The organism is Fimbriimonadaceae bacterium (genome assembly GCA_019638775.1).
Classification (GTDB): Bacteria; Armatimonadota; Fimbriimonadia; order Fimbriimonadales; family Fimbriimonadaceae; genus JAHBTD01.
The window spans coordinates 1,090,394-1,147,550 of sequence record JAHBTD010000001.1 but is presented as its reverse complement, the minus strand read 5'-3'; the positions used below and the strand labels follow the sequence as shown (position 1 = coordinate 1,147,550).

General features: G+C 56.9%; 52 protein-coding genes and 2 tRNA genes (2 of these 54 cut by a window edge). 27 read left to right on the top strand and 27 right to left on the bottom strand.

Annotated elements, in window-relative coordinates; genetic code table 11:
• The 8 genes from recA to KF784_05335 all read left to right on the top strand — a co-directional run.
• Positions 1-939: the 3' portion of a recombinase RecA gene (gene recA / locus KF784_05370; GenBank protein MBX3118473.1), read on the top strand. It extends 135 nt beyond the left edge of the window; the window shows 939 of its 1,074 coding nt (coding positions 136-1,074); its start codon lies beyond the left edge, outside the window; it ends in the stop codon at positions 937-939.
• A 72-nt stretch (positions 940-1,011) separates the two neighbouring features.
• The gene (locus tag KF784_05365) at positions 1,012-1,485 is read left to right on the top strand and encodes a RecX family transcriptional regulator (protein ID MBX3118472.1); all 474 of its coding nucleotides are present in this window, start codon (positions 1,012-1,014) and stop codon (positions 1,483-1,485) included.
• A gap of 48 nt (positions 1,486-1,533) precedes the next feature.
• The gene (locus KF784_05360) at positions 1,534-2,322 is read left to right on the top strand and encodes a TIGR00282 family metallophosphoesterase (protein MBX3118471.1); all 789 of its coding nucleotides are present in this window, start codon (positions 1,534-1,536) and stop codon (positions 2,320-2,322) included.
• Positions 2,323-2,337: 15 nt separating this feature from the next.
• Entirely contained in the window at positions 2,338-3,303 is a 966-nt protein-coding gene (locus tag KF784_05355; protein MBX3118470.1) for a PKD domain-containing protein, read from the top strand.
• 299 nt (positions 3,304-3,602) lie between these two features.
• Positions 3,603-4,193 (top strand): RNA polymerase sporulation sigma factor SigH, encoded by a 591-nt coding sequence (gene sigH / locus KF784_05350; protein MBX3118469.1) that lies wholly within the window; start codon positions 3,603-3,605, stop codon positions 4,191-4,193.
• Positions 4,194-4,299: 106 nt separating this feature from the next.
• The gene (locus KF784_05345) at positions 4,300-5,139 is read left to right on the top strand and encodes a phosphatidate cytidylyltransferase (protein MBX3118468.1); all 840 of its coding nucleotides are present in this window, start codon (positions 4,300-4,302) and stop codon (positions 5,137-5,139) included.
• 49 nt (positions 5,140-5,188) lie between these two features.
• On the top strand, positions 5,189-6,166 hold the full coding sequence (locus KF784_05340; protein ID MBX3118467.1) for an ATP-binding cassette domain-containing protein: 978 nt from the start codon (positions 5,189-5,191) through the stop codon (positions 6,164-6,166).
• Positions 6,167-6,430: 264 nt separating this feature from the next.
• Positions 6,431-9,034 carry a valine--tRNA ligase gene (locus KF784_05335; protein ID MBX3118466.1) on the top strand — a complete coding sequence of 868 codons (2,604 nt, stop codon included), beginning with the start codon at positions 6,431-6,433 and terminating at the stop codon, positions 9,032-9,034.
• 201 nt (positions 9,035-9,235) lie between these two features.
• On the opposite strand, the gene KF784_05330 is transcribed toward KF784_05335, so the two are convergent.
• The 5 genes from KF784_05330 to KF784_05310 form a co-directional block, all read right to left on the bottom strand.
• A complete protein-coding gene (locus KF784_05330; protein MBX3118465.1) occupies positions 9,236-10,084 on the bottom strand; it encodes an MBL fold metallo-hydrolase in 849 nt (282 codons plus the stop codon).
• Positions 10,068-11,453 (bottom strand): ComEC/Rec2 family competence protein, encoded by a 1,386-nt coding sequence (locus KF784_05325; protein MBX3118464.1) that lies wholly within the window; start codon positions 11,451-11,453, stop codon positions 10,068-10,070. The genes KF784_05330 and KF784_05325 overlap by 17 nt, the downstream gene beginning before the upstream one ends.
• Entirely contained in the window at positions 11,437-11,871 is a 435-nt protein-coding gene (locus KF784_05320; protein ID MBX3118463.1) for a DUF721 domain-containing protein, read from the bottom strand. Before KF784_05320 ends, KF784_05325 begins: the two co-directional genes overlap by 17 nt.
• A complete protein-coding gene (gene recF, locus KF784_05315; GenBank protein ID MBX3118462.1) occupies positions 11,868-13,013 on the bottom strand; it encodes a DNA replication/repair protein RecF in 1,146 nt (381 codons plus the stop codon). The genes KF784_05320 and recF overlap by 4 nt, the downstream gene beginning before the upstream one ends.
• Before the next feature lie 227 nt (positions 13,014-13,240).
• Positions 13,241-13,996 (bottom strand): RDD family protein, encoded by a 756-nt coding sequence (locus KF784_05310; GenBank protein ID MBX3118461.1) that lies wholly within the window; start codon positions 13,994-13,996, stop codon positions 13,241-13,243.
• A 111-nt stretch (positions 13,997-14,107) separates the two neighbouring features.
• On the opposite strand from KF784_05310, the gene KF784_05305 reads away from it, so the two are divergent.
• The 4 genes from KF784_05305 to KF784_05290 all read left to right on the top strand — a co-directional run bounded on the left by KF784_05305 (position 14,108) and on the right by KF784_05290 (position 19,740).
• Entirely contained in the window at positions 14,108-15,415 is a 1,308-nt protein-coding gene (locus KF784_05305) for a DUF58 domain-containing protein (GenBank protein ID MBX3118460.1), read from the top strand.
• A 160-nt stretch (positions 15,416-15,575) separates the two neighbouring features.
• Positions 15,576-17,327, top strand: a complete 1,752-nt coding sequence (locus KF784_05300) for a long-chain fatty acid--CoA ligase (protein MBX3118459.1) — start codon at positions 15,576-15,578, stop codon at positions 17,325-17,327.
• A gap of 127 nt (positions 17,328-17,454) precedes the next feature.
• Positions 17,455-18,690 carry a sensor domain-containing diguanylate cyclase gene (locus tag KF784_05295; protein ID MBX3118458.1) on the top strand — a complete coding sequence of 412 codons (1,236 nt, stop codon included), beginning with the start codon at positions 17,455-17,457 and terminating at the stop codon, positions 18,688-18,690.
• 57 nt (positions 18,691-18,747) lie between these two features.
• Positions 18,748-19,740 (top strand): M48 family metallopeptidase, encoded by a 993-nt coding sequence (locus tag KF784_05290; protein MBX3118457.1) that lies wholly within the window; start codon positions 18,748-18,750, stop codon positions 19,738-19,740.
• 33 nt (positions 19,741-19,773) lie between these two features.
• On the opposite strand, the gene KF784_05285 is transcribed toward KF784_05290, so the two are convergent.
• The 3 genes from KF784_05285 to KF784_05275 all read right to left on the bottom strand — a co-directional run bounded on the left by KF784_05285 (position 19,774) and on the right by KF784_05275 (position 23,720).
• Positions 19,774-21,390: an amidohydrolase gene (locus KF784_05285; protein MBX3118456.1), complete on the bottom strand. Its 1,617-nt coding sequence runs from the start codon at positions 21,388-21,390 to the stop codon at positions 19,774-19,776.
• A 233-nt stretch (positions 21,391-21,623) separates the two neighbouring features.
• Positions 21,624-22,697 (bottom strand): M42 family metallopeptidase, encoded by a 1,074-nt coding sequence (locus KF784_05280; GenBank protein MBX3118455.1) that lies wholly within the window; start codon positions 22,695-22,697, stop codon positions 21,624-21,626.
• A gap of 123 nt (positions 22,698-22,820) precedes the next feature.
• The gene (locus KF784_05275) at positions 22,821-23,720 is read right to left on the bottom strand and encodes a phosphoribosylaminoimidazolesuccinocarboxamide synthase (protein MBX3118454.1); all 900 of its coding nucleotides are present in this window, start codon (positions 23,718-23,720) and stop codon (positions 22,821-22,823) included.
• A 62-nt stretch (positions 23,721-23,782) separates the two neighbouring features.
• On the opposite strand from KF784_05275, the gene KF784_05270 reads away from it, so the two are divergent.
• Positions 23,783-25,834 (top strand): ATP-dependent DNA helicase, encoded by a 2,052-nt coding sequence (locus KF784_05270; GenBank protein MBX3118453.1) that lies wholly within the window; start codon positions 23,783-23,785, stop codon positions 25,832-25,834.
• Between the two features lie 198 nt (positions 25,835-26,032).
• Here the strand turns inward: KF784_05270 and KF784_05265 are convergent, their stop codons facing one another.
• On the bottom strand, positions 26,033-28,408 hold the full coding sequence (locus KF784_05265) for a VWA domain-containing protein (GenBank protein MBX3118452.1): 2,376 nt from the start codon (positions 28,406-28,408) through the stop codon (positions 26,033-26,035).
• A gap of 370 nt (positions 28,409-28,778) precedes the next feature.
• On the opposite strand from KF784_05265, the gene KF784_05260 reads away from it, so the two are divergent.
• The 3 genes from KF784_05260 to KF784_05250 all read left to right on the top strand — a co-directional run bounded on the left by KF784_05260 (position 28,779) and on the right by KF784_05250 (position 30,448).
• Positions 28,779-28,854 (top strand) — tRNA-Ala (locus KF784_05260).
• 89 nt (positions 28,855-28,943) lie between these two features.
• Positions 28,944-29,663: a DUF72 domain-containing protein gene (locus tag KF784_05255; GenBank protein ID MBX3118451.1), complete on the top strand. Its 720-nt coding sequence runs from the start codon at positions 28,944-28,946 to the stop codon at positions 29,661-29,663.
• A 101-nt stretch (positions 29,664-29,764) separates the two neighbouring features.
• The gene (locus KF784_05250) at positions 29,765-30,448 is read left to right on the top strand and encodes a DNA alkylation repair protein (GenBank protein MBX3118450.1); all 684 of its coding nucleotides are present in this window, start codon (positions 29,765-29,767) and stop codon (positions 30,446-30,448) included.
• Positions 30,449-30,600: 152 nt separating this feature from the next.
• On the opposite strand, the gene KF784_05245 is transcribed toward KF784_05250, so the two are convergent.
• Positions 30,601-32,487, bottom strand: a complete 1,887-nt coding sequence (locus KF784_05245) for a Xaa-Pro dipeptidyl-peptidase (protein ID MBX3118449.1) — start codon at positions 32,485-32,487, stop codon at positions 30,601-30,603.
• A 165-nt stretch (positions 32,488-32,652) separates the two neighbouring features.
• On the opposite strand from KF784_05245, the gene KF784_05240 reads away from it, so the two are divergent.
• On the top strand, positions 32,653-33,192 hold the full coding sequence (locus KF784_05240; GenBank protein MBX3118448.1) for a DUF4240 domain-containing protein: 540 nt from the start codon (positions 32,653-32,655) through the stop codon (positions 33,190-33,192).
• Between the two features lie 191 nt (positions 33,193-33,383).
• On the opposite strand, the gene KF784_05235 is transcribed toward KF784_05240, so the two are convergent.
• A complete protein-coding gene (locus KF784_05235) occupies positions 33,384-34,565 on the bottom strand; it encodes a carbon-nitrogen hydrolase family protein (GenBank protein MBX3118447.1) in 1,182 nt (393 codons plus the stop codon).
• 128 nt (positions 34,566-34,693) lie between these two features.
• Between KF784_05235 and KF784_05230 the strand changes: the two genes are divergently transcribed.
• Positions 34,694-36,184: a potassium/proton antiporter gene (locus KF784_05230; protein ID MBX3118446.1), complete on the top strand. Its 1,491-nt coding sequence runs from the start codon at positions 34,694-34,696 to the stop codon at positions 36,182-36,184.
• Here the strand turns inward: KF784_05230 and KF784_05225 are convergent.
• From KF784_05225 to KF784_05210, 4 genes are read right to left on the bottom strand one after another with little or no spacing between them, the layout of a single operon-like run.
• Positions 36,181-37,512 (bottom strand): replication-associated recombination protein A, encoded by a 1,332-nt coding sequence (locus tag KF784_05225; GenBank protein MBX3118445.1) that lies wholly within the window; start codon positions 37,510-37,512, stop codon positions 36,181-36,183. The genes KF784_05230 and KF784_05225 overlap by 4 nt on opposite strands.
• 51 nt (positions 37,513-37,563) lie before the next feature.
• Positions 37,564-38,163 (bottom strand): mobile mystery protein B, encoded by a 600-nt coding sequence (locus tag KF784_05220; protein ID MBX3118444.1) that lies wholly within the window; start codon positions 38,161-38,163, stop codon positions 37,564-37,566.
• Positions 38,160-38,618: a mobile mystery protein A gene (locus tag KF784_05215; protein MBX3118443.1), complete on the bottom strand. Its 459-nt coding sequence runs from the start codon at positions 38,616-38,618 to the stop codon at positions 38,160-38,162. Before KF784_05215 ends, KF784_05220 begins: the two co-directional genes overlap by 4 nt.
• 54 nt (positions 38,619-38,672) lie before the next feature.
• The gene (locus tag KF784_05210) at positions 38,673-39,215 is read right to left on the bottom strand and encodes a hypothetical protein (protein ID MBX3118442.1); all 543 of its coding nucleotides are present in this window, start codon (positions 39,213-39,215) and stop codon (positions 38,673-38,675) included.
• 186 nt (positions 39,216-39,401) lie between these two features.
• Here KF784_05210 and KF784_05205 point away from each other — a divergent pair, with 186 nt between their 5' ends.
• Both KF784_05205 and KF784_05200 read left to right on the top strand, forming a co-directional pair.
• On the top strand, positions 39,402-40,007 hold the full coding sequence (locus KF784_05205) for a ribonuclease HII (GenBank protein ID MBX3118441.1): 606 nt from the start codon (positions 39,402-39,404) through the stop codon (positions 40,005-40,007).
• The gene (locus tag KF784_05200; protein MBX3118440.1) at positions 39,986-40,357 is read left to right on the top strand and encodes a YraN family protein; all 372 of its coding nucleotides are present in this window, start codon (positions 39,986-39,988) and stop codon (positions 40,355-40,357) included. Before KF784_05205 ends, KF784_05200 begins: the two co-directional genes overlap by 22 nt.
• A 57-nt stretch (positions 40,358-40,414) precedes the next feature.
• On the opposite strand, the gene KF784_05195 is transcribed toward KF784_05200, so the two are convergent.
• Both KF784_05195 and KF784_05190 read right to left on the bottom strand, forming a co-directional pair.
• The gene (locus KF784_05195) at positions 40,415-41,194 is read right to left on the bottom strand and encodes a sulfite exporter TauE/SafE family protein (GenBank protein ID MBX3118439.1); all 780 of its coding nucleotides are present in this window, start codon (positions 41,192-41,194) and stop codon (positions 40,415-40,417) included.
• Complete coding sequence (locus KF784_05190; GenBank protein MBX3118438.1) at positions 41,195-41,668, bottom strand: 6,7-dimethyl-8-ribityllumazine synthase; 474 nt, start codon at positions 41,666-41,668, stop codon at positions 41,195-41,197.
• 552 nt (positions 41,669-42,220) lie between these two features.
• Here KF784_05190 and KF784_05185 point away from each other — a divergent pair.
• The gene (locus KF784_05185; GenBank protein MBX3118437.1) at positions 42,221-42,751 is read left to right on the top strand and encodes an antibiotic biosynthesis monooxygenase; all 531 of its coding nucleotides are present in this window, start codon (positions 42,221-42,223) and stop codon (positions 42,749-42,751) included.
• Between the two features lie 35 nt (positions 42,752-42,786).
• On the opposite strand, the gene KF784_05180 is transcribed toward KF784_05185, so the two are convergent.
• Positions 42,787-42,862, bottom strand: a tRNA-Arg gene (locus KF784_05180).
• 65 nt (positions 42,863-42,927) lie between these two features.
• On the opposite strand from KF784_05180, the gene KF784_05175 reads away from it, so the two are divergent.
• Positions 42,928-43,365: a DUF2314 domain-containing protein gene (locus tag KF784_05175; protein ID MBX3118436.1), complete on the top strand. Its 438-nt coding sequence runs from the start codon at positions 42,928-42,930 to the stop codon at positions 43,363-43,365.
• Here KF784_05175 and KF784_05170 read toward each other — a convergent pair.
• Genes KF784_05170 through KF784_05155 form a run of 4 tightly spaced genes read right to left on the bottom strand, consistent with a single transcriptional unit; the run spans position 43,362 to position 47,587 of the window.
• Entirely contained in the window at positions 43,362-44,147 is a 786-nt protein-coding gene (locus KF784_05170; protein ID MBX3118435.1) for a metallophosphoesterase, read from the bottom strand. The two genes, KF784_05175 and KF784_05170, sit on opposite strands and share 4 nt — an antisense overlap.
• A gap of 23 nt (positions 44,148-44,170) precedes the next feature.
• Positions 44,171-45,007 (bottom strand): metallophosphoesterase, encoded by an 837-nt coding sequence (locus KF784_05165; GenBank protein ID MBX3118434.1) that lies wholly within the window; start codon positions 45,005-45,007, stop codon positions 44,171-44,173.
• A gap of 12 nt (positions 45,008-45,019) precedes the next feature.
• Positions 45,020-46,828, bottom strand: a complete 1,809-nt coding sequence (locus tag KF784_05160) for a bifunctional homocysteine S-methyltransferase/methylenetetrahydrofolate reductase (GenBank protein MBX3118433.1) — start codon at positions 46,826-46,828, stop codon at positions 45,020-45,022.
• A complete protein-coding gene (locus tag KF784_05155) occupies positions 46,829-47,587 on the bottom strand; it encodes a matrixin family metalloprotease (GenBank protein MBX3118432.1) in 759 nt (252 codons plus the stop codon).
• 219 nt (positions 47,588-47,806) lie between these two features.
• Between KF784_05155 and KF784_05150 the strand changes: the two genes are divergently transcribed.
• Positions 47,807-48,586: a hypothetical protein gene (locus KF784_05150; protein ID MBX3118431.1), complete on the top strand. Its 780-nt coding sequence runs from the start codon at positions 47,807-47,809 to the stop codon at positions 48,584-48,586.
• 5 nt (positions 48,587-48,591) lie between these two features.
• Here KF784_05150 and KF784_05145 read toward each other — a convergent pair whose 3' ends face one another.
• Genes KF784_05145 through KF784_05130 form a run of 4 tightly spaced genes read right to left on the bottom strand, consistent with a single transcriptional unit; the run spans position 48,592 to position 53,474 of the window.
• The gene (locus tag KF784_05145; protein ID MBX3118430.1) at positions 48,592-49,368 is read right to left on the bottom strand and encodes an ABC transporter permease; all 777 of its coding nucleotides are present in this window, start codon (positions 49,366-49,368) and stop codon (positions 48,592-48,594) included.
• 33 nt (positions 49,369-49,401) lie between these two features.
• Entirely contained in the window at positions 49,402-50,874 is a 1,473-nt protein-coding gene (locus tag KF784_05140) for a CPBP family intramembrane metalloprotease (protein ID MBX3118429.1), read from the bottom strand.
• Complete coding sequence (locus tag KF784_05135; protein MBX3118428.1) at positions 50,871-52,844, bottom strand: hypothetical protein; 1,974 nt, start codon at positions 52,842-52,844, stop codon at positions 50,871-50,873. Before KF784_05135 ends, KF784_05140 begins: the two co-directional genes overlap by 4 nt.
• Positions 52,845-52,865: 21 nt before the next feature.
• Positions 52,866-53,474 carry a class I SAM-dependent methyltransferase gene (locus KF784_05130; protein MBX3118427.1) on the bottom strand — a complete coding sequence of 203 codons (609 nt, stop codon included), beginning with the start codon at positions 53,472-53,474 and terminating at the stop codon, positions 52,866-52,868.
• A gap of 107 nt (positions 53,475-53,581) precedes the next feature.
• Between KF784_05130 and KF784_05125 the strand changes: the two genes are divergently transcribed.
• From KF784_05125 to KF784_05110, 4 genes are all read left to right on the top strand, one after another.
• Entirely contained in the window at positions 53,582-54,187 is a 606-nt protein-coding gene (locus KF784_05125; protein ID MBX3118426.1) for an aminodeoxychorismate/anthranilate synthase component II, read from the top strand.
• Positions 54,188-54,335: 148 nt separating this feature from the next.
• Positions 54,336-54,701, top strand: coding sequence for a hypothetical protein (locus KF784_05120; GenBank protein MBX3118425.1), 366 nt, complete (start codon positions 54,336-54,338; stop codon positions 54,699-54,701).
• Between the two features lie 222 nt (positions 54,702-54,923).
• Positions 54,924-55,805 (top strand): FAD-dependent thymidylate synthase, encoded by an 882-nt coding sequence (locus KF784_05115; GenBank protein ID MBX3118424.1) that lies wholly within the window; start codon positions 54,924-54,926, stop codon positions 55,803-55,805.
• 59 nt (positions 55,806-55,864) lie between these two features.
• Positions 55,865-56,548, top strand: a complete 684-nt coding sequence (locus KF784_05110; protein ID MBX3118423.1) for a hypothetical protein — start codon at positions 55,865-55,867, stop codon at positions 56,546-56,548.
• Here KF784_05110 and KF784_05105 read toward each other — a convergent pair.
• Positions 56,545-57,157: the 3' portion of a M48 family metalloprotease gene (locus KF784_05105; GenBank protein ID MBX3118422.1), read on the bottom strand. 668 nt of this gene lie beyond the right edge of the window; the window shows 613 of its 1,281 coding nt (coding positions 669-1,281); the start codon falls outside the window, past its right edge; its stop codon occupies positions 56,545-56,547. The two genes, KF784_05110 and KF784_05105, sit on opposite strands and share 4 nt — an antisense overlap.

Here is a 57,157-nt window from a genome sequence, read left to right as displayed (position 1 = left end):
GTCCCGGCTATCTCCACTGGCGCGCTGAGTTTAGACATGGCGCTCGGCGTTGGGGGCATCCCCCGCGGACGCATCACCGAGATTTATGGGGCGGAGTCGAGCGGAAAGACCACTATCGCTCTGCATGTGATCGCGGAGGCCCAGAAAGCTGGCGGATTGGCCCTTTTTGTGGACGTGGAGCACGCGCTGGACATCGAATATGCGCGGGCTTTGGGCGTTGACGTAGACAAGCTTTACATCTCTCAGCCCACCAGCGGCGAGGAAGCTCTTGAGATCGTGGATGGGATGATAAAGTCTGGGGCGATCGACATCGTGGTGGTGGACTCGGTGGCGGCATTGGTGCCGAAATCGGAGATTGAAGGCGAGATGGGCGACGCGTTTGTCGGTTTGCAGGCTCGTCTGATGTCCCAAGGGATGCGAAAATTGGGCGGTAGCATCAGCAAGTCGAACACGGCAGCGGTCTTTATTAACCAGCTACGTGAAAAGATCGGTGTGATGTACGGTAATCCAGAGACCACCCCTGGCGGACGCGCGCTCAAGTTCTGGTCATCGATTCGACTGGAGGTTCGACGTGGTGATGCGATCAAGGTCGGAGCCGATCAGATTGGTGCCCGCACCAAGGTCAAGGTCGTCAAAAATAAGGTCGCTCCGCCGTTTAAGCTTGCTGAATTTGACATGATCTTTGGGCAGGGCATCAGCCGTTCGGGCGATCTTCTCGATGCTGCGGTATTGCGTGGGGTCGTCGGGAAGTCAGGCACGTACTTTAACTACGGCGAGACTCGCCTTGGCCAGGGTCGCGACAACGCGAGGAGCTTCCTGGAGGAGAATCCGGAGATCTTTGCCGAGATCAACACCAAGGTCCGCGATATTGTTAAAGGCGAGCGTTTGATGGCCAAGGGATCGGCAGTTGTTTCAGCAGAAGCAACAGAAGAGGAATAGGCCGGACATGTGCAGATTTGCGGGCGGTTTGGAGTTGATCCAAGCCGCCCGCTCTTGTTTTTGTGAAACCTCATGAAACCGTTGCCGAATGTAGCTGGAGATGCAGAGAAGGCGCTGTTGAAGGCGCTGCGCATGCTCAAGGCTGCGGACAAGCTGTCGGCGGAGGTTGAGAAGCGGCTGTTGGGGGCGGGTTTCTCCGCGGAAACCACAGCTCTCACCCTGCAGACCCTTCGGGAAGGCAATCTGATTGACGATCTGCGGACCGTCGAGCAAGCAATCAAGCGTATGAGCGAACGGCGCGGGTTGGGGAAGGAGCGCGTCCGCGCCGAGCTTGTTGCCAGGGGGGCTGAGGAGGCGTTGGTTGACTCCTGCCTCGCTGCAGTGACCGAAGAGAATGACGCAGAGCGGGCTTTGGCGCTGCTCCGATCGAAGCCAGAGAAAGATACTCCTGCCAAAGCAGCAAGGTTCTTGATCTCGAGGGGCTTTTCAGAGGATATTGTTCGGGAGGCTGTTGAAGCTCACTTTGGAGGCGGGTTTGAGGGCTAATCCCGCAAAGTCGAACGAACCGCCCTCCGGGTATTGTCTTCGGGTTGCATGAGCACTTATCGCGTTCTGTTTATTGGGGATGTTGTTGGCAAGCCGGGACGTCGGGCGTTAGAGGAGTTCCTACCGGGGCTTGTCGACGATCTCGACCCCCTTTTTGTGATTGTCAACGGTGAGAACGCTGCGGCAGGGGTGGGCATCACTTCCGACATTGCAGACGACTTTTTAAAGCTGGGAGTGGATGCGATCACACTCGGCAATCACGCTTTCCAAAAGCGCGATGTTCATGACTATTTGAACACAAACAAGCCGATTGTGCGGCCCTATAACGCGCATCGAAACAGTCCTGGGCGGGGAGTCTGCACTGTTACAAAAGGAGATATCCAGCTTGCGGTCATCAATATCTGCGGTCGGGTCTTCCTTGATGGCTACGACGATCCGTTTGCTGCGATCGACGAAATCCTGCCTACCCTTGAGACGTCTCACATTTTGGTTGACTTTCACGCAGAAGCCACCAGCGAGAAAATCGCTTTTGGATATCACTTGGATGGACGCGCAAGTATGGTTCTCGGAACGCATACTCACGTAACCACCGCCGACGAGCGGATTCTCCCTAACGGGACCGCAGTGATAACGGATGTAGGCATGACAGGCCCACCAAACGGTGTTCTTGGCATGGATCGAGGGATTATTCTGAGGCGGTTCTTAACCGGATTGCCCGAACGATTTGAGGTTGCAAGCGGAAGTGGTGTAATCTGTGGAGTAATTGTCGACGTCGAAAGAGTCACAGGGCGCGCTGTTGCGATCCAACGGGTGCGCCGAGAAGACGTTGAGAGGTAAACGAGGAAGGTATCCATGACAAAGATCTGGACAACAATAGCTTTTGGTGCAGCCGCCGTAGGTGTGTTTGCACAGAATCCTGCGCTTTATAACCCGGCACGCACGATTGAGGATCAGAAGATCTCGGTGCGAGGCTGGGGCAGCGGCAGCATCGCTCAAACGGATGAGCTCGCCTATCAGGGCGTTTACTCTATCCGCATTTCGACGCGCAACTTCTTCCAAGGTGGAATCATCACGATGAATGAGCCCATCGACATGAAGAGCGCCTATGCCGATAAGAATAACCTGCTGCGCTTCACGATCCGTGTGGCCGACCTGAACACAACGCTCGGCGGTGGCGGCACTCGTGGCGGCGGTTTGGGTACGAGCGGTGGCGGCGGAGCCGGTAACGCAGTTGGCGACGATGGCGGCGGCGGACAAGGCAACCGCGGCTCAGGCGCGGGCAGTTCGGGAAGCACGGTTTCAATGCCAGTGACTTCTCTCAAGAATTTGAGGCTCATCGTTACCACGACAGACGGTAAGAAGAGCGAAGCCTACATTGCCGTAAACACCAGTATGACGATGGATCGTGGCTGGCTGAACATAGCCTCCCCGCTGAAAACCATCACCGGGCTCGATAAGACCAATATGCAGATCAAAGAGATTGCGATCTCTGGCGATGCCGTCACTACCTTCTATATTGGCGAGATTCGAGTTGTTAACGACACAACGCCGATCACGGGTGATATCGGTCAAGGTGATATGAACCTGGCATTGGGCGACGAAGTGACATTCTCTGCACGCGGTTTTGGTGGTGCAAGCATTCTGAAGTACACGTGGGACTTCGATGCCAAAGACGGTATTCAAGTTGACGCGGAAGGACAAGCAGTTAAGCGTAAGTTCCGCAAAGCTGGCACGTATACCGTGACGCTCACTATCTCTGATGCGAATGGGCTGAAGACACCTTACAAGGCGACGATTAAAGTTAAAGTCAACCCGTAAGCGAGACTTCTGTTACCTTCCTCCAAGGCGATCTTCATCCATGGGATGGGGATCGCCTTTATATTACGCCAGAGTGATGTGTTTACTCCCTCTCTTATCTACTCATCCTTAGCTAATGTAAATTAAATAGGGGCGATTTGTAAAAAGTTATTGACATCTGAGAAATCCTGACATAGAATGATTAAGGGGAAGTTCCGGATGCTATCTTGCGGGCCGGGGCATCAGATGGCAAACCGCATGCCGCTTGGTAAATTGTGGCTTTCGTAGCGGAGATTTTTGACCAGAACAGCTTTAGCTGTATGCAGGATGAGGAGGTCGTTTCGCTTGCTCGGAGCGGCAATCCCATTGCGACCGAGTTTCTGATTACTCGGTACCGTCCGCTTGTCGAAAACAAAGCCCGCGCTTACTTCGTTATCGGGGCTGACCACGATGATGTGATTCAGGAAGGAATGATTGGGCTGTTTAAAGCCATTCGGGACTTCCGCGAGGATCGCCTCAGCAAGTTCCGACCGTTTGCCGAACTTTGCGTCACCCGGCAGATCATTACCGCAGTGAAAACCGCCACACGGCAGAAACATGTGCCCCTGAACGGTTATGTCTCGCTAAATCGAGCAATGGGAGACGAGCCTACCGATGGCTCTTTGCTGGACATTCTGCCCGACCAGAAAGCCGATTCGCCCACGGTTGATGTCCTGTGTGAGAAGTTGCCGAGAAACTTGCATGAAGCCGTGCGAAACATCCTTAGTGAGCTTGAGAGAAGCGTACTGAGATGCTACTTGGAAGGGATGTCGTACCGAGAGATGAGCTCGGAGTTGCAGTGTCACACCAAGTCGATCGACAATGCTTTGCAGCGAGTAAAGCGAAAGATCGGCGTGATGATGCAAGATTAAACTGCCGCAGGCTCCACGATTTGATTCAAGCTTGAATTCCTTGACGCTTTGTGATGAGTCCAAGTAGTCTCTTCATAGAGACTTTCCAGCTCAGCGTGGAGAACCTTTGAAAACTCGAGTATTGACCGCCCTTGCCCTTATTCCTGTCGTTTTGGCGGCGGTCTTTGTCGCGCATCCCTTGCCTCTTGGGCTTTTGCTGATTGCAGTGTCCTGGATTGCCTCGGCGGAGATAGGGAGTGTGGCGAGCGAGAAGGGGGAGAAACCACTCTTAGGTCCACTTTGTGTTTTGGCTGCCGTTGTGGGACTGACAGCACAAGCGTTTGACTTGATAGACTTGCAGCTTTTAAATATGGAAATTGCCTGGGTGGGCACTTGCCTTGGTTTGACCATCATCGGAGCTGCCGCACTGACCAGTCAAAAGCCGGAAAAATCCAGCCGCTTAGCTATTGAATTTAGTTCCCTATGGGTGGCGGCACCCTTATGCTCCCTGCTGGCCCTCCACTCCTCAGCCTATGGAGGATCGCTCTGGAACTGTAAGTCGACGATTCTGATCCCGCTTTTTGCCCTTTGGGCGGGCGATTCGGCGGCTATCCTTGCCGGAAAGTATCTTGGGAAGCATCTCTTGGCTCCCAAGATCTCTCCTAAGAAAACGGTTGAGGGCGCTGTCGCCAACTTCATCTTCTGCATTCTGGGGGCGATGCTGGGCGGGTATATCGCTGGCATCCCAATGGTGTGGAGCGCGGTGTGTGGAGCGGCGGCGGGAGTCTTCGGACAGGCAGGCGATCTCTTTCAGAGTGCATGGAAGCGGAAGTTTGATAAGAAGGACAGCGGCTCTCTGCTCCCAGGCCACGGCGGAATTCTGGACCGAATTGATTCCTTGCTCTTCACGGCCCCGGTTGTGGCGCTGATAATCACGATCTACTATTGGAACACGATTGTACGGTAACGAGGTTCACCTCACTACCAGTTCAAATTAGCTCTGGTAAGCTCCCTGTATGCCTGCGATCGTCGTTCAAGACTTGTGCAAGACCTACGTCTCGCACAAAAAGCTGCCCGGTGTGGGCGGGGCGATCAAGAGCCTTTTTACCCGTGAAAAGACTGAGGTTAAGGCGGTTGTTGACGTCTCCTTTGAGATCGAGCAAGGCGAGATGGTTGGGTTCCTCGGACCGAACGGGGCAGGCAAAACAACAACGCTAAAGATGCTTTCCGGGATCCTCTATCCCACTTCTGGCAAGGCGGAGGTGTTCGGCTTCACTCCTTTTGACCGCAAGCCCGAAATGCTCAAGCAGATTGCAATTGTGATGGGCAACAAGCAGCAGCTGTGGTGGGACCTGCCCGCCTGGGACAGCTTTGTGGTGCTAAAGGAGCTCTATGAGGTTAGCGATGCCGACTTCAAACGCCGAGTAGACCGGCTGATTGAGGAGCTGCAGATATCCGGCAAGGTGAATACACAGGTTCGAAAACTGAGTCTGGGCGAGCGGATGAAGTGTGAGTTGGTGGCCGCTCTTCTCCATGCACCGAGGGTCGTTTTCCTTGACGAACCGACTCTGGGACTGGATGTCGTCAGTCAAAAGCGCATTCGGGAATTCCTTAAGGAGTTGCACAAGCAGGATGGCAGCACGGTCTTGCTTACAAGCCACTATATGCAGGATGTGGAGGAGCTTTGTAAGCGGGTAATCGTCATTGACCATGGTGAACTGGTCTTTGAGGGCACGCTGGATGGACTTACCAAGCAGTTTTCTAACACACGAAAGTTGCGACTGACGTTCGGGTCGGCCGTATCTTCCGATGCTCTGAATGCGCTTGGGTGTGTTGTGGAGTCGGACGAAACGTCGGCTTTACTTGAGATTCCGCCCGATAAGATGGCCACGGTCACGGCTCAAGCTTTGCAAACACTTCCGGTTGCGGATATAGCGATTCAGGAAGTGGATATTGAGGATGTGATTCGGGAGCTGTTTAGTCAGAAGCGGTGAAGATGTTTCTTGTGAAACATTGTTGATTTTTCCTCCCGCGTGAACTCCGAAAGACTCATGAGGGAGGGGATTAAGGGGCGGGAGAAAAGAGCTGTCTCCACCCCCTAACCCCCTCCTCATCAAGTCTTCGACATTGACGAGGAGGGGGAGCTGGAATGTTTCACATGAAACCCGATTAACCTGCCAGGGCCCTCCAGCGCGGCCTATTTGAGCCTCTTCCGCTATAATGAAGCCTAAGTCTTTCATGACAGGAAAGGTGACAATATGGCAAACGATAACGAGCTTTCGACGCGTTACGATGCGTCCGCAGTGGAACAGAAGTGGTACGCCGAGTGGGAGAAGGCGGGGCTATTCCAGCCTGATGAAGACCCCGACAAACCCGTCTACTGCATCACCATCCCCCCTCCCAACATCACCGGCTCCCTTCATATGGGCCACGCGCTTTGCTACTCCCTGCACGACCTCTTAGGCCGCTATCATCGACAGATCGGCAAGAGCGTCCTGATTCTGCCTGGCCAGGACCATGCTGGAATCGCCACGCAGTCGGTGGTCGACAAGATGCTTCGCAAAGAGGGCGCCAGCGCGGCGAAGATCGGGCGCGAGGCTTTCATTGAGCGTGTTTGGGAATGGCGGCAAGAAAGCGGCCACACCATCATCAAGCAGTTTCGGCGGCTCGGCTGCGCCTTCGATTGGCCTCGATCCCGCTTCACCCTTGACGAGCGCTACGTTGAAGCCGTATTGAAAGTATTCATTGACTGGTTCGAGCGCGGATTGATTTACAAGGGCAAGAGGGTTGTGAACTGGGACCCGAGCCTGCAAACCAGCGTCTCCGACATCGAGATTGAGCGCCAGATCATTAAAGGCAAGCTGTATCACATTCGCTACCCGTTCACCGACGGCTCGGGCGAAGTGGTGATCGCCACCACACGCCCAGAAACGATGCTCGCCGACGTCGCGGTTGCTGTGCATCCCGACGACAAGCGTTATCATGGCATGGTCGGGAAGACCCTGCGGCTGCCTCTTATCAACCGCGAGATCCCGCTCATCGCCGACACTTACCCCGATCCTGAGTTCGGAACTGGCGCGGTAAAGATCACCCCCGCCCACGATCCCAATGACTATGAAGTGGGCGTCCGGCATAACTTGGACATGCCTGTGGTACTGGACGAGCGTGGCAAGGTCAACGAGAACGGAGCGCAATATGCCGGTCTGGATCGACAGGAGGCTCGTAAGCGCATCGTTGCCGAGCTTGAAGAGCAGGGATTCCTGGTCAAGATTGAAGACCACGAGATGGCGATCCAGATCTCCGACCGCAGCAAGGACATTATCGAGCCACTCCTTTCTGAGCAGTGGTTTGTCAGCCAAACCAAGCTTGCCGAATCGGCAATCGAGGCTGTAAAGAGCGGGCGAACACGGTTCGTACCGAACCGCTACGAGAAAGTTTATCTGGACTGGATGGAGAACATTCGCGACTGGTGCATCAGCCGTCAGCTCTGGTGGGGCCACCGGATTCCTGTGTATTACACAGAGAGCGGGGAAGCCGTTGCCGCGCATTCATGGGAAGAAGCCGAGACGAAGTCGGGACAGAAGATCGTCAAGCAGGACGATGACGTTTTGGATACCTGGTTCAGCTCCGGCCTGTGGCCCTTTGCCACACTCGGCTGGCCCGAAGAAACCGCCGATTTGAAGCGGTTTTACCCTGGAGATGTGCTGATCACGGCCCGCGACATTATCTATCTGTGGGTCGCCCGCATGATCATGATGGGCGAGGATTTCATGGGCAAGGAGCCGTTCAAGGATGTGTTCATCTACGCCACGATCCTCACTGAAGACGGCAAGCGGATGAGTAAGTCACTCGGTACGGGCGTGGACCCGATGGACATCATCGAGAAGCTCGGCGCTGACGCGCTGCGCTGGACTCTTTTCAGCCAGACCGGGCACAACCAGGAGATTCGCTACAGCGAACGCCGGACCGAAGACGCACGAAACTTCTGCAATAAGATTTGGAATGCGACGCGGTTCGTTCTGATGAACGTTCCAGAAACGCCCACCAAGCCGGAAAAGTTTGAAGCTACGGATCAGTGGCTGCTCAGCCGGCTATACGCTACGGAGAAGATCTGCAAGGATGCTTACGAGACATACAACGTTCAGGAAGCTTGCTCTGCGCTGTATAAGTTCTTCTGGTCAGAGTTGGCCGACTGGTATATCGAAGTCTCGAAGGCTCGCCTTGCGGCTGGGGATGCAGCGCCGCGGTGGGTTCTTATCACGGCTTTGAGCACGTTCTTCAAGCTGCTGCACCCGCTCATGCCCCACATCAGCGAGGAGCTCTATCAGCACCTGCCTGTTGAAGGCAAGATGCGATTCCTGATGGAAGAAGCCTGGCCGACAGTGCCCGCCGAGTTCCATCAGCCTGCTGTAGAGGCGCAAATTGAACGTGCGTTTGAGATCACACGGGCTTTCCGGGCGTTGCGCGCGGAGGTCGGCCTCACTCCGATGAAGATAATCGAGGAGGCATATTTTGAGGGCGATCTGGGAAGTGGGGCTTACATCGTTCAGACGCAGTCGTGGGTAGCGATCTTGACCCAGGGCAAACCGACAGATGGGAAGTTTATGTCGACAACGGTCGAGGGCGTTGACTTGCACCTGCCGATTGACGACTTGGTAGACCCCGCGAAGGAGATTGAGCGGCTGGATAAGGAGCATGAGAAGGTGAACGGAGACCTTGAGAAGCTCTTGCAACGGCTGAACAATGCGGACTTTGTGAGCCGCGCGAAGCCGGAGGTTGTGGAGCGGGATCGGGCACTGGCGGAAGAATTGAAGGGGAAGTTGGAGAAGATCGGAGAACGACGAAAGCTGTTTGGAGGATAAAACCCTCCGTTGTCTGAGCGTAGCGAAGATAGGGCGAGCGAAAGGCTTGCGTCAACCTTGATTAGCGATCGAACAGTCGCGACCCCCATCCCTCTGTTTGCTTTGCTCACAGGTCGCTTCCCCCTAAATGCAGGGGGAAGGGAATCTTCTGCCCACCTTTACCAATCCTTCGACATTGACGAGGAGGGGAACCCTATCAAATCACCGCCCCACGATCTCAAACCCTCTTTCTCCGGCCTCAAAAGTAATCGTCCCATCCCGATCCGTGCGCAAAACCTTTGCCCCGGCCTTTTCTGCTCGAGTAACCGCCTCCGCCGAAGGGTGACCGTAGCTATTGTTCCGCCCGCATGTGAAGATTACATACCTTGGCTGAACTGCTTTGAGCCATTCTGGGCCGGTTGAGAACTTGCTTCCGTGATGGCCGCCTTTCATCACCTGGGCTTTCCAATTTCCCCTCTTCAGCATCGTCGCCTCCGTGAACATATCAGCGTCACCACTGAAGACTGCCGACGACTTTCCATTGCCAAGCCAGACGAACATTGAGCCTTGATTATCGTTGTCGCCTTGATCAAACGAAGGCGAGACAAACCGAAGTTGCCACTCTCCCGATTGCATCTGCATTGAGCGTGCTATCCATAAGATGTTTCGGTCGGAGATTCGACTTCGAGACAACACATCTTGCAGCGTCTTGTGCTCCTTAAAGTGCCTGGGAACTGCCACGACACGAACCTCAATCCGCTTTGAGAGGCTCACAAGGCCGCCGATATGGTCGTTGTCGGGGTGTGAAAGGAGAACGAGGTCAATTCGATTGACTCCAAGGTCCCGCAACTGCGGATACAGCAACGTCCTTCCAGCATCTGAATACTCATTGGCAGGGCCAGCGTCGATCAGAATATTCAATCCATCGTGCTGAAACAGTGCGCAATCCCCTTGCCCCACGGAGAAGAAGATCAGGCGAGTGGGCTTCGGAGATGAGGGGCGCCAGCCAAGCCAAAACCCGGCAATGACCGCAACCAGTAGGATCGCGGCGAATCTAAGCTTGGCGAACACGCGGCCTCCAAAGCGCAATGAGCGCTGCGTAAATCGGCACAAGCCACAGGGCATTGAACGCAGGAATCTCCATCGCGGCAAAACTCAGCGAACCTAATCCGTTCACCACCCATGAGATCCAGCCGACAAAAGGAGTGACAAAGATGGCAAGAATCCCGGCGCTGACCGCTGGAAGCAGGAAAGAGAACAACCACCCAACCACCGATCCCACCATGATCGGCAAGATAGCGGCGGCGATGAGGAGGTTGGCAAGCACGGCGATCACTGAAACCAACCCGAAATGATAGGCAACAAGGGGCGCGGTGGCACCTGTCGCCACCAGGCTCTGCCAAGCCAAATGACCGATTCGAACCTTAAAGATGCCGGTTAAGCCCTCGATTGTAGATTTCTCATGGAGTCGGAAGTAGGCAAGCGCGAAGACGGCGACAAAGGAGAGCTGAAAACCGATGTCGAGCAGCGTCAGCGGTTTCCAAAGGAGATATATGATCGCGGCCAAACTCAGTGAGGAGAGGGCATCGGGGACTCGTTTGCAAAACTCGGAGCCCATGTAAGCAATTCCCATAAACGCCGCACGCACGACGGGAGGACGAAATCCAGCGGCTGCGGAATAAAGAAGCAGCACAAGGATGAGAAGGATGAACTGCATCCAGCGCGGCATGGGCAAGAAGGCGAGCAGAAACTGAACAGCGAGCGAGAAAAGAAAGACATGAAGTCCTGATGCGGAGATGATGTGGATCGTGCCTGTGCGTTGGAGGTTGTCGCGGAATTCCTCGGGCAGCTCACCGTCAACATTGAAGCAAAGGGCATCAGCCATATCGGACACTCCTGCCGGTAATGACTGTTCCGAAAATCTTAAGAACGACTCTCGCCATGCAAGTCCAAGACGAAAGATGAGCGGCCCTTCATGAACGATTTGTATATCTTTTGCTTCGTTTACTGTTATAGAACCCTGCAAGCCCTTTGCGCGGAAATAAGGCTCCTGGACCTCAGAGACGCCTTTCATCACACCCTTGACACGAATATTGTCACCAAGGGAGATTTTGCCTTGTTTTAATACGATACGATACTGTCCCGTATCATTAATGATTTCGGCAATAAGTCCATCTTTTATGGCGCGTGGCATAGACGTTACCGTAAAGATTTCGTCAACCTCCCTCTTGGCCTCAGAAGATGGGCTTGGCAATCCCGGCCACAAGAAAACGCCTAGAGCAAAGAACGTGACGGCTATCGCACGTCTTTGCAGGGTCTTTAACAAGACAAGGATTGCGAGAAGGAAGGCGGCAGCGGGCAGCCAGTGAGCGGTAGCCAATCCCACGACAAGCGCCATAGCCCCCACGAAGGCGGGCCTATGCTCAATCTGGTCCCTCAAGGGGCTTCTCCGGGGCTGCCTCCATACGGGCGACCCTGCGTTCATAAATCTCTCGAATGCTCAGGCCTTCGCGGTCGTCCTCCGAGGGTGGGGAGGGCGCTTCCTCGGGGGCGAGGGCCTCATGCTGATACAGTTTTCGAACTCCAAAGCGCACGTCCTTGAACAGACCTCTCTCGCCGGACATCGCCGTCAATTTCTCCAGGATTTGGCTCTTCAACATACGCAATTCTTGCGCCCAACTCGATCCTTCGACAGCCACCCAAACGGTTCCGCGATCATAGCGATCCGGCCAAGAGCGCTTCGCCAACCCCTCACCGACAACCTCCACCCACCTACGGAGGCATGTTTGGGCACGGGCGGTACGCACAACCTCCTCTTGCATGAAGCTCTCGTTCAAAACGTGCTTGATTCTTCTCATCTTGGGTTTACCGTGCCGTCGACCACATCAAAAATCCTCGTTCGGCTCAGAATCGACTCCCCTGCGGCTTCTGCTTCAGTGCAAGTCAACACCGTCTGTCCAGCATGCTCCAGTACCCATTCGACAAGGCGTGATCTTCTCCCTGCATCAAGGTCGCTCAGAACGTCGTCGAGGAGTAAAATCGGTGTGAATCCGAGCTCACTTTGAGTGTGGAGCAGCGTTCCAAGCTTGAGCGCGATGACAGCTGTCCTTTGTTGCCCTTGGCTGCCAAACAACCTGCCCTCACGACCCCCGATAAGGATTTCGAAGTCATCTCGGTGGGGGCCGATGGTTGTGGTGCCCCGAGCGATTTCATGCCCTCTGTTGCCCGATAGAGCCACTGCAAATGCTTCTGAGTCCTGGGCTTCATCTTTGGGGCGGTAAACGAGTTGGAGGACCTCCTGCTGCCCAAGAAAGGCATGCGTGGCGGAGGCATGAGGCTCAAGCTGTGTCAAATAATCGCTTCGGATACGGCGAATGCTCGACCCGTGTTCGGCTAGATGCTGTTCCCAAACGGCAAAGGTATCGGGAGGTTGAGGCCGCTCTTGGGCGAGTTTGAGAAGCGCATTTCTCTGTTCGAGAGCCCGTTTGTACAACGACAGGTGCCGAAGATAACTGGGGAATAACTGGCTCAGTTCAAGGTCCAGAAACATCCTTCTTTCTGAAGGTTCACCGTGAACCAACGGGAGGTCCGCGGAACTAATGCAAACACACGGCATTCGTCCAAGGATGTCGGAGGCACGGGGAAGGTCGGCACCGTTCAGGGATGCTCGCTTTCGAGAACCACGTTCCAGCCTAACGGCAATCTCGGTTCCCGTCTCGAGGAGCTTGACCGAGACGTGAAACTTCTCATCACCTTCACGGATGGCCTCAACGTCCTTGGAACCCCGCAGAATCCGTCCAGTCGCGGCAAGATAGATGGCTTCAAGAAGGTTCGTCTTGCCTTGGGCATTGGGTCCGACAACGATATTGAACTCGGGCGATAGCTCGACAGAAAGATGGGCGTAGTTTCGGAATCCTGACACGGAGATTCGTTCCAGCCCCGCAAGGCGTGGCGGCGGTCGGATATCCCCATCCTTCTTATAATCACTCCTTGTTAGCATGAGAATTTATATTTACTGTTAACGGGAACCTAAAATGTGGAAAACCAGGTTCACCGTGAGTCCCGTGTCTAGGATTTGGCCCATATTTGAACTTAAATCCAGTGTATTGCCCCTATTGGCGTGTGTGGATAAACGTGTGGAATATCGACGTTCTGTATAACTTTGATACCTCTAGTTTTCGACACATTCTTAAGAATCCACTCTTTCCACCGACAATCCACAGGTTGTCATAACAATCCGTGTGTTCTTCCGTAGCGCATGACAGCGGCCTCTGCAACATAGATCGGATGGACGTTTGCGAGCTCCGGTATTCCGCGCGTTCGGGCGATGGGCTTCCAGACCTCTTCAATCATCTTGTTTTGAATGTTTGTGGAGAGTTCGGGGAAGCGGTCACAAAATCGACGCAGAGCAAGATACTCCTCCATGGTCATCCCCTTCAATTCTCCGACGGAGTTTTCGAGAGGGTGGGTAGCGACGGCATGGGGTGCAACCGTGAATCGAACGGGCGCTGTCCGTTCGTAGACGACGATGGTGCCCGATATGAGGTCGCCGATACGCTGGCTTCGCGGATTCGTAAACATCGCGATGACTCCGGCGAAGTATCCAAACGGGAGGAAGTCGGCAGCGCGCATCAGGTTACGTCCGACAGCCGACCCAAAGCGCACGGCTGTGCCGTCCACCATGCGAACGCGAATCCCTGCAGCTTTTTTGCCAATCGTTTGCCCGTTCCAAAGCCCCTCAAACAGAATGAAGTAGAGGAGGGGACCCGCAAACGCAAGGATCATGAAGATCGCCTCAAAGATGCTGGAGGCAAAAACACCCATCAGTCCGCCAGCCAGCGCGATGATCGAGACCAGGACGGTAAGGGTTACCCAGACAATGATCACGTCGAGGATGTTCGCCAGCGCACGCGAGCCGATCCCGGCTAGGCGGTACGTGACAATCGTTTTTTCCGGGCTTAACAGCGCGACCTCTTGGGCCATACAGAAATGCTACCCGGCTGCAGTCGCGATCTCCATAAATGCAGAAGGCTCCCCTATTTTCTTTCACTGTCGATTGGATTCACTGTTCAACTTCCGGCAAAATGAACCGCAATGGTTCCGACACGGCGACTTTGGTTCCTGTTTGTCCTGGGTGTGCCTTTGGCGGCCCTGTTTGCCGTGTTCGGGTACGGGTGGGCGATTTGGGCTTACAACTTCGGCCTTCTGCTTGCTGCAGTGATCAGTTTCCGGCTTGCCCCCGATACCAAGACCCTTCGCATTCGGCGGAAGTTTGACCCCGTGCTCTCTGTTCGAGTGCCGAACCGAGTTGAGGTTCTCATCGAGAACGAGGGTGTAGAGAAAATCGGAGGGGTCTTTCGGGATGAGCCACCTTTGGCATTTACGACAACTGAGAAAGAGTTCCCAATGGACTTGGAGCCGGGGCGAGCGATGTCTTTGGACTATCACATCACGCCACCCGAGCGCGGGAGCGATTTCTTTCGTGGTTCTTATCTGAAGCTGCGTTGTCCGTTTGGGTTGGTCGACCGGATCGTTCGGCTCGGCACGGGCCAGCCCGTACGTGTGTATCCCAACGTCTTGGCGCTGCGTGAGTTTGACCTTCTCAAGCAGCGAGGAAAGCTCAACCAGATGGGTATTCGTAAAACGGCAATCCGGGGGTTGGGGTCGGAGTTCGAGAGCCTGCGCGACTATACCGAGGGCGACGACTACCGCAAAATCGACTGGAAAGCCTCGGCTCGACGCAGCAAACTGGTTGTGCGGCAGTACGAAACCGAGAGGAATCAATCGGTGATCATCGTACTGGACATCGGGCGCAAGATGCTCAGCGAGGTCAACGGCGTTTCCAAGCTAGATCATGCTCTGGATGCGTGTTTGATGCTGGCTCATGCCGCTCAGGTGGCAGGTGATCAGGTGGGTCTCCTCGTATACGCAGATACCGTTCGCCGGTATATCCCCCCCAAGAAGGGCCGCAACCAAGTTGGGATCATCATCGAAGCGATTCACAACATCATGGCGGAACCGGTCGAGAGTGATCAGATCATGGCCTTTAGCTATCTTGCGACACGATGGAAGCGGCGGTCGTTGGTGGTGGCGTTCACCGATGCGGAGGACGAGGACCAGGCGAAGGATCTTGTGACGGCGCTCGGGCCGATGGCAAGACGGCACTTGACCCTTCTGACCCGGGTGAGCGACCCGAGGCTCAAGGAGTCGGCGGAAAGGGGCGTTTTTGAGCTGAACGATCTTTACTTCAAGGCCGCGGCTCTAAGCTTCACCGGCGACCGGCAGCGTGCAGGAACGCGGTTGCAGTCGGCCGGAGTCCACAGCATCGATGCCGAGCCGCAAGAGCTTGCGGCGGCTTTGGTGTCGTACTATTTTATGGTGAAGGAACGGTCTCTGCTCTAGGTAGCTGGGTGCTGAGAGTGAGCAGCCGTAAGCGATTGTGAAACCAAGGGCAAAGATAGCTGATGTCCGTTAGCGGATCGCCATTCAGGTACCAATTTTCAGGGTGGATCGGCTAAGGTTGAAACGGTTTGGTTTCTTTGAGATGTCAATGGAGACAATGATGAGCACCGTACAAGAGCCTGTCACTAACGTCGAACTCCTGTCTATGGGAGCGATGCTTCGTAAGTCGATCCAACGATGGCCGGAGCGCGTGGCGATGCGCGTTCCCGAGGGCTCCGACTTCCGCTCGATAACCTACACTCAACTCGGCGAGCTCGTGCGGCAGTATGCAGGCGCGCTCAAGAGTCTGGGATTGGCGAAGGGCGACCGGATTTGTCTCCAGAGCGATAACTGCTACGAGTGGGCTTTGACGGACTGGGGATGTCAGTCGCTCGGTGTAATCCTCGTGCCGATCTATCCCACGTTGCCCGCGGATCAAGCTCAATACATCGTTCGCGATTGCGGGGCAAAGATCGTGATTGCGGGCAATACCGACCAGTCAGCTAAGACAAAGGGCATGGCTGGAGTTCAAACAACGCTCTTGCGCGGCGCTGAGGGTTCGTTGGACGAGATCTCTAAAAGGCCAGGAATCGAGCTAAGTCTTGAAGACTGGAATGCCCATATTGATGCAGTGGACCCTGAGGAGGTCGCCACGTTCATTTACACGAGCGGGACAACAGGGCAGCCTAAGGGTGCGATGCTGCCTCACCGGGCGATCACGTGGCTCTGCTCGGAGATCAAAGAGTGTTTGCCGATCGACGAGAACGACACTTTCCTCTGCTTCCTTCCGATGTCGCACGTGTTTGAGCGCTTTGCCGGGCAGGCCCTACCGATTTCGAAGGGCGCTTGCATTGGATACGCCAAGAACCTCGCCTCCCTGGCGAGCGACATGGTCAAGGTCAAGCCCACCATCGTGCTGTGTGTCCCTCGATTCTTGGAGGCCACGCGAGAGAAAATTTTGGATGGCGTCAAGAAGCAGTCGGGGCTCAAACAAAAGCTATTCAATCTCGCACTCAGCCAAGGCGTCACTCGGGCGCGGGGTGGATTTGCCCCGGTAGCTGGCGTGCTCGACAAGGTTGTCGGGAGCAAGATTCGCGAGAAGACAGGAGGCCGGATTCGCTTTTTCGTTTCAGGCGGGGCTGCTTTGCCACAGCACGTCGCCGAGTTTTATATGGCGATGGGGCTGAACGTTTTGCAGGGGTATGGCCTGACGGAGACCACTGCCGCGACCTGTGTCAACCACCCGGACGACAACAAATATTGGACGGTGGGCATGCCGATCAAGGACGTGCAAGTCAAGCTTGCCGAAGATGGGGAGATCTTGGTGCGCGGCCGTAGCGTCATGCTCGGCTACTACAACCTCCCAGAAGAGACTGCCGCCGCCATCGACAGCGACGGCTGGTTCCACACAGGGGACATCGGCGCTTGGGAGGGCAAACACCTCAAGATCACCGACCGGAAAAAGGACATTCTTGTCCTTGCCAATGGAAAGAACGTTGCTCCACAGCCGATTGAGAACAAGATCAAAGAGAGCGCGTACATTGCGGAAGCCGTGGTTTTCGGTGACGGTAGCGAATGTTGCTACGCGCTGATCGTTCCGAACTTCGAGAAGATCAAAGCTGAGATTGAGTCGAAGGGGATGCAAGCCCCAAGTGAGCACCAGATGGCTGAACTTGATGCGGTGAAGAAGCTCATAAAGGACGAGATGGAAAAGGTCAACAAGGACTCGGCAGATTTTGAACGCGTGAAGAAGTGGGTCCTTGTGGACGCAAGCTTCAGCGTCGAGAGTGGCGAACTTACTCCTTCGCTCAAGGTCAAGCGAAAAGTCGTGGCGGAGAAGTTCGCCAAAGAGCTTGAGAGCCTGCGCCGATAGAGGGCGAGGGGCCCAGGCCTGGTCAAATACGTAGGTATCTTTCCTTGCGCCAATTAGGCCAAATTCCGCCTTTTCTACTCTGTCGGGCACCATTAGGCGTCTAACAGTATTGAGCGTTATTGGAAAGATGAGGCTACAAAACCTCTACAATTCGGAAGCTTGGGCTGTGCTGAGCAGCCTTTATCGTGCCGTCGCGATCGTTCATCGTGACGGACGCGTTCTGCTGTCTGGCGGCGAGTTCGGCAAAAACCTTTCCACATTCCTCGAAACGCTGGACGAGCCGTACCTTAACAAACTTGGGCGTGGGCTGTCAGGCGAAGCGATTGAATTCCTGCACGACATCAACCGAAGCGACTTACCTGAGCTTCTAAAGCTGAAGCCGCTAGAGGGTGAGGACGGCAAAGTTGAAGCGGTCCTTGTGACAGCGGAAGATGCCCCCGCTGAGATGCTCAGGCAGACCGACGTGCAGGCGCGTCTCAACGAATACGAGTTCATCATTCGCAACATCCGGCAGGGGATTTGGCAGCTCGACGACACAGGAATCGTGGTGGAATGCAACCCGTATCTGGCGCAATGGCTCGAGTACGAAGAGTCGGAAGTGATCGGGGCTCACGCCAGTCAGTTTATGGTCGGAACCGACTTGAAGTCGGTGACGGCGAGAGAGACCTGTGCGAATTTTGAAGCGGAGTTCTTGACCAAGAGCGGTATCCGTCGCAATGCACTTGTTTCTACCTGCCCCACCTTGAATTCGGAAGGGCACGTTGCTGGAACGATCGACATCATCACGGACATCACCGCCGAACATGCACTTCACTCACGGCTTGTGAGCGAGGTTCAAAAGATGGCGAAACTCGCCAGCATCGACGCCCTAACGGGTGCGGCGAACCGACTGACTTTTGACACGGTTTTGGAGAACCTGACGGAGGAAGCCGAAAAGGCTCCATTTGGCGTGGTGGCCATCGACCTCGACTTCTTCAAACAGGTGAACGACACGTACGGTCATCCGGCTGGTGATCGCGTGCTCGTCGAAGTCGTAAACAAGCTTGAACAGTTAGTTCGTAGCTCCGATATCGTGGCTCGGCTCGGTGGCGATGAGTTCGTCGTGCTGCTTGCCGACGCCACCCCCGAGCGAACGGAACAGATCGCCAAGCGATTGCGTGACCGTCTGCAGTTCTATTTGCCGGTGGATGGCAACAAGATTCCAGTTCATGTGTCTGTTGGCTGGGCTCATAGCTCGGAGGGTGTGGCAGATATCGTTTCTCGGGCCGACCGGATGCTCTATGAGGGCAAACGCAAGTCCCGCGATGGACATTCTATCGCCGACCTTGCGGGATGGATCGATAAGCGACCCGAAATCTTATGATTCGTGGGCAACGCTGAACCTCTGCTTTACGTTTAGCCGTATAGGACTAAGCCGGGTATGAGACGATCCCTTCACGAACAGATCGCAGCGAATAAGCGCGCGAGCTTCATCTACGCCACCTTTCTTGTCATTTTGCTGGCGGGCATTGGGGCGACTACGGCTGGCCTTTACAAGCCGGAGTATTGGCCTCTGGGCGCAGGCGGAGCCGCGCTTTTGGGGCTGATTGTGGCGTTGGTTGCCCGCTATGCAGGCTCCAAGATCATCCTAACAATGTCGGGTGCTCGCGAGGCCACCGGTGAGGAGCACCGAGTGCTGAACAACGTCGCCGAGGAGATGGCGATCGCGGCGGGAATTCCCGTTCCCAAGGTGATGGTGATCGACGATTCGGCGCCAAACGCCTTTGCCACCGGGCCCGATCCCAACCGCGCTGTCGTTGTGTTTACTACCGGCATCATCGCCAAACTCGACCGTGAAGAGCTTCAAGGGGTGATGGCGCACGAGATTGGCCATATCCGAAACTACGACATTCGGTTTATGACCACGATTGCGATGGTTGCCGGCTTAATCCCCCTGTTTGCCGATGGTCTTCGGCGCTCACTTTGGTACGGTGGGGGACGCCGGAGCCGCGGCAGCGGCAACAGCAATGACAACAGCGCCATCATCTTCATGGTGTTGGCGATCTTGCTGGCTATCCTTGCTCCGCTGTTTGCCAAGCTGCTAGAGCTGGCGGTAAGCCGTCAGCGGGAGTTTCTTGCCGACGCCACCGCTGCCGAACTCACCCGCTACCCTGAGGGCCTTGCGCGGGCGCTGGAGAAGATCAGCGGGGATCACGAGCATCTGGAGTCGGCCAATCGCGCTACCCAACATATGTACATCGTCAACCCGATGAAGCTGAATTCCGGCGGGGCGAGCCTCTTTAGCACCCACCCGCCGATCCAGGAGCGGTTGAAGCGTTTGCGCGGGACGATGGGGCATCGCGCCGAGGCTCCTAAAGATTGGTACGATCCGCTTGATGAGGTGGAGTCGCAGGTTGAGCAGAAGGGCGGGTAGCAGCCGTGCTGAGGCCGTTGTCAGCAGAGGCGACTACCCCCCAAAAACCAACCGTCCAGCCACATAGACCGCTTTCGGCTTGACGGTTCGGAAGTCCACACCCTTTTCAAAGGGCGACTTGTTCAGGACCACAAAATCGGTGTGGTAGCCGATCGCCAGCCGCCCGACCTCGTTCTCCATATACATCGCGTAGGCTCCACCGCGAGTGTAGGCATCCAGGGCTTCGTCGATGGTGATCGCCTGCTCGGGCACCCACACCTTGCCCGTGAGGATGACGGAGCGTACCGCCGCATCGATCCCGGCCCAAGGGTCGATGGTGACCACAGGCCAGTCCGACCCGAAAGCTAGCCTCGCTCCCGACTTCAATAGGCTGCGGTAGGCATAGCTCGACTCGCTGCGTTCGTGGCCGATGATGTCGTCGCAGTACCGGCCGTCGTCGGCCTTGTGATACGGCTGCATCGAGGCGATGACGCCAAGCTGGCCGAAGCGGGGGATGTCGGCAGGGAGCAAGTGCTGCGCGTGCTCAATCCTGAACCGCTTGCCGTTGAGCTTTGGAACCTTTGAAAACAGGTCGAGCACGTCGTGATTGGCCTGGTCGCCGATGGCGTGGACGATCACCTGATGCCCCAGCTCGCCCGCTTCGACAAAACGCTTGGCGTAAGTGCCATCGACCGCGCCTGGCATCGGCACGCCGCGCCAGTCTTGAGCCTGGTTTTCGAGCGGCTTGGTGAAAGGATTGTGCATGAAAGCGGTTCGGGATCCGAGCGAGCCGTCCATATACGCTTTCACCCCGTTCGGGAAGAACCAGCCTGGAATTCGGGGTGTGTTTTTGAGCGTTGCAAAGGCCTGTCCCCAGTCGGTGCGGCTATAGAATCCCACCCTTAATGAGGGCTCAGCAGTTTTGTAGTAGCGCTGGTACAGCCCGACATTGCCCGGACTTGAGATGTCGCTCACTGCCGTCACACCGTAGCGGTTGGCCTCTTTGACAGCCGCGAGAAACCCCTGGTATTGGTCTTCGAGCGTGGTGTTGGGCATCTTGATGAGGCCCATCGCGGTCTCGCGCAGCATTCCGGTCGGCTCTTTGGTGACGGGGTCGCGGTCGATCACTCCACCCGGAGGGTCGGCCGGGCCATCCTTATCGATCTTGGCGAGCTTTAGCGCGGCGGAGTTGGCGACGAGGCTATGGCCGTCCATCCGCCTAAGAACCACCGGACGGTCCCCTGTGAAACTGTCGATCCAGTCCTTCGTGGGCTGCGGAGCCCCGGGCCAGCTCTCCGCCGACCACGCATAACCGAGGAGCCATTTTCCTGCGGGGAGCTTGGCATTGAACTCACGGACGAGACGAATAAAATCTTCTTTGCTCTTTGCACCGCGCAGGTTCAACTGCTCGCTCAGTCTGATGCCGCCCTCCATGAGGTGCGCATGGGAGTCGATCAGGCCAGGGATCACAACGGCGCCTTTGGCGTCGACGGTTTTGGCCCCTTCTGCGAGAATCAGGTTTGATCGCTTGCCGACGAAGATGATGCGCCCATTCTTAGAGCCAATGCAGTCAGCGGTTTGCAGGCTTCCGTCGGTCCAGACTTTGGCGTTGATGACGGCAAGGTCAGCTTCAGCGGTCTGGGTGAGAAGCATGAGAGCGAAGGCAAGCATGGGATTATTCTACAACTTGCTGGGAATGTAAGGATTGTAAGGGGTAAGGGTTGTAAGGGCAGGGCGATTCTCTAAAAGGACTCGTCGGGCACGCAACGGTCTCCATCCGGCTTTGCTTGAAGAGGGAAAGAGACTTTCAGTTATCTTTGCCACCCCCCACCGCGCCGAGCGGGAGGGTGACATCTTACGACCCCACGCCTTACAATCCTTACCCCTTTACAACCCTTTCTTCTCTACATAATTCTCGGCGTAAAGTCCGTGTCCGGCTTCACCTGTCGACAATATGCCGCCATCAGCCGGGCGCAGTCCTCGACGTCGGTGATCGAAAGCAGCTCGCAAGGCGTGTGCATATACCGCAGCGCCACGCCCAGAATCCCGACCGCCATGCCGCCCATGTTGAGCTGCATCGCGTTGCCGTCGGTGCCCGTCCCGCCCGCCGCAACATCCACCTGATAGGGGATCTTCTCTTTCTTTGCGCCGTCCAGAAGCAGCTTAAAAGTGATCGGGTTCGTGTTGGCTCCCCGCATGACCGACGGCCCCTTCCCAACGTCCAACTGACCGTAGCGGGACTTGCTGAGGCCGGGATAGTCGATGGCGTGGTTTACGTCTACGGCGAGGCCAGTTTGTGCGCCGATTCCGTAGCTTGCCGTCCGCGCGCCGCGCAGGCCGATCTCTTCTTGTACCGTGGCAACGGCGTAAACACCGACGTTCTTATCCAGCCCGCCCTTCTTTTTGAGCAACCGCAGTGCCTCGGCCACGATAAAGGAGCCCATCTTGTTGTCAAACCCTCGGGCTACGGCGCGGTCGCCCATTAGAGCCTGATACTCCCACTGATACGTTGCCACGTCGCCAAGGCTGATCAACTTCTCGACCTCTTCGCGGTTGGATGCGCCGATGTCGATCCAATAATCCTTCACCTCGGGCTTCTTCTTGCGCTCGTCGTCTTCCAGCAAGTGAATGGCTTTGCGTCCAATCACCCCGGGGACTCGCTCTTTGCCGTGAATCCACACTCGCTGACCAACGATGATCGCGCTGTCGTGTCCGCCGATGGTGCTGAAATAGAGCATTCCCTGATCGTCGATGTAGTGGACGATGAAGCCGATCTCATCCATGTGCCCGGCGAGCATAATCTTCATCTCGGCGTCGGGGTTAGCGATCGCCCAGACATTTCCGTGGACGTCGGTGTGAATCTTGTCGGCGAAGTCTTTGCAGTATTGGCGGTAAACCTCCGCCGCGTGTTCTTCATAGCCGGACGGAGACGGCGTGTTGACGATCTCTTTGAAAAAGTCGAGGGATTCTGCTCGCATGGGCTCTAGTTTGGCGCAAAGAGGGAGCTTGGCGTTCTAACGGTGCGTTGCCAAACAACGAAATAGGCGGCAAGCTGGGTCATGTTTCACACAGAGGCGCAGAGTTCGCAGAGGGGCCGGGGGTTAAAGCGCTGAGAACTCTCGTCCAGTGATGCGCCGGAACGCCTCCAGATACTTTTCTCGCGTTTTCATCACGATCTCGTCTGGCAGCTCTGGGCCAGGGGGTGTCTTATCCCAATCTAACTTTTCCAGATAGTCGCGGACAAACTGCTTGTCGTAGCTGGCCTGGGGTCCGCCCGGATCGTAGGAAGATGCCTCCCAAAAGCGCGACGAGTCGGGGGTCAGCACCTCATCAATGAGAATGATCCCATCATCCGTCACTCCAAATTCGAACTTCGTATCGGCGAGGATAAGCCCTTTCGTGGCCGTGTACTCGGAGGCTTCTGTGTAGAGCTTTAGTGTCCAGTCCCGAAGCTGCTCGGCGGTTTCTCGGCCTAAAACGTTGATCATCTCGGCAAAGCTCATGTTCTCGTCGTGCCCGGTTTCGGCCTTGCTGGCGGGGCTGAAGATCGGTTCTGGGAGCTGGGAGCCGTCGACAAGCCGGGTGGGTAGTTTGAGTCCGTGGACGTCGGGGCCAAGCCTTTTGTACTCTTTGAAGAGCGATCCGGTGATGTAGCCACGAGCAACGCATTCCACCGGTACGGTCTTGGCTTTTTTGACCAACATACTTCGTCCGTACAGATCCGGCCCAAATCCTTCGACCTTGGAGGCGATCTCCACGGGGTCGATGCTGATCATGTGGTGAGGAACGATATGTTGAAGCTTATCGAACCAGAATGCACTGATTTGGGTAAGAACGCGCCCCTTGTCGGGGATGCCGTTCGCCATGATAACGTCGAATGCGGAGATGCGGTCGGAGGCGATGAAGAGGAGCTGATCGCCCAGATCGTACACTTCGCGGACCTTGCCTTTTCGGGGCGGAGGCAGGTTCGGGAGAGACGTGGCCATCAGGGCGGTGGACATGCGGAGAATTATGGCATTCCTTAGCTGATCGCCGACAGCTATTCAGTGCCAAACTATCCCGCATGGGCAACGCTCACCAAACTATTCAGGAAGCTTATGAGCGGCTCAAGGCGCTTCCGGGGTTTGTCGAGCGGGAAAACCAAATCCAACTCTCCTATCTCATCTCCGACTGCATCGAAGGCAAAGCCACCGGCGCATTTGAGGCTCCCACCGGCCTTGGAAAGTCTCTGTCCGCGCTGATTCCTGCCATTGCCCACGCCGCCGAATCGGGCAAGCGCATCGTCATCGCCACCTACACCAACGTCCTTGCCGAGCAGTACTGGCGCAAGGATTTGCCGCTTGCGATGAGCCTCTTTGAAGAGCCGGATATCAAGACCCAATTCCTGATTGGGCGGCAGCGATATGCCTGCCAAGCCGAGATCAACCCTTTGAACGCGGCAGCCTTGCGCGAGTTTCAAAGAGAGGCCAAGCTGGGGATCGAGAGCGAATTTCGTGCTTTGGTAAAGCTCCCCACACGTGACCAGTTCAAGCTTTGGCAGGAGATCACCGTCCCCCCGGTATGCCCTTCAAGGCTGTGCCCACTGTACAACTCGTGCTACTACTACAAGGCCAGACGCACAGCAGAAAAAGCCCACATCGTGATCACCAATCACAGCGTTGTCGTGCAGGATGCACGCCTGAAAAGGGTTTCCAAGGGCGAGGTCGGGATGCTGGGGCAATACGATTTCCTCATCATCGACGAAGCCCACGACTTCCCAAACGCCGCCGCCAGCGCGCTCGAATTTGAACTGAGCGAGCGCTCCATCGGGCTGATGATGGGCCTGGCGACGAGGATGGAGACGGCGGTGGTGGAGACCGCAATCCAAGCCGGTGAGGGCAAATTTTGGCAGGCGCTTTGTGAGGGATTTCGGGTTGAGTTTTCAAAGATCCAGGGCGACCTTCAAAAGTATTCGCAACAGCTTGGCCGCCCGGGGATTCTCACCGCTGCGCCGTCCGAGCTTGAGCAGATCCAGCGCATCAAAGACAGCATGACCCACGAACATTTGGAGCTTGCCCAAGATTTGGCAGCGGCTTCTGGCGATTTAGCGATGCACTACTTCAAAGAGTCGGGGCGGATGACCGAACGCTGGCGAGACGAGGAGCGGCTGCCCAAAACCGTGATCGATGAGGCAACGGAGGCGATCCGCAACTATCGGCTTTACATCGAGGACTTTGCGTTCGGCTGCAATCGCATCTTTACGCCGGAAGGTGTGTCTGTCAGTTACGTGGGAGACTCTCCGGCGGGGGCGAGGCTACGGCACGACGTCATCGGTCTGGCGGGCCCGCTTACGGAGTTGCTTTGGAGCAAGACGCCGAGCGTTTCAATGTCGGCAACCCTTGCGCTCGACGACTCGTTTGAGTTCTACCAAGACCTTGTTGGGCTAAGCCTAGATTTTTCAGAAATCCTCCCCTCGCCGTTCGATTTTGACACCCAGGCCGCGCTGTACCTGCCCCCCGCGAACAGCATTCCCGACCCGACCGTTGCTCGACGCGAAGCCCGAGAGCTTGAATATCACATGGCGATCGCTCGTGAGCTATCGCACATCATCAACCTGATGCAGGGACGCACTCTCGCGCTGTTCCACAGTCGGCGCGAGATGGAGATGGTGCACAGCATGCTTGATGTTCGTGCCGACTTCCCGGTTTATATGCAGCGCATGAGTGGGGCCGCATCGGTCGGAGAGCGGTTCAAGAAGAACATACACTCTTCGCTCTTTGCGGTGCGTTCGTTTTGGACCGGGTTCGACGCGCCAGGAGAAACGCTGTCCTGCGTGGTGCTGGTGCGGGTGCCTTTTGAGGTCCCCATCGACCCTCCGCAAGTCACCCGCAACGCATGGCTCGCCAGTCAAGGCCGCGATCCTTTCTTTAGCTATTCGCTGCCGATGGCCAAGATGATCGTGCGGCAAGGGGTGGGGCGGTTGATCCGGCAAGACGATGATCGGGGGCTGATTGTGCTGCTTGATCCCCGTTTGCGAACGAAACCGTATGGCGAAAGTATCCTCGCCAACCTGCCGCCCGGACTGCGAACGTATGCGAATCTTGAGGATGCAGTTGGATGGCTGGGGCTGGGGTGATCGGGATTTCGGATTTTAGATTTTGGGTTTTCGAGTGTCCAGTGTTTGTGCCTCAGCCGTTCCTCCGGTTTAGGCTGTACGAGCATCCATGTGTAGCCTCAATTCTAAGGAGGATTGAGGCATGGAAGGCAGCGATGAATTGGGAAGGAGGAACCCCTCCTCATCAAGTCTTCGACTTAGACAAGGAGGGGCCGTTTCTTATTGCCGCTTCACAATCGAGTCGATTCCTTTGTGCTGCGCGATGCTCTTAAGGCGTTCGACTGTGACTTCAGCAATCACCAGCTTCTTGCCGGTGACGGCAGGGTGGTCGATGGTTGCCGAACTTGTCAGGTTCTTGCCGAGGAGATTGGAGGCTTCCTCCGAGCAGGTGATGTAAACCATCGCCTTATCCTCCGGCTTCATGTCGCGGAGCTCTTTGCTAACACGTGTGATGTAATAGAACTTCTCGCGGTCGGCAGGGGTGAGCTTGGCGACCAGCTTTGCCATCGACTCGGGCTTGACCATTCCGGCGATCTCGATAACCTGGTCGGGGTTCTCCCTGAGAGCCTTTGCCAGATCGTAGTTCTCTCTGACGACGATCGAGTTGTCGGATGGGTCATAGCCGATGTAGGCTACGTTGCCTCCTACCGATTTGTCGGCAGAACTGGTTGCGGGTGGGCCAGAACCTCCACCACCGAAGCCACCCCCGCCTGTGCTACCGCCTGTGCCACCGCCGCCGCGCGCGAGACCCTTAAGAGTTGCTCCGGTCGATACAAGCCCTTGACCAGGCGATAGACGGCGATCCATTTCGCCGCTGCCCATATCCACGCCATCGGCCATATTCACGGGCACATCGACCGTGATCTGCTTGCCGCCGACGTTCACCACTCGCTGCTCAACGGCAACGAACGACGTGTACTCCGTCATGATTCCATAGCGCAGCCCGATGTTTGTGATCTCGGTGACGAACTGCTTGAAGTCTCTGTTTTGCCACTGCGCCATCATCATCTGACCCTGAAGGTCGCCGACGTGACGTCGAGCCCAAAGCGTCGAGATGGCGGAACCGTCTTGATCCCGCTCGGGAAAAGTGACGGGAATGACGCGTGTCCACGGCTCGCCACCAAGCTTGCCGGTGACCGTGATGCTTCCACGTCCGGCCTGGGTGTAGCGTCCGGTAATGACCACCGGCTTGGCGCTGAAAACGTCTTCAATGGCGCGGGGCGTTACATCGAAGATCGGAACACCCTCCACCTTTACCGTGATGTCGGTAAGAATCGGGTTCTGGGTGCGCTGGACAAACCGTTCGACTGCTTTGTCCGAATCGGCAGCCAGTGTGACCACTTCGGCATCGCCACGCCCGGCTCGGCTCATCTCGTCGATGAGGAAACGGTTGACGCTGTTGCCGATCCCGAAAGTGAACATTCGGGTGTTGCCGCTTCGTGCTTCGATTGAGCCGATGATCCGGCTTTCATCGCCCACATAGCCGTCGGTGTTGAAGACGACAAGGCGCAAGCGACTGGAATCCTCAACCACGTTGAGAGCGGCCTGAACCGCTGCGTAGAGCTGCGTACCGCCATTGGCCTGGAGGTCGCCTATGAACTTGTCGGCAACCTCAAGCAACTGGCCCGAAGCCTTCTGCGGCGTCTTCCAGAGGTACTTTACGTCGTTGCTAAAGCCGAGCACGGTAAAGGTGTCGTTCGGGTTCAGCGTTCTAATCAGCTTCTTGGTCAGCTCTTTGGATTTGTCGATGGGGAATCCGCTTTGGCTCCCACTCTGGTCGATCACGAAGATCACCTCTTTTGGGGCGATTTGATCGGGAGCCGGAATCTTCGGCGGGTTCAGAATCAACGTAAAGAAACCGCCCTTGTCTGCATCGGCGTGAGTGAGGAAAGCATCTTGAATCTGGTTTCCAGCCACGGAGTAACGCAGAATGAAGTCGCGATTGGGAATCTCGTCCTTCTTCGCGAGGGTGATAGCCGCCTTGTTCGGTCCGTTCTTTTGCGTTGTGACCTGGTGCAGCTCTGACTCGATCTTGCCCAGGGCCGTGCCCGCGTCGAGGTTCACCTTGAGCGTGATGTCCGTTCCGACGCGCACTCCCGGGGGTGCGGTCGGCGGGCTGATCTTGCCGGGATCGGGAGCGTTGCCGAGGAAGCGCGGGCCCACGACCATCGGATAGACAAACTCGAACTTGTCGTCCTCATACTTCAAAATCTGCACGTAGCTGATCTCGACCTCAATCGTCGCGCCAGGCATGATGTTTGCCACCGACTGCGTAAAGATGTTTGGTCGTTCCTGGTCGAGCAATCCCGCCACGCGTCCTTGATTCTTGGCGGTTTCGTAAATCTTTCGTGCCTCCTCGCGCTTTTTGATGACGGCGTTTATGACGCGGTCGCCCATCCGCAGGCTCATCCGATCCACGGCGGCGTCATGGGGTAGCGGGAAGGTGTAGATTGCCTCGATGGGCGTTATTGATGGGTTGGTAAAGGTTTGGCGCACGTTGACGCGCGCTCCGTAACCGGCAATATCGGCCTGGACGTCCGTCTTCTTCAACGGGCACATGCCGAGCATTTTTCCGTCCGGGCCGACGATTTCCATGCTGCCCGGTGTTTGTCTATCGGCGGGCGGGAAATACCCTGCGCCTCCTGGATGTTGTCCTGTTGCCACGATGGCAAAAGTAGCTAGCAATGGTAAAAGTAAAGCCCCTCTCATTGTCTTCTTCTCCCGCAGGTCAGACCTTTCGGACCGCGCCGCGTTTCGGTTTTTGTAACTTTTGAGTGTCGGACAAGGTGGGTATTGTTCAATGAAGGAAGTAAGGGCCGTAAGGAGCAAGGAGAATTCTGGGGACCTCCCTCCCCCAGCCCCTCCCTCCATTTCCGAAAAAAATGGAAGGAGGGGAGTCTGAGCAGCTTCCGGGCCCTTCTTGACGCCGGATTCCGGCATGGGCCACAATAGGATTCCTTCGTGTGGGGGCATAGCTCAGCTGGGAGAGCGCTTGCATGGCATGCAAGAGGTCAGGGGTTCGAGCCCCCTTGCCTCCACCAAAATCCTTCGGGATTTGCGATTTTGGATTTTGGATTTACACCTTCCGATTTCCGATCTCCAATCACCTCTCCCATGCCACACTTCCCTCATGGCAGAGATTCGCGTCGGGATGTCAGGGTATGCGTACCCAGAGTGGCAGGGTGAGGGGCTTTTCTATCCGCCTGGACTGGCGAAGTCCAAATATCTGACCTTTTATGCCAGCCGGTACGGGACGGTGGAAGGCGTTGGGATGTTCCGGTCGATGCCAGCCGAATCCACCGCCGCCAAGATCATCAAAGAGTGCCCGCCGAGCTTCCACCTTTCCCCAAAAATGAACCAGTCGGTGACCCACTTCAAGAGGTTGAAGCCTGAAAGCCTGCCCGTCGTTGAGGAGTTTTTGAAGCCTTTGGCAGAGCTGGAAGCCAAAGGCATGATGGGGCCGACTTTGATCCAATTGCCGCCCAACTTTGCCGCCAACCTGGATGTTTTGGAGGCGTTTTTGGCGGGCATTCCGCATCGACCGACGCTGCGGTGGGCGGTTGAGTTTCGGCATCCGTCATGGCAAACCCCAGAGACGGAAACCTTGCTGAAAAAGCATGCGGTGGCTTGGGTTGCCGACGACACCGACGATGCCGACGCTGTCATTCGTGAAACCGCCGACCACCTTTATGTGCGGCTGAGGAAAACCGAATATTCAGATGCCAACCTAAAGTCTTGGGCGGCACGCCTGAAGTCGGTTGGGCAAGATGCGCACGTTTACGTCCGGCATACAGATGTTGAGTCGCCGTGGCTCTGGGCAGATCGTTTGGTTGAGTTGGTCGGAGAATAGGGTGAGGGCAGTAGAACGCCAAGAGCAGGGTCTCGGAATGCCTTCGGTCGTTGATCTTGCAAGGAGTCATACGTCCGGCCGGACCGGAGTACAATCCCCCCATGACAGTCAAAGAAGTGATGGCCCGGCTGGAGTCGATGGGCGACGAGAAGCTGAAGAAGATCAACCTCCGTAACGGGGCGACCGAGAACCAGTTCGGCGTCAAGATGGGCGATCTGCGCAAGATTGCGAAGGAGATCAAGCTCAACCCCGAGCTGGCAAAGCAGCTGTGGGAGACGGGCCACTGGGAAGCCCAGCTCCTCGCCACGCAGCTGATGAAGCCCAAAGAGCTGTCGGCGGACGAGCTTGAGGCAATGGTCGCCTCGGTGCCCTTTTCCGAGACGGTGATCTTCTCCCAGCTTGCCGACTGGCTGGTCTCCTATGTCGTGAAGCAACACCCGCAGAAGGAAGAGCTGCGCCAAAAGTGGATGGCCTCTGATCATCGAATGCTGGTCCGGGCGGGATGGAGTCTCACCGCCGAGCGCATCGCCAAATCCCCCGACGGGCTGGACGTTGTCGGGCTGCTCGATAGGATCGAACGCGAAATGGGAAGCGTGCCGCCCATGTCGCAGTGGCCGATGAACCACTGCCTCGCCGAGATCGGGATCAACTTCCCCGAGCTGCGGCCTCGCGCCATCGCCATCGCCGAAAAGATCGGAGCGTTCAAGGATTATCCGGTGTCAAAAGGCTGCACGTCCCCCTTCGCCCCCATCTGGATCGGGGAGATGGTCAAGCGTCAGGGGTGAGGGGAAGCCGTTCTCATATCCCTGTGCACAACAGCAGCGAATGCAACGGAGACTTGCGTGAGTGGCACCCCCTCCCTGTTCGCTACGCTCACAGCCTCCCCCATCAAGGGGGAAGACACGTCTTTGATGCTTTTAGATTGGGGTCTTCGTTGCTATCCACCGGAGGCTTTAACAAACGCCCCTGCCCCGCCAACCACCGGCAACACAATCCGCGTTGCGTCCAGGTCCACCGTCAGCTTCGTCCCCGCCTTGGGCCAGATCGTAAAATCCCGGTCGCTGGAAAGGATCATCAGCGCAATCCGCTTTCCAGCCGGGATGATCTGATCGTCCGGCTGCAGGTCAAACGTCAGCGTTACAAACTCCCCAGGCTTCAGGGGCGTCCCCCGCTCCATCGAATCAAAGTTGCCGCCCTTCGTCAGCGACTTGTGGTTCTGCGGGTCGGCCCAGCCCCGCGTGATCAGGTTGGACGTCCCGATCGGCCCGTCGGTCCAGGGCAGCTGAACCAGATAGACCGACAGGTTTGCCGCCGGAGCGCTGGAAGCCAGCCGAATCGTGATCCGTGCTGTGCCAGAAAGGTGAACCGCCTCGGTCAGCTCGGGCGTAGCGTAGATCAGACGGTTGGGCGATTCGGCAGCCTTGGCAAGCGTCGCTGCGTCGAACTGCACGTCGTCGGTCAGATCCTCTTTCCCGGCTGCCGGCGACTTCTTCGTACCCAATCCGCCCATCTTCGACCCGCCCGCCGATAGGAAGAAGGTGACCGGCTTGGCGTCGGGGTGGGGATAGTCGGCATATTCGGTCGGCGGCGGGTTGGGTCCGCGCGGAGCGCCGGGTTCACGCTCCCGCACGATGTACGCCTTCGGCCCTGTCTCCACGCCGTTCTGAACCCCATAAAGGAACCGCGTGAACCACTTGTTCATCAGCTCCAAAGGGGGGTCGCCGCCGTGCCCACCCTGATGGAAATACTGCACCAAAGGCACCCGCCCGCGCACCGCCTCGCTGATGCGCACACTGTGCTCGGGGATGACGTTCCAATCGTTGAAGGCGTGAGCCATCAGCACGGCGCATTTGATGTTTTTGGCATACGGCAACAGGTCGCGCCCGGCCCAAAAAGCGTTGTAGTCTCCCGTGACGCGGTCGCGGCCCTTGACGAACTCCCCATCCCGATACAGCCGATTCGCCGTCTCTCGCCGCGCCGGATCGCCGCTGTTGATGAAGTCGTAGAGCGAGTCGATGTCCTCGCCCAGCCACCCGCCCGGATGCCGCACCAGGCCGTTCGAGCGGTAGTAGTGGTAGTAGGAGGTGTTCGGAGCCACCGGGATGATGCACTCCAGCCCATCCACGCCGGTCGTCGCCGCCGCTACCGGGAGCGTCCCGTTGTAGGAAGTCCCCGTCATGCCGACCTTGCCTGTACACCAAGCCGCCTTCACCTCAATCGTTCCGTCGTAGCTGGTGAACCCCTTCGCCCGACCGTTCAGCCAATCGATCACCGCCTTCGGGGCAAGCCGCTCTGCATCGCCGCCCACCGTCGGACACCCGCCCGAAAGCCCCGTTCCGGGGGCTTCGGAATGGACCACCGCAAACCCGCGCGGAACCCACGTCCGCACCAGCGAATTTGAAATCATCGTCCGGTTCGGGTCGAACCGGACCTCCGGGTGAGCCGTCCGTGCGGGCGGCTCCACGCCCAGCTCATGCTTCACATCCCAGAGGATCGAGCGTCCGCTTGCCGTGCCCGCAAAGTAGGGGGACGACTCGTAGATTACGGGCACCTTCAGCCCTTCCGTCTCGGTCTGCTTTTGGCGCGTCACATCCACGTGCACACGATCCTTCTTGCCGTCTTTGTCCGAATCGAACTCTGTCTCCACCCAAAGCCGCTCGCGAATCCAATCGCTGGCGTTTGAGAATGCAGGCACGACCTGCGCCTGACCATTTTCGAAGATGGGCTTGGCGCGCGCCTCCTGCGCTATTGCTATGGCAAGCGGCAAAGTGGCGGCAACAAAAGCGAGGCCAACACGGGAGATAAGCGATTTGACCGGAAGCATGACATTCCGATTATAGAGGAATAAGGGATGGATCATGCTTTCAACTTTGATTGAGTCAATCTCGGTTCAAGAACCCTTCGGAGCTGGGTTGACCAAATACGGGGGCAAGCTTTGGCTTCATCAATCATTACCGAGGGACGTTCATTCTTTGACTTCTCTGGCGGTATGATTCGCAAAATTATGGATATCAATGCATTCTGGAACACCATTGACCAAGCACGTGGAGCCGCTCCTGGCACGGCCGCACCAGACAAACCCAGCGCAAGTGAAGATGCGCTGAATTCGATCCTCTCCAAGCTCCCCATCACAGAAGTACAAGACTTCGGCAGACACTTCAACGATCAACTCATCCGCCTGAATAGGTGGAGCGTTTGGGGTGCTGGTTATGTGATCGCTGGCGGCATGAGTGACGACAGTTTTCACTACTTCCGGTCATGGCTAATTGGCAAGGGCAAAAGCGCAGTTGAGCTTGCCCTTTCCGATCCCGATGCGCTCGGCCCGTATGTGACTGAGGAGGATGAGGAAAACGGAGTCGATAATGAAGGGCTGGAGTACGTCGCGGTCGGCATCTTAGAAGAAGCCGAAGTGGACGACCCAAGGGACAATGCAGACACTTATGCAGACGACGATCCTCAAGGGGAGCCGTTCGATGAGGACACCGTCGCGGAGCAGTATCCCAGGCTCGCCCAGCAGTTTTGGGATTAGAGTCAAAGTAGGCTAGTGAATCAGAGCAGTCCTATTGCTCGTCCGGGTTCAGGCTTTAGTAGCACTGGTTCACTATCCAGTACTCTTCTGCTTGTTGCTTTTCGTTGTATAGCTCGGCTGTCTTTCTCGATCCGTTGCTGAATCCGAAGCGCTATTTTGACGCCAATTACTATTATCGGGGATTACATTGATCACGGTGTTGCAACCTTCAACTCTCCATAAACAATCTCCGACCCGTACAGGCTGTGCGACGTCGCCAGGATCTCCCCTTCCGGACCGTAGATCGTGGAGAACCCATACCCAAACCAGGGCTGAGGGCTGTCCACGCTCCAGTTGGCCCCGACGACATAGTGCTTGTACGGCTTGATGCGCGCGGGCAGGAGGTGCCAAAACCAGTCGGCGGGGTGGCTGTCCGAAACCCAGGCGATGGGATACAGCAGCGCCCAAATCTGCTTCGGCTTGAGCTTCTCCAGGATGGTGTGGATGTCGAAGCAGATCGCTAGGCCAACGCGACCGTACTCGGTGTCGTAGGTTTGCACGCCAAGGTCGCCGGGGCTTGCCCACGACTTTTCGGGGTAGGGCCAGGGCGTGAGCTTGCGGTAGTGAGCCACAATCTCCCCTTTCGGCGACGCGAGACAGACCGTGTTGTAATACTTGGGAATCTCCTGATTGGTCGAAGGCACCACCTCCACAAACGGAACCGTCACGTAGATGCCCAGCCTCTTCGCCAGCTCCCCGAAGGCTTTGGTAGACGGGCCAGGAACCTGCTCGGCATGAGTCTTGGGGTCAAGGCCCTTGGCATATACGGGTTCCATGGGCCAGCCGTCCAGCCGCCAGTTTGTCTTGAGGTCCTGCGAAAGGTAGCCCGTGATGCTGGCTTCCGGCAGCACGACGATCTTCGCGCCGTTCTTAGCGGCTTCTTCCACCAATGCGATCAGCTTTTTGCGGTTGGCGCTGGGGTCTGCCATCATCGAGGAACACTGGATGGCGGCGACCTTGACGGTCTTGGGCTTTGGCGGTGCGGCGTCTTGGGGGGCCGAAGCGGCGATTAGGAGAGCGGGGATGAGCGAGAGCATAATCGGGGTAACGATCTGACGCGCGTCGGGTTCAGTGGGTGCTTCTCTTATTGTGGATTTGGGATTGTGGAGGCCTCCCTCCCCTGACCCCTCCCATCCTTTGGCTTGGGCTGGAGGGTCATCGTCCCTGATGACCAAGAGCTTTTGGACACTGAGGACAGTGTTTCTCCAGCCTGAGCTGAGGAGTGCGGGGCGTCCAAGATTGTGGAGCCCGGACTTTCGGGTGGAGCTTCCACGGGCGGGACGCCCGTGGAACGCATGGGCGAGACGCCCATGCCACGCCCAAACCCTGCTCATTTTCTACCCTCCCCGGATAATGAACCCCCACCCCCTGACCCCTCCCTCCATTTCGGAAAATGGAGGGAGGGGGATTCTTGCCACGTTGCCAAAATCCCGGGCTGGAAGGGATTCGGCTAAACTAGAATATGTCGCACGGAGGCCCGACGGCTATCGCCCTTCTGCTGGGCGCGGTTTTCCTCGTTCTGTGCGTCTTTGCGAGCAAACTTTCGTCACGGCTGGGCGTTCCTGCGCTGGTTCTCTTCATCGGAATCGGGATGCTGGCGGGCAGCGAAGGCCCCGGCGGCATCCCTTTCAGCGACTTTGCCCTGACCAAAGAGCTGGGGATGATCCTGCTTGGGTTCATCCTCTTTTCGGGCGGGCTGGATACCGACTGGAAGCACATTCGCCCGGTAGTGTGGAGAGGACTCTCGCTCTCTACCATCGGCGTGCTGGCGACGGCGGGCCTGATCGGTGCGTTCGCCAACGCCTTTCTCGGCTTTACGATACTTGAGGGTCTGATTCTGGGCGCGATCGTCTCCAGCACCGACGCGGCTGCGATCTTCAGCGTTCTGCGCGGGCGCGGACTGGTATTGAAGCATCGCATCGCTCCGCTTCTTGAGGTCGAATCCGGCTCAAACGACCCGATCGCCGTGCTCTTGGCGGCTGGGCTGACCGACCTTGCCACGAACCCCGAAAGCTCGCCGTGGACGCTGGCGCTCAGCGTGGCCCAGCAGATGCCGATGGGGATTCTCGTCGGCTTTGTGATGGGCAAGGGCGCGGTGTGGCTGATCAACCACTTGCGCCTGGAATATGACGGGCTGTATCCGATGATTACGATTGCTGCCGCCGCCGCGACCTACGGCATCGCGCCGTATGCGGGCGGGAACGAGTTCATCGCGGTGTATGCGGCGGGCGTGACCTTGGGGAGCAGCGTCTTCGTCCACAAGATCAGCCTGGTTCAGTTTCACGACGGCATCGCGTGGCTGCTGCAGATCGCGGTCTTTGTCGCGCTTGGGCTGCTGGCGTTCCCTTCGCAGGTCTTGAAGGTGGTGGGCCCGGGCATTGCGCTGGCCTTGTTCATCATGATCTTTGCCCGCCCGATCGCGGTGAACATTGCGCTGTTCCGAGTGAAGATGACACGGCGGTCGAAGCTGTTTGTGGCCTGCGCGGGCCTGCGCGGGGCATTCCCGATCATCCTGGCGACGCTCCCTGCGCTTGCCGGACAGCCGAAGGGACAGACCATCTTCAACCTTGTGTTCTTCGTCGTGGTGGTTTCGGTGTTGGTGCAGGGCGCCGCGCTGCGGCCCTTGGCGAAGCGGCTGGGGGTTTTGGCAGAGCGTCCGGCGGGCGGCGATCTGCAGCCTGCGCAGCATTCCGAGCTGATCGAAATCGTTCTGGACCCGCAGTCGCCTTCGGTTGGGAAGCAGGTGGTGGAGCTGGGGCTGCCCGCGACCGCGCTGATCGTTCTGCTCAAGCGGGGAAGCTCGAACTACATTCCGCGCGGGAGCACGATTCTGATGCCGGGGGATCGTCTGCTGCTCGCTACGCGCCGGGAGGATCACGACGAGCTGAGGCTGAAGATCGGGGGTGTGCAGACTTTGCGGGACTCTGAGGCCGTCGCAGGCGACCCGGCTTAAAATTCCTCTTTGCGTTCACTTTTTCGGCCTGCCCGACGCTCTTGCATCTTCCGCTCGTAGCCGATTTCTGTGGGTTCGTAGTAGGGGGTCGACCAGTCTCCTTCCGGCATGTACGGCTGATCCACCCAATGCCCGGGGTGGTCGTGCGGATACTGGTATTCCTTGCCGTAGCCGAGGTCTTTGTAGCCCTGGACAGGGGCGTTGCGCAGGTGGTTGGGGATGGGGGTGAGCGGCTTGTTCGCCACATCCTCCTTGGCTTTGCCGATGGCGAGATAGGCGGCGTTGCTCTTGGGGGCCTCGCAAAGGTAGGTGGTGACCTGGGCCAGAGTCAGCTGGCCTTCCGGCATCCCGATCCGCTCGACCGTCTGTGCGCCGGCGGCGGCAACCACGAGACCCTGCGGGTCGGCGTTTCCGATGTCCTCGCTGGCAAGGATAAGGAGTCGGCGCATGATAAAGCGGGGATCCTCCCCCGCCGCGAGCATCCGAGCTAGGTAGTGCAGAGCCCCATCCGAATCGGACCCGCGCACGGACTTGATGAACGCGGAGATGGTGTCGTAGTGATAGTCGCCCTGCTGGTCGTAGCGGAGGGCAGGCCGCTGAAGCACCTGCTCGATCATCTCCAGCGCGATCTCGCCCGCCATGACGCTTTGCATGGAGGCGGATTCCAGTGCGTTGAGGGCGAGGCGGGCGTCGCCGTCGGCACACTTCACCAGATGAGCCAAGGCCTCATCCGAGATCGTCAGCCTTCGCCCGCCCAGCCCGCGCTCCACATCCTCAAGCGCATTCCGAACGAGCTGTTCGATGTGTCGAGATTCCAGCGGCTTCATCACGAGCACTCGCGCGCGGGAAAGCAGCGCGGGAGCCAGCACGAAGAACGGGCTTTCGGTGGTGACCCCCACCATCTCGAAGGTGCCATCCTCTAGGTAGCCTAGCAGACTGTCCTGCTGGGTTCGGTTGAAGTGGTGGATCTCGTCGAGGATGACGAGCGTCCGCCGACCGTTGAACTTGAGGCGCTCTTCGGCGGCTTTGGCGATGGCGCGGACGTCGGCGACGCCGCTGGTGACGGCGCTTTTGGCTTCCACCTCGGCGTCGGCGTATCTGGCGATGAGGTAGGCCAGCGTGGTTTTGCCGCATCCGGGCGGGGCCCAGAGGATGACCGAGCCGAGGGAGCCCTCCTCGATGGCGGTTCGGGTGGGGAGTCCGGGGCCGATGAGGTGTTCTTGCCCAACGTATTCGTCCAGCGTGCGCGGGCGCATCCGCGCAGCCAAGGGGAGGTTCTTGGCGGCGTTGGCTTGCTTGCTGGCGGCGAAGAGGTCGTTTTGGTTCATCGGTCGGGCTTGCTCTTTCTACGCAGGATACAGGGTTGAGTCAACATACGGTCAGACGTCTTTCGGCAAAGTGTAGAGAAAGGCGCACAGGGGTTGCAGGTCATGCGCGTCCGCCTTGCGAAGCGCGTCGATGTAGCGGGCCCGCACTTCTCCAGGCTCATCGAGGCTTGCCGCGCCCCAATCCGGCATGGGCCAGCCACGGCTCATGCAGAGCAGATCGGTCGCCAGCCGCGCATGTCTGCCGTTGCCGTTTGGGTAGGCATGGATCGCCACGAGGCGATGATGAAATCGGGCAGCGATTTCCGTCGGGGGATAGGTTTCGGCCTGCATCCAGAGCTGAGTATCTTCCGTCAGATTCTTGATCTCCTCGCCGATGCGATAGGCTTCGACGCCAAGGTTTTTCTGCGTCGTGCGGTATCGCCCAGCCCACTTCCAGGTGCGGTCGAACATCCGCTTGTGCAGCAGTCTGAGCGTCTCGGGCTCCAGCAGGCGGACCATCATGCGTCGGCTGTTCTCGGCCCAGGCAATCGTTTGCGCGATGTTGACGGCTTCGAACTCGTTCAGTTCGGCACGGGCAGCGAGCTTGGGTATGAGCCCCTCTGCCTCCGCGGGATCGATCGGCGTCGCACCGACGGGAAGGCCTTCATTCATTCCCACAGCCGCGCATCCCCCCGCTCCACGATTTCGCGAGCCATACTGCCGATCATCTCCTGCAGCACCGCGTCGGAAACGCTCTGCGATTCCAGGGCCATCGTGTGCCCCACGCGCCCGATGCGCTCTCTCGCCAGTTCAAAAGCGCGGTCTTCGACCGCTTCGGCGAGCGGTTTGCGCGGGATCAGGACGACGCTGACATCGCACCCCAGCGCATCGGCGGCGGCGCGCAGGCGATTGAGCGTGATGGAGCCGGAGATTTCGGCTTGCTCGATCTGGTGAGCGGTCGACTGTGCGATCCCTAAGCGACGCCCAAAGGCGGCAAGGCTCATCCCAAGGGCTTCACGCACCGTGCGCACCCAACCCGTCTCCGGCGTGGAGGGCAGCAGACCCTTCAGCGTTTGGATCTGCCGGTCAAGCTGGCGTCTTCGCAATAGGCGCTGCCCTTGGTTCATTCTTCTATTATATATGATGTTTACATCAATAAATCTTCATTTATAAATGGAGATTTAAATATCTCTGATGTATCTTCCGGTCAGGACAGAGTCATCTGAAAAGGCCTGTGAAGGTGATGCAAACTCATCCTCAAGCTTCTGGAAACGCCAATCCTCGCCTATCTTCCTCAAAACCCAAGTTCCCCTGAGCTTCACCCCTTGGAAGCGCAGGAGGACGCGCCTTTGGTTCATGCCTTCTATCATCGCGGCTTCTCGGCTCGTGCCGGGTTCTGCGACGATCGTGAACGTGCCGCGATCCCACATGAGGAGTGGTCCGGCTCCATAGTGACCGGCCTCAATCCTCAGCTCAAGGTCCAGACATCGCTTGTCATGATCGTTCATCGGCAGGGTCCTGACGGACCTTTTGGGGTTTGGCGAAGGCTTTGAGACGAGCACCCAATCCTGAAGGACCTTCCCGAGCTCAAGGCGCAGGTCGAAGTGATGGCGGGTTGCCCAATGCTCGTGGACGACGAATTGGAGCGGATCTTCTACAGCGCAAAGGAAGCTGTACTGGAGCGGGCGGGCGGGATCGTCCGCCCGATACTTTCGAACTGGCATAGCGAATCACCTTCAATAATAGTAGACATTATTATACATAAATATTCAAGATAACTCAAGCACTCAGGCAGTGCGTGGACGCATCGTTTTAACAGCTGAGTTGTCTATGATCTAATCGGCCTCACGATTCCCTATTTCTCCACACTCCGAATCTTTACCGCTCTCCCATCCGACTGAACCTTGAGCATGGTCTTAGAGCGGACGGGGGCACTAGTTGTGGGAGTGGATGAAGCAGGGCGCGGACCGCTTGCCGGACCAGTGTCCGTTGCCGCGGTGGCCCTGCCGGATGGGTTTGACATCACCGGCATTCACGACTCCAAGCAGCTTTCCGAATCCCAACGCGCCGCGGCCTTCACGCGCATCCGGGAGCAGGCGCTCTGGGCCATTGAGCTTTCCGAGCCCGATGAAATCGACCGTCTCAACATCCTTCACGCCACAATGGCGGCGATGTGTAGGTCTATCGAAAGGCTCGGCTTTGAACCGGAACTGGCCTTGATCGACGGCAACAAGATTCCGCCAGGGTTAGGGTGCGCCGCTGAAGCGGTGGTGAAGGGGGACGGGAAGTATGCTTGCATTGCCGCCGCCTCGATCCTCGCCAAGGTCACCCGCGACCGTTTGATGGTTGAGTACGCCAGCCAGTACCCCCAGTACGGTTTCGACAAGCATTTCGGCTACCCCACGCCCGAGCACCTCGCCGCGCTTCGCGAGTACGGCCCTTGCCCGATCCACCGACGGTCTTATGCGCCCGTCCAGGAGGCCGCCCTCCAGCCATGTCTAATCTTCGAAGCGTAGGCGCAGAGGCTGAGGATCAGGCGGCGGCTTACCTTGTTGGCCTCGGTTGGACTGTCATCACCCGCAGGCACAAAACCCGTCGGGGAGAGCTTGATATCGTTGCGCTGGACCCTGCATCAGAGTCGGGCGAAACGCTGGTCTTTGTCGAGGTGAAGCAGCGGAGCAAGGGTGAGCATCTGCCCGAAGAAAGCGTCGACGCGAAGAAACGGAGGCATGTGATCGAGGCGGCGAACCTGTATCTGGCGGAGTTTGGAAATGAGGATCGGGGCGTACGGTTTGATGTGATCGCGATCGACGGTGACGGGCTGAGGCATCATCGGGATGTCTTCAATGCGGACGGCATCCTCTGATTCCCTCCCTTCCATTTTTCCGGAAATGGAGGGGAGGGTTAGGGTGGGGAGGTCGCGCTACTTTAAGAAGAAGTAGACAACCATGATAAACCCATAGATTGCAATGGCGATGCGGAGCTTGTCTGAGTTCACCTTCTGCGAATACTTTGCGGCGTAATAGCCCCCGGCAATGCCTCCTAAAGCCAAAGCCACACAGCTTATCAGCCAAATCTTGCCCTGGACGAGAAAGACAACCGTCGCGCTAAAGTTGATCGCCAGCCCCAGCCAAACCTTCATCGCATTCAGCTCGTGGATGTTGCCCTCGATATAGAGCGCGAAAGCGGCGAGCATCATGATCCCCATTCCCGCGCCGAAGTAGCCTCCATAGAGCGATACGAAGAACTGAAGGATCACACCGGCAACCGGTCCCATCTCCTTTTGATGCTTTAGTGACCACGCCTTGATCTTTGGCTGAAACGCCAGCAAGAGCGCGGCAAGCAGAATCAGCCACGGCACGATCGCTTTGAAGAGCGCTTGTGAACTCGCCACAAGAAGCCAGCCTCCGAGGGTTCCGCCAAGAATTGTGGGAATGGCAAGGAGCTTGAGATAATGCACTGTCTTCGGCAGCAGGTTCCAGAACGCTACTGCACTTCCAATCGAACCAGGCCACTGCGACGCAGCATTGGTGGCGTTAGCCTCGACCGACGGCACACCGATCCCCACCATAAACGGGAAGGAGATGAGCGACCCACCACCGGCGACCGCATTGATGGCCGACGCTACAGCTCCAATGACGGCAAGAGCAAGCAGGGTGAGCCAGTCTTGGGGAAAGGCAAAGTCGTGGGTGAGAACCTGCACTTAGCCGCCCTTCACCGCGTCGATTACGTTAGCTAGCTCAAGGGCGGCAAGCGCGGCTTCGCGGCCTTTGTTTCCCATCTTCATACCCGCACGGTCAATGGCCTGCTCCGTGGATTCGGGTGTAAGAATTCCCCAGGCAATAGGTGCCTTGTACTCTATTTGCATCCGCATGAGAGCGTCGCTGACATCGGCTGAGAGGAGCTGCGCGTGGGTGGTTGCGCCTTGGAGAATGCACCCTAGAGCAATGATGCCGTGCGGGCGCGATGGCTCGGGCCGTTCGTAAAGGACTTGAACGACAGGCGGAATCTCCCAAGTGCCTGGAACGCGGATGACTTCGATGTCGTTGGCCCCGTGGCGTTTTAGCTCGTCCAGAGCGCCTTCGACAAGCTCCTTGACGACGAACTCGTTCCAACGGCTCGCCACAATGGCAAAGCGCTTTCCAGCAGCATCCATACGAACGAGAACCTCTTCCACAGGGAAGAGTATGCACAAAAAAACCCCGACGGGTTGAAGGAGGCAGACCGTCGGGGCAATGGTTGGTGTTCTACGCTTGGCTTGCTTATATCGCTCGCTCAATTCGTTGCTTAAAGCAACTTATGTTAACAATATGACCCGAAACACCAATTTGTGAGACGCCTTTTCTTGCGCACTTTCTGTTCGTTTCCCCGAACATAGGTTCCTTTTGCGCATGCGAGAGCAAGTTTCGCCTACTATGGCGCACAAAAAAGCCTGACGAATCACGAAGGAGGAGATTACGTCAGGCGATCAATGGTGTTCTTTGCTTGGTTTGCTTAGCCGGCGCTCTTTGGTGCCCTCTGTTGCGTCGCGTGTGACGCTGAACACATTCTAAAGCTTCATTCCAAAGAAGTCAAGAAATTTTTGCGTGTATTTACCCGATGGGTTTCGCAACGAAAGCAGTGAATCAACAGAGACTGCTGTTCCTAAATGCGTGAAATTCGTGCATAGATCGACTTCGAGGTGGGTCGGAAAGACCAGGGGTGCCAAAGGGGTTCGTACAATTCAATCATGACTCTAAAAAACTTGTGTCTTGTCGGCTTCGGCATAGCGTTTGGTGTCTGTATTGGGATCACGGTTCCCAAAGCACAGGCGCAGTCGCAACAGGGTGGTGGGCAGGGCGTTCTCACAGTGCGGGATTTTCCGGACCTCGTCAGCGGCCTCAAAGCAACTCCAGGTTGTATGCAGGTCAAGACAAGCTCATTCAACGACGGCAAGCAATTTGCGATCTATGCCTGGTTTAAGAATAAGGCGGCGGTCGACGCTTGGTACAACTCGCCGATGCATCGAGAAGCGATGAAAAAGTTCTTCCCGAACATGCCAGGTAAAGCGCATTCGCTCACCGGGTTTAAGGACGAGAAGTCGCCACTTCTGGTCGTCGCGACTGTCACGCCTTCGGATAAGCCGACCGTAGAGGGCTCACCCTTAGCAGTTTCGCAGATTGCGATCGAAATCTACACTCCGGTGCCCGGTGGCGTTGCCGTGGGTGGCAGTTTTGGTCCGAAGGAGATGGAGGTTCCTGGGCTGATTAGGATGCAGTGAGGCTGGAGTCAGAGACCTACCGTTGCAAAGGAAGATGGCGCCCTCAGCGAGACTCGAACTCACGACCCACTGCTTAGAAGGCAGTTGCTCTATCCACTGAGCTATGAGGGCGCAGATGCGAATATTATGACGCCATGCAGTGTGACAGATTTGGGCTCAGACCCGTACTCAAGAGTATGAACCGACTTTGGGCCATCTTCGCAGTGGCGGCACTCTTGTCTACCGTCGTCTGTGGTTGCAAGTGGGAGACCAAAACGCACATCGATCCTGCGGAAGAGCAGGCCAAAGAGGCCAAAAAGCTAGAGGCCCTAGCTGAAGCTAAGCGGACGCTGCCCGACTTCTGGGCCAAGTACGAAGCGTACGGCGGTACCGACGCAACTTACTCCGTCAAGGTGCGGCTAAAGGACTCCGTGGGCAACACCGAAGACTTGTGGGTGAGCAGCTTTGAGCGCATCGATGAGACTCGGTGGCGTGGAGGACTTGCCGATGCGCCCAAAAAGATCACCGGCTTCAAGCAGTTCCAAATCATCGAGTTTAATCCAGCGGACATCGTCGATTGGTGGATCATGGACTCTCGCGGAAGCAGCACGGGTCGCTTCACGGGATATGACTAGTCCGACTCCAAAGTAAGGATGTCTACTGTTGGCGGGCAAAACAGTCTGGACGGAGGCCCGGTGGTTCCAATTCCACGCGTCACAAAAAGCGGGGTCGAGGCTTCTGGGTAGAACCCATCGACGTACTTCTTTCCCAATCGAGTGTACATAGGCGCCCAGCCATTGGGTAGTCGGAACTGGCCTCCGTGAGAATGCCCGCTGATCATCAGACACGCTCCGCTTGGCAGCCAGTCCACGAGATCGGGCTCGTGCCAAACCACGATAACGGGGTCCTCCATCAGGCTCGTCACGCGCATCGTGGCAAAAGGATCGGCGGCAGACTCGGCGGCAGAATCCACGCCTGCCCAGGTCACCCCACCATGCCGCCAAGCCTCGTTTTGGAGGAGCTTGATGTTCAGTTCGTCGTAAATCGGGCGGATCAATGCGGGAGTACCACTCCAGTACTCGTGGTTTCCGGGCACGGCTACGACGTTGCCATTCATGAGCAACAAGGGTTCAAGGACGTCGGCGAGCATCCCGAGCGATTCTGGCTTCCAGTACGCAATGGTATCCCCCGGGAGAACCACCATGTCTGGCTCTTCGGCAAGGGCAGCGGCAATGGCTCGGCGTCCCAGGTCGCATGTGTATTCGTCGCGCAAATGCAGGTCACCAATCACGGCAATCTTAAAGTTGGCGAGCCTTTCGGGCCAGCCTGCCAGACGAAGTCTTGACCGTTGGATCACCAGTCGGTTGGATTCGACCAGTGCGCCGTAAACAAGCGTTGCCGCGCTAGCCGCAGCCACGCCAAAGATCAGGTTGCGGAGTTTTATGCCTCACCTCGCAGAGTAAGGATGGAGACTTCCGGAGCCGAATACAGTCGTACATCGGGGCCGACTGTACCCACTCCCCGCGTCACATAAAGCGGCACGTTGGCATCCGGGTAATAGCCGCGGATGTAATCTCGCGCTCCTCGGGGCGTATGAACGGCATAACCGAAGGGGAGACAAACCTGCCCGCCGTGACTGTGCCCAGCAAGCATGAGGCTGATGCGTTTATCGATCCGTGTCACAAAATCGGGTTCATGAAAGAGCGCAATGGTGGATTTTCCGTCGTCCTTTGAGCTGAGGGTGTCGTGGCGGTCTCGGCCTGCGATGCCGTCATCAATGCCCAAAATCGTGACTCCATTGACCTGAGCGGTTTCATTTCGGAGCAGCTTTACTTCACTGCGTCGAAGGCGGCTAATCACGCGTTCGGGATGGTCGAGCCAGTAGTCGTGATTCCCAAGTACGGCATAGATTGGGACCGACTCGCCTGCCGCAGCTCTTAAGAAACGATCCAAGCCAGCATCTGCGGCGGGAGTGTTTTGATTCAGGAAGTCTCCACCGATGAGGATGACGTCCGGTTTTTCGATCAGAGCCAAACGGAGGGCTTCAATCGCGCGATCGGCCTGCGGAGTGTTGTTTGTGTGGAGGTCGCTGATGAGACCCACACGAAAGCCATCGGCATCCCACCTGGGCAGTTTCAAAGTCGTTTTCTCAACCGAAAGCCGACGTGCTTGCCCCCATTCTGCCGCTGCCGTGAGTCCAATTCCGCCATACAAGAGCGTCTTGAGAAGACGACGTCTTGAAGTGCTTTTTGCGTTTGAGGAGCTTGACTCGGGCACGGCTGACCTTACCTAACGCGCCGCTTCCATGACACGTTCCGCAAGGAGGAGATTGCCCGCCGGAGGCATCAAATAGAGACCTTGGGCGCACTTGCGGATGGCAGCAGCAAGCTTTTGCGACTCTTCCACGCCCGCTTCTATGGCTTCCTCATCCGTATCGGCATCGGCCATTCGTTTGCGGAGCCAATCGGGGATCACGATCCCGGGGACTTCGTTGTGCATGAATTCGGTATGTCGATGACTTCGCAATGGCATCACGCCCACAAAGCTCGGCAACCCAAGTTTCGTGCAGCACTCGATGGCCTTATCCACCATGGCTTCGTCGAAGACGGGCTGGGTGTAGACCAGGTGCGCGCCCGCATCGGCTTTGCGCTTCAGTCGGTCGTATTCCAAGTCAAAGTCGAGAGCCATCGGGTTGAAGGCCACGGCGATGGTGAAACCGCACTTCATGCCCACGCTGTACCCGGCAAGGTCGTTGCCTTCGTTCAGGCGCGAAAGGATTCGCGTTAGGCCGATCGCGTCCACGTCGAAGACGCTGGTCGCGCTGGGGTAGTCGCCAATGTTTGCGGGGTCGCCGGTAACAGCGAGGATGTTTCGAACGCCAAGTGTGTGGCAGCCCAAAAGGTCGGCTTGTATAGCGAGCAGGTTTCGATCGCGGCACGAGAAGTGCATTGTGGCGTCGATGCCAAGGTTCGTCTGAATCTCGTGGCAGACCGCCATCGGGTTCATCCTGAGCCGCGCCCGCGCGCCATCCGAAATGTTGATGACATCGGCCCCAGCATCGCGCAATCGTTCAACCGCCGAAAACAGCTTTTCAAGTCGTAATCCACGCGGGACGTCCACTTCTACCGCGACGACAAACTTCTCACCCAGCTTTTCGCGCAATGCCGTCGGTGGTGTTGTCGGAAGCTCCTTGGCGGCGCCTGATGCCAGGGTTGTTGTGGCTCTTTTGCGAACCTTTACCGGAGCTTCATCCAGCGCTCGGCGTATCTCGCGAATGTGATCGGGCGTTGTTCCGCAACAGCCTCCGATGATGCGCGCACCTTCCTCAATGAGCTTGAGGGAAGCCTTCGCAAAGTACTCCGGCGACGTGTCGTAGGCGATCTCTCCTTTGACCAATTGCGGCAATCCGGGTGTAGGAAAAGCGAGCACAGGTAAATCGGAGGCTTCGCTGAGCATACGGACCAAATCGGTCATCCGCTGTGGCCCGACGACGCAGTTGGCTCCCACCGCCGCAACACCCCAGGACGCCATTCGCTCAGAACACCGAAGGGGGAACCCCTCGGCAAGCGTTTCGCCATCTTCGATGTAGGCTTTGCTGACGATGATCGGGAGATCGGAAACAGCTTGGAGCGCTCTGACGGCGACCTCCAATTCATCGATATTGATAAACGATTCGAGGATAAAGCCGTCGATGCCACCTTCGATTAGGGGTGCTGCAACCTCAGTAATGGACTCGGCAATGTCTTTGGGAGAGAGCTGGCCGATCGGCTCCATCGACTTTCCAGCCGGGCCAATCGCACCGAGAACGAGCTTGGTTCTCCCGGCTGCTTCGCGTGCGAGCCGTGCGCCTTGAAGGTTGAGCTCAGCGATGTCGACTTTATGCCCCGCCATCTTAAAGCGGTTCGAGGAGAAGGTGTTGGTCTCAACGAAATCGGCTCCGGCGTCGAAGTATTGCCGGTGCACTTCTATGACCAACTCTGGAGCCATAATATTGGCCAAATCGGTCGGTTGGAACTTGAAGCCCATCGCGGCCAAGACGGTTCCGTTGGCCCCGTCGCCAATGAGGCAGGGCATCGTCAGCGCCTCGGTTAGTCGCACTCAGAGAGTGTACCTATCGAAGCCAAGAACCCAGCCAGACAAGGATCGTCGGCGAATGTCCATCGCTTCATTTCGTAACTTTCGGAGGCTATCAAGCTCTCGTGAGCTAACTTTCGTAGCAGGACGGTTGAGAACGAGCGGTCCCATAACGTCACCGATCTGGTCGCTATCGTTCAAGCCAAGAATGTGTCCAATCTCATGAGCGCTAATGTGTCGCATCTGAGCGACATTCATGGCTTGTCCGTTGGGGGCAACGGTACGGATGGAGATGTTGGCTTTGAACTCGACGTCGTAGCTGCCGTCGTCCAGTTTGCGGACGATTCGCCGCCAAGTCGCATGACCGCCTACCTGGGCTGCGTAACCTTGCACATTCCCACGGAACCCGACCACAACATCTGCGTCTGACCGCCGATCGGTTTCGATGAAGCGTACGGTGTTCTGGATAACGGGAGCCCACATGTCAGCTCCATCAAAAAAGATCTCGCGAAGCTGGGCCTGCTTATATGCAGGAGCGGTAGCAAGGTCGAAGTAGACCTTCACATCGGAGTTTAGGAGGATGGCGTCCGATTGAGCCATTGCGCCTTGAAAGTCGTTCACCTTGAGGTTGTCGTTCGCGCGGTTGAGGTGGGTTTGCAGATCGGGCAAGAACCCCGGTCCCCGGAGAAGGTCACCGTCGCGGGCCGCTCCAAAGACTGTCGTGCCGGCCAAGGCAACGCACAGGAGCGCTCTTTTGATTTGTCCACACGCAATAAGATGCAAGGCATTCCTCCCGAGCACGTCCACCCTTCGAGTTGCCTTGCCGCCCTAAAAACCAATAGCCCTCGACGTGCTGTATTCAGATCATCGGTAAGAGGCGCGTGGAGCCTTAGGCGATACAGCCGGAAACATCAAAAAACCCGCAATCTGTTTGGCGTATGCCGTATATGCGCAGCCCTGTCTTGCAACGCGATGGTGCCGATAGCGTTAAAATCATCAGGTTTGCAAATCAAAGACTTTATCGAGGTCTGCCTCAAAGACCTTCCTGATCCGAAGCCTCGATTCCTGACCGGGGAGTCGATGTTGATTCAGGTTCAGGAGCCGGAGGCCTACCTGGTCCGCTCTCTGCGCGACATCTACGGGCGTGCGGAGAGGTTCGTCACTGTGCTGCGCAGCAGTGGCATTACCCTTGCCGACCTCGATATGCCCAAGTTGTTTGAGCCTCCGGGGCCGGAAAAGTCGAAGGAGCTAAACCAGTGGCTCAGCAGTCGCGCATGCGTCGCTTCTTCGCTCGTTCAAGGCTTGCCCAAACTTCTCGGGACGGGATTCAATGGACGGCTCGCGACGAGCCTCTCGCATACGGATGGCATGGCGGTTGCCGCCGTTGCGGCGCTCGACGAGGGGGGCACCAACCTCGGAATTGGCATCGACGTAGAGAAGGAAACCCGCCCGGTTGCTGAGCGCATTGTCACCCGAATCTCACTTCTGGACACACCGGGGTTGCCCATCGAGCCGCTCACGCGGTGGACGATCAAAGAGGCCGCGTTCAAGGCGCATAACGTGAAGGGTTCGGTGATGAAGGATTATGCTTTGCTTAGGGTTCGGCAACAGCCGGACGTGTTGATCGCGGAAGGTGTGTTTGGCGATGTGGCTTTCCGAACGTACACAACGACCCTGACGGGGCACAAAGTGACGCTTGGAGTGGCATGGCAGAGCGATCAGCCCTCAGCTGTCAGCGATCTGCCCTCAAAAGAGGAAGGATCGCCGATAGCTGATAGCTGATCACCTCAATAAAGAATCTGCGCCAGGATGTAGTTCGCAACGTAAACGAGAACCATCGAGATCACGACTGTGTTCGTGGTCGCTCGTCCAACGCCTACGGCGCCGTTGGATGTCCGCATCCCCTGTTGGCATGCGACTACAGCGATGATCAGTCCGAAGATTGGGGCCTTGATCAACCCGCCGACAAAGTCCCAAGGCGTCACAAACTGCTGCATCGAGTTCAAGAACAATCCGCCTGGCACGCCGCTTGCTTGGGCGACCAGCATGCCTCCAAGAACGCCCGAGTACACGCCCACCATGCACAAAATGGGCAGCATCACCGCCGCAGCGATCATACGCGGAAGAACGAGATAGTTGCTCGGGTTGACGCTCAGCATTCGCAGAGCGTCGATCTGTTCGGTCACATTCATCGATCCGATCTGGGCTGCCATCGCCGAGCCGCAACGTGCGGCAACCATGATCCCAGCCAAAACTGGAGCGATCTCACGGGTGACAGCAAGGCCGACCGCACTGCCGACAAACTGGGAAGCCCCATATTTGAGCAAGAACTCGGACGAGTAGAGCGCCAGAACCGCGCCAGAAAAGAAAGTGGTCAGAGCCACGATGGGAACGGAGGCAACCCCGATGAAAGCCATTTGATTGATCGTTTCAACGATCTCGGCGGGACGACGGAAGATCCGGCGAGCAGCTTCCCAGACGATCAGCGTACATTCGCCAACGAACGTAAAGACGCCCATCGCGACATTGTTGATCGGCTGGAATAAACCCACTTGCTTCGCCATCGCTTCCAACATACCCTTGAGAGAACAGACGGATCAGAAGATGGCTAGCGTCAGGATGACCAACAGCAAGTTATGAGTAGCGTGCATCACGATCGCGGGAATCAAAGATCCTCGCATGTTGGTGAGGATCGAAGCCGTAATGCTGATCATCGCCAGTGGCATCCACGCGGGAATACCGGTTGGGTGGATTGCAGCAAAGGCGAGCCCAACAACAACCGTCGCAAGCACCGGTCTTCCCATTAAGCGCACCAGGCCCGGAAGCATTGCCCCCCTAAAGGTCAGCTCCTCAATAATGGGGGCGCCAATAGTTGCGGCAAAGAACAGCACGAGTAGGGTGAGCGGGCTTTGATTGGTTTGGAGCTCGACGCTAATCGGGTGTTCCGCAGGCGGCAACCAGGAAAAGATCAGATTGGAGATGAGCGCAACAATGAGCAGCACTGGAAGATTTGCAAGCGCGCCGCCAACTCCCCAAAGAATGTTCTTGCCCAAATCCTGGCGTGAAAAGGACAGACGGATAAGCGAAGGTTTAGACTGCGAGAAAGGAAGGCTCGCTATCCAGATCGCCGCTACAATTCCCATTCCTGTAGCGAGGGCCATCGCTGCTTCTGCATCCATCGCCGGCAAGAACAGGCTCGCGGCGATCCATTGAGTGCCGAAAAATGTCGCGAGAATCCGTGCGGCGCACATCGCAAGTCGATCGCCTTCCGGTTGTGTAAGCGTCCCGACCGGGTGTCCTTTCGGCAGCCAATTGCCGGAGATGCGCATGTAGAGGTAGCCGATCAGCGCGATGATGCCAAGCCCAATGCCCAATGCCCAGATGCTTGTCACGACCACCGAAAAGGTGATTTTTGAAGTGGGAAGGCCCTCAACTCTCGCGGTTTTTGACCCGGCTCTTTCTAGGGCGTGAACGCCCGCCCAGCGAAAAGCAAACTTGCTCGATTGGAGCTTGTCGTAGATGACCTTGGCGCGCTCAAGGTTCGGAGGGGTCTCGGCGTATGCTTCAGCGATCAGCTTGTACTTTGTTGTGTCGTCTAATGGAACGGCGTCGCCTGGCTTTGGCTTGGCAGACTGCTTGTCTTGCTTCGGAGGTTTCTCCTGGTATTCGTTGAGTGTCTTGAGCAGTTCGGGCGGCACGGGCTCGTTCCGCTCAAAGTGCATGGTCGCCAAAAGCGCAGCGGCTTCTGGTTCGGCTTGGGCTTGCTCTTTGAGCTCCTTCATCGGAGTTACAAGAGCATCAAGCGGGTAGCCGATGCTCTTCGAACCAGCCCGCTTGGGAGCTTCTACTTGCAGAATCACGCTGCGGAATGTTGTATGGTGCTTGGAAAAGTCCGTGCGCGACTCACGACCGCTCCCGAGATAGTTGGCAAGCGATAGTGAAATCAAAAGGAGCAGCAGCAGGCTGAGCGCGATAATGCCGAAGTAGGAGTTGGGCTCTTTCGGCTCAACGGGCTCTTCCAATAATGGGGGAGCTTCAGGCACATCGAAGCCCGGCGTGGGCTCGCTCATTGAGCCCCCAGGGCGCGTTCATTGAAGCTGATCGTATAGGAACTCTGTTTGGTAATCAAGGCCATTGTCATCCAGATCGTTTCCGCCGCATATTCACCGAGAAGGATGCCCAAGGCAACGTTGCGCAGCTTGTCATATCCACGAAGGCCGTAATAGCGCTGCACGAAGTTCTTCACGAGCAAAGCGATCATCAGCCCAAACCAATAGTAGTCCACTCCGAAGTTCATAGACAGGACGTACCCAACAGGATGGAGGGGGAATGCTGGGAATCTGAACCGAACGGCGTCGAGCCCCACGACAATCGCAAAACCCAGGAATGTCATTGCAATCCCAAGCAGATCGGGGCCCTTTCGCCCGTTCACCATGTTCTGGGTGTAGGTGTAGGCGTCTGTCCAGCGCTGATGCCCGCCTGTGCGATAAACGAGCGCAGTATAGAGGTGCATCGCCAGGAAGAAGGAGACAACCATCGCTGCGGTGACATACCAAAACATCTTGCGCTGGCGTATGTTGGCGAGCTGCCCCATCTTCATCGATTCGAGCTGATACGGCATCACATGAGTTCGGTGGATGCGGTTCATGAAGATGAACACGTTGTTTAGCCAAACGATATTCTTGTCCGATAGCCAACTCGTCCCAAGGAACCGGCCCATGATGCTGTTTGGCCCGAAGAACGCAAATTCATGCGTAGGTGGGCCCAAGGCTGCTCGGATTCGCGTAACGACGGTGCTGAACGCGAGGAAGAGGGCAAAGTAGATGGCGGTGTACCAAGGGGGCAGGTCGCCTAGTGTGCCAACGACAACGATGAAGCTAAAAGCCACGATCAGCCCCGTGAAGGCCCAACGGTGACGTACTCCGTCGTCCTCGCTTGAAGCTCCGGTTTTGATGTCGCTCCACACCCGCTTGAGATAGCTCCGAGCCATCCAGATGGCTGAGATAAACAGCGCAATGACACCTCCCCACGATTGCTCGTCGAAGTAGGGCGGTCCGGGCGCGATATAGGTTCCCGAAAAGGTGTCTTGAGGGATGCCGTTGGCGGCAAGTACGACGTGCGTGATCTTTCGCAGAAAGTAGAAAAAGATGATGCTAAAGAGCAGATCGCTGGGCATCAGGAGCCCAATTGCCGCCATGAACGGATAGATGGCGAGGGGCATCGACCCCATGTTGCTCAGCGGGGGATCGGTGAATAGATCGCGGATGTTGACGATGTCTTTGGTGGGGACGTTCGGGAGGCTTGGGTAGAGAAAGTTCAGCCCATTGAGCATGTCGATGGCGAACATGATGCCGAACGCCATCCACATATATTTGCTTCGCCACATCGCTCCGGCGCCGTTGTTTTCCGACATTGCCACGGGAAGCTGGATCAGGGGGAAGGTGAGGCGCTCCTCCTTCGTCCACATGCCGCGCATGAGGCTATTCAGACAGAGCATCGCCATGCAGGCGCTTAAGAAGATCGCTCCCCAAGCCACATAGGTCAGCCAGTAGACGCCCACCTTGCTGTTTGTGTAGGCAAGGTCTCGCCCACCCCCGCTCATGTCCTGGACTTTGGCAAGGTCTTTGACCGCCAGCCAGTCCGGCATGTTGGGCATGATGATGTTCTTGACCGTTGGGTTCGTCTCTGCCGCGAGCGGATAAGCATGCGTGAGCGCATGAAAGGTCTTGATCCATTCCGCACTGACCGCTCCTGCCACCGCGACAACCGAATAGATAATCACGAGATCGGCAGTGGTGAAGACCTGCTTTGGCGCAAATCGCCGCAACCCCAGGTTCGCCAAAACCATCACCATAAGCACGCTGATTGGGGCCGTTAGCAGCGAGAAGATGTGCGAAACCTCTTGGTTTACACAGGCGTAGCAGACCGGGATGCACCACAGGATGGCCAGCCAGACAGCACGAAACCTGCCGCCGACGAGGGTTTGAGTCTCAGTAGGGGCGGTGGCGCTTTCAGGTGGGGGATTTGGCAGTGCGGCCATCGGGCGATTCTCAGTTCGCCATTAGCGGTTAGATTCCTGCTTTGCTGGCTTGCGGGCGATCAGATGAAACACGTGCCAGTGCTTCAAATCCCCTTGCACCGTCTTGCCGTCGCGTTCCACTTCTTCAAAATGGATCCTCTCCATCCCACGTAAAAGACGGCTCACTTCTTGGCGAGAGTGGGTGAGACTGTTCGACGCCCACTCGTCGTTCGGGCCAAGCAGCTCGCCCATGAAAATCCCTCCCGGTTTAAGGGCACGTTTGATCTTGCGCCAAACCTTCGCGAAGTCCTCTGGGCTCAGCATGAAAAGACAAAAAGCGGCAACCACGACATCGGCCTTCGGGAAGGGCATCTTCTCCATCGTGGCAGTCTTCACGGTGATGTTTGTGCGGTCTTGTAATCGGCCCTTGAGGATATCCACAGCCTCTGCTGAGGCGTCGATAGCGATGACGTTGAGGCCCTTGTCGGCGAGCCAAAGTGCGCCATTTCCCACTCCGCAGCCCAGTTCCAACGCAAGCCCCTGCTTTGGCAGAAAGGGCTCCAGCGTATGGTAGATCGGGTGGACGGGTTTGGCGAGCACTGCGCTGAAGTAAACATCGTCAATCGTTGGCTGCTCGGCGCGTTTGGGCATGAGGATATTGTGCCGGATTGGGAGGGTGTCCCATACTGTGGGATGAATCCAATCTCAGCACGGTCTGTTGCCCCCTGCCCTTGCTCCCATCAAAGTATCATCACACCATGATCCTGGTGATCGACAACTACGACAGCTTCACCTACAACCTTGTGCAAGAGCTCGGCAAGATCGGGGTTGAGGTTGCCGTCCACCGTAACGACCAGATCGACATCAGACAGATCATTGCGCTTAAGCCGGCAGGGATCATGCTCTCCCCCGGACCGTGTACGCCTGAGCAGTCGGGGGTTTGTCTAAACGTTGTCGCAGAAGCCCTCAAAGCGGAGGCTGGCCCATTCCACGGGGTGCCCATCTTTGGCGTTTGCCTTGGGCACCAAGCGATCGGACTTGTTTCCGGGAGCGTTGTTCAGCAAGCAGGGAAGATCATGCACGGGAAGACCTCACAGGTGAGACACGACGGCAAGGGGCTGTTTGCGAATATGCCCAATCCGTTTCGGGCGGTGCGGTACCACTCCTTGGTCGTGACGAGAGAGACCGTGCCCGATGGTTTCGACATCACGGGTTGGAGCGAAGACGACGATGAGGTGATGGGATTAAGACACCGAACGCTTCCTGTTGAAGGCGTTCAGTTTCACCCGGAATCGATTCTCACCGAGCAAGGCGAAAAAATCGTACACAACTTTGTGAACATGGTCCACGCTGCCCAAGTCTAATCTGCTCAGTGCCACCACGATATTGGGTCGCTGCGGTGATTTTCTCGACAATTCTTCACCGCGCGACAAGTCAAGAAAAGTGTGAGAAATCGGTAGGCGCAAATTCACAAGAACGAGTTGAGAGCGTTACATAATGAGCTTGGGGCCAATGAAATTTATCCTTCTAACCGCAGAACAAGAGCTCGTTGATGCTGCCAAGGAGGGCTTCCACCCCTCCGACGAGTTGAAAACATTCTCGGATTGGCAGAAGGCGCTCGACGCTTGCCACGAAGCGGACATGATTTTTGTCGATCAATTGTCCACCCTTGACGAACCGCACAAAGTCGCAGGGTATGAGCGGTTTGCCGAAGCCAAAATGGCCCATGAATCTGCAAAAGATGTGCCTCTTGTGTTGATCGCCCCACCGGAGGACTATGAGCTGGACTTTATCGTCGGTTGGCCCGATTTTGTTTTTGCCCGGCTTCAGCGCCCGGTCACCCCGAAGATCTTTCGCCGCGCGACAACTTGGGTGTGAGAAGAGCTGTCCGCTATCGGTGATCAGCCATCAGAGATCGGAAATCGGCCTTCAATTCATAGCCCAGACCATCGAGTGATCGGCTATCCGCAGCGTGTGATCCAAAACGGCTGTCCATGACCTTGGTTTTCCCATTCATCACTCATCGCTATCCGCCAACTCCGAGCTACTTTGATCGCGTAGCGACAGCCAAACCCCGCCCAACCGTGCCAGAATTCCTCAATGGCTCGCATCATCGTGGAAGAGGCCGAGGCGCTTCTCGATCAGGAAATCAAGGTTCTCGATAAGGGGTTTGTTCGGCTTGTGGACTACCTCGGGGGAGATCAGCGCATCGTCCAAGCCGCCCGGGTGAGCTATGGCTCTGGAACAAAATCTTTTCGCCAAGACCGGGCCCTGATTCATTACCTTCTCCGCAACGAGCACACATCGCCTTTTGAGCAAGTTCAACTCTCCTTCCACACCAAGATGCCGATCTTTGTGGCGCGTCAGTGGGTGCGCCATCGAACAGCAAGGTTGAACGAAATCTCTGGCCGCTACAGCGTCATGCGCGATGAGTTTTATGTGCCTGATGCCTCGCGAATCCAGTTGCAGAGCGCCGACAACAAGCAGGGAAGCTCGACCGATACGCTGCCTTTGCCGGAGGCGATGGCGCTCATCGACCGTCTTGAGCAAGAGCAGAAAGAAGTTTACGGGCACTACGAAGAGATGATCGAGAAAGGGGTCGCTCGGGAGCTTGCTCGGATGAACCTTCCGATCTCGTTGTACACGGAGTGGTATTGGCAGATCGACCTCCACAACCTCTTTCACTTTTTGGCTCTTCGAATGGATGCTCACGCGCAGTACGAAATCCGGGTCTTTGCCGAGGCGATGGCGACGTGTGCGAAAGCAGTTTCCCCGATCGCTTACGAGGCGTTTGAAGAGCATAAGCTTGGCTCGGTGCGATTTAGCCGTGGAGAATGCGTGGCCCTAGCAAAGATGCTCGAAGGGAAAGAACATGGCCTCGAAGGGAGGCCGCTTGCTGTTTTTGAGGATAAGCTGTGCAAGCTGCGCTCAACAAGTGCAGCGGAAGAGCCCGGCGAGCCGGAATTGCCGAGTTCGAGCTAACAATCTGTCGAAGTTTCATTGTAGGAACTGACTCTTTCCAGAGGTTCGTAATGCGGGTTATGAATTACAAGTTCGCCATCGCAACAATGGTGATGGCGATAGCCAGCACTGTTTGGGCTCAGAACTCACAGGCTGAGCAGCTTCTGTCCGACATGCGCGCAGCTTATCAAAAGCCGCAGACGATTCACATCAAAACGCAAGCGACGCTGTTGATGGAAGCCGCAAAGTCCCCGCAAACCATGCACTTTGACCTCACCTTCAAAAGACCATATAAGGTGTATTGCAAGGTGACACAGTTCCCTGGACAAGAAGGGAAAGACATTTATTGGGTTACCGACGGGAAGACGCTCAAGAGCACCGGCCCAGAAGGCACACGAAAGGGCACCATCAAGCCAGATGAGATCGGCAAGGGTTGGCCGATCAACCTTGAGTGTCTCTCGTTTTGGGATTCAGACAGACAGCTCTCCACCAAGGCCGGTGCGAACATGGAGAAGAGCAAGTTCGTCATCCTTGAGAATGAGGCTTGGAACGGCAAGGAGTGGACGGTACTGGAGGAGACGGCCTTTGGGCAAGACGTCTTCGTTCGCTATTTCATCGACCCCAAAACCTTCTACATTTGGCGTTGCGAAGTATGGGATTTGGAGCGCAAGACCGCCCGCTACGATATCAAAGTGACTGAGCTTGAGATTGACCCCGTCGTGGACGACAAGATTTTTGATATCTCTAAGGAGATCGTTCGCTAGCGGGCATCCCAAATGCGATACGCATAGAAGAATAGCGCGCGTTTGATCGCCCGAAGCGATTCGTCACGGGCCGCGCTCAGGCTCGTTCCCATAGCCTCTGCATCTTCACGTCCCAGTTGGAGCAACTGCTTTCTGCGCGAGGTGATTGCTCCGGCTTCATCAAGGGAAACCTCATAGAGCTCTGGCACTTGGTCGAAGAAATCGTTGAGCCTTACCGCTACCTCTTTAGCGCGGGCTTGGGCGTCCGTTCCACCGAGAACGAATAGGCGTGTGTCGTTGAAAACGCCTTCGACCTTGCCCCCTTCCGTCTCTTTGAGCACCACGCGAAACGTTGTGCTGGTGGCAGACCGCTTGATCGGAATCTTGGCCTCTTCGAGGTATCCCGTGATCTTCTCAGCACGTTCGCGAGAGGGTGGGTGGCTTCGGTAGATGCCCCAGTCGATGGCCTCCATCGCACGTTGGTCCCGCGCGAGCCGCTCCATAAAAGTCAGCAGCCCAACTGGGTTGTACTGCGTCAGCCGTAGATACTGGAACGAACCATAATCGGCAGAAAGCTCTGCCTTCTGGCTCCAACCGCTGCTGGCGGCTTGACTGGCAAGCTGAGCCAAC

What these genes read in the sequence shown, in the direction of transcription:
- KF784_05365 (MBX3118472.1), top strand. Translation starts at nt 1,012, where the DNA reads ATGAAACCGTTGCCGAATGTAGCTGGAGATGCAGAGAAGGCGCTGTTG.
- KF784_05360 (MBX3118471.1), top strand. Translation starts at nt 1,534, where the DNA reads ATGAGCACTTATCGCGTTCTGTTTATTGGGGATGTTGTTGGCAAGCCG.
- KF784_05355 (MBX3118470.1), top strand. Translation starts at nt 2,338, where the DNA reads ATGACAAAGATCTGGACAACAATAGCTTTTGGTGCAGCCGCCGTAGGT.
- sigH (MBX3118469.1), top strand. Translation starts at nt 3,603, where the DNA reads ATGCAGGATGAGGAGGTCGTTTCGCTTGCTCGGAGCGGCAATCCCATT.
- KF784_05340 (MBX3118467.1), top strand. Translation starts at nt 5,189, where the DNA reads ATGCCTGCGATCGTCGTTCAAGACTTGTGCAAGACCTACGTCTCGCAC.
- KF784_05335 (MBX3118466.1), top strand. Translation starts at nt 6,431, where the DNA reads ATGGCAAACGATAACGAGCTTTCGACGCGTTACGATGCGTCCGCAGTG.
- KF784_05320 (MBX3118463.1), bottom strand. Translation starts at nt 11,871, where the DNA reads ATGAGAAGAATCAAGCACGTTTTGAACGAGAGCTTCATGCAAGAGGAG.
- recF (MBX3118462.1), bottom strand. Translation starts at nt 13,013, where the DNA reads ATGCTAACAAGGAGTGATTATAAGAAGGATGGGGATATCCGACCGCCG.
- KF784_05310 (MBX3118461.1), bottom strand. Translation starts at nt 13,996, where the DNA reads ATGGCCCAAGAGGTCGCGCTGTTAAGCCCGGAAAAAACGATTGTCACG.
- KF784_05305 (MBX3118460.1), top strand. Translation starts at nt 14,108, where the DNA reads ATGGTTCCGACACGGCGACTTTGGTTCCTGTTTGTCCTGGGTGTGCCT.
- KF784_05300 (MBX3118459.1), top strand. Translation starts at nt 15,576, where the DNA reads ATGAGCACCGTACAAGAGCCTGTCACTAACGTCGAACTCCTGTCTATG.
- KF784_05295 (MBX3118458.1), top strand. Translation starts at nt 17,455, where the DNA reads ATGAGGCTACAAAACCTCTACAATTCGGAAGCTTGGGCTGTGCTGAGC.
- KF784_05290 (MBX3118457.1), top strand. Translation starts at nt 18,748, where the DNA reads ATGAGACGATCCCTTCACGAACAGATCGCAGCGAATAAGCGCGCGAGC.
- KF784_05285 (MBX3118456.1), bottom strand. Translation starts at nt 21,390, where the DNA reads ATGCTTGCCTTCGCTCTCATGCTTCTCACCCAGACCGCTGAAGCTGAC.
- KF784_05280 (MBX3118455.1), bottom strand. Translation starts at nt 22,697, where the DNA reads ATGCGAGCAGAATCCCTCGACTTTTTCAAAGAGATCGTCAACACGCCG.
- KF784_05275 (MBX3118454.1), bottom strand. Translation starts at nt 23,720, where the DNA reads ATGTCCACCGCCCTGATGGCCACGTCTCTCCCGAACCTGCCTCCGCCC.
- KF784_05270 (MBX3118453.1), top strand. Translation starts at nt 23,783, where the DNA reads ATGGGCAACGCTCACCAAACTATTCAGGAAGCTTATGAGCGGCTCAAG.
- KF784_05265 (MBX3118452.1), bottom strand. Translation starts at nt 28,408, where the DNA reads ATGGAAATCGTCGGCCCGGACGGAAAAATGCTCGGCATGTGCCCGTTG.
- KF784_05255 (MBX3118451.1), top strand. Translation starts at nt 28,944, where the DNA reads ATGGCAGAGATTCGCGTCGGGATGTCAGGGTATGCGTACCCAGAGTGG.
- KF784_05250 (MBX3118450.1), top strand. Translation starts at nt 29,765, where the DNA reads ATGACAGTCAAAGAAGTGATGGCCCGGCTGGAGTCGATGGGCGACGAG.
- KF784_05245 (MBX3118449.1), bottom strand. Translation starts at nt 32,487, where the DNA reads ATGCTTCCGGTCAAATCGCTTATCTCCCGTGTTGGCCTCGCTTTTGTT.
- KF784_05240 (MBX3118448.1), top strand. Translation starts at nt 32,653, where the DNA reads ATGATTCGCAAAATTATGGATATCAATGCATTCTGGAACACCATTGAC.
- KF784_05235 (MBX3118447.1), bottom strand. Translation starts at nt 34,565, where the DNA reads ATGAGCAGGGTTTGGGCGTGGCATGGGCGTCTCGCCCATGCGTTCCAC.
- KF784_05230 (MBX3118446.1), top strand. Translation starts at nt 34,694, where the DNA reads ATGTCGCACGGAGGCCCGACGGCTATCGCCCTTCTGCTGGGCGCGGTT.
- KF784_05225 (MBX3118445.1), bottom strand. Translation starts at nt 37,512, where the DNA reads ATGAACCAAAACGACCTCTTCGCCGCCAGCAAGCAAGCCAACGCCGCC.
- KF784_05220 (MBX3118444.1), bottom strand. Translation starts at nt 38,163, where the DNA reads ATGAATGAAGGCCTTCCCGTCGGTGCGACGCCGATCGATCCCGCGGAG.
- KF784_05215 (MBX3118443.1), bottom strand. Translation starts at nt 38,618, where the DNA reads ATGAACCAAGGGCAGCGCCTATTGCGAAGACGCCAGCTTGACCGGCAG.
- KF784_05210 (MBX3118442.1), bottom strand. Translation starts at nt 39,215, where the DNA reads ATGCCAGTTCGAAAGTATCGGGCGGACGATCCCGCCCGCCCGCTCCAG.
- KF784_05205 (MBX3118441.1), top strand. Translation starts at nt 39,402, where the DNA reads ATGGTCTTAGAGCGGACGGGGGCACTAGTTGTGGGAGTGGATGAAGCA.
- KF784_05200 (MBX3118440.1), top strand. Translation starts at nt 39,986, where the DNA reads ATGTCTAATCTTCGAAGCGTAGGCGCAGAGGCTGAGGATCAGGCGGCG.
- KF784_05185 (MBX3118437.1), top strand. Translation starts at nt 42,221, where the DNA reads ATGACTCTAAAAAACTTGTGTCTTGTCGGCTTCGGCATAGCGTTTGGT.
- KF784_05175 (MBX3118436.1), top strand. Translation starts at nt 42,928, where the DNA reads ATGAACCGACTTTGGGCCATCTTCGCAGTGGCGGCACTCTTGTCTACC.
- KF784_05145 (MBX3118430.1), bottom strand. Translation starts at nt 49,368, where the DNA reads ATGGCGAAGCAAGTGGGTTTATTCCAGCCGATCAACAATGTCGCGATG.
- KF784_05140 (MBX3118429.1), bottom strand. Translation starts at nt 50,874, where the DNA reads ATGAGCGAGCCCACGCCGGGCTTCGATGTGCCTGAAGCTCCCCCATTA.
- KF784_05135 (MBX3118428.1), bottom strand. Translation starts at nt 52,844, where the DNA reads ATGGCCGCACTGCCAAATCCCCCACCTGAAAGCGCCACCGCCCCTACT.
- KF784_05130 (MBX3118427.1), bottom strand. Translation starts at nt 53,474, where the DNA reads ATGCCCAAACGCGCCGAGCAGCCAACGATTGACGATGTTTACTTCAGC.
- KF784_05125 (MBX3118426.1), top strand. Translation starts at nt 53,582, where the DNA reads ATGATCCTGGTGATCGACAACTACGACAGCTTCACCTACAACCTTGTG.
- KF784_05120 (MBX3118425.1), top strand. Translation starts at nt 54,336, where the DNA reads ATGAAATTTATCCTTCTAACCGCAGAACAAGAGCTCGTTGATGCTGCC.
- KF784_05115 (MBX3118424.1), top strand. Translation starts at nt 54,924, where the DNA reads ATGGCTCGCATCATCGTGGAAGAGGCCGAGGCGCTTCTCGATCAGGAA.
- KF784_05110 (MBX3118423.1), top strand. Translation starts at nt 55,865, where the DNA reads ATGAATTACAAGTTCGCCATCGCAACAATGGTGATGGCGATAGCCAGC.